The sequence below is a fragment of the Bacillus sp. MUM 116 genome (assembly GCF_001866655.1).
GTDB lineage: Bacteria > Bacillota > Bacilli > Bacillales > Cytobacillaceae > Neobacillus.
In genome coordinates, this window is sequence record NZ_MLYR01000039.1 from 1 (window position 1) to 46,479 (window position 46,479).

The 46,479-nt window shown below is 38.9% G+C and carries 41 protein-coding genes and 1 riboswitch; of the genes, 9 read left to right on the forward strand and 32 right to left on the reverse strand.

Annotated elements, in window-relative coordinates; translation table 11 throughout:
* Nucleotides 1-46: 46 nt before the first annotated feature.
* The gene (gene mutY / locus BIV60_RS11025; protein ID WP_071355791.1) at nucleotides 47-1,147 is read right to left on the reverse strand and encodes an A/G-specific adenine glycosylase; all 1,101 of its coding nucleotides are present in this window, start codon (nucleotides 1,145-1,147) and stop codon (nucleotides 47-49) included.
* 124 nt (nucleotides 1,148-1,271) lie between these two features.
* On the opposite strand from mutY, the gene BIV60_RS11030 reads away from it, so the two are divergent.
* Entirely contained in the window at nucleotides 1,272-2,252 is a 981-nt protein-coding gene (locus tag BIV60_RS11030; RefSeq protein WP_071355792.1) for a metal-dependent hydrolase, read from the forward strand.
* Between the two features lie 22 nt (nucleotides 2,253-2,274).
* Here BIV60_RS11030 and BIV60_RS11035 read toward each other — a convergent pair whose 3' ends face one another.
* On the reverse strand, nucleotides 2,275-2,532 hold the full coding sequence (locus tag BIV60_RS11035) for a YfhJ family protein (RefSeq protein ID WP_071355793.1): 258 nt from the start codon (nucleotides 2,530-2,532) through the stop codon (nucleotides 2,275-2,277).
* Nucleotides 2,533-2,665: 133 nt separating this feature from the next.
* Here BIV60_RS11035 and BIV60_RS11040 point away from each other — a divergent pair, with 133 nt between their 5' ends.
* Nucleotides 2,666-2,836 (forward strand): small, acid-soluble spore protein K, encoded by a 171-nt coding sequence (locus tag BIV60_RS11040; protein WP_071355794.1) that lies wholly within the window; start codon nucleotides 2,666-2,668, stop codon nucleotides 2,834-2,836.
* 17 nt (nucleotides 2,837-2,853) lie between these two features.
* The gene (locus BIV60_RS28370; RefSeq protein ID WP_083402212.1) at nucleotides 2,854-2,997 is read left to right on the forward strand and encodes a YpzG family protein; all 144 of its coding nucleotides are present in this window, start codon (nucleotides 2,854-2,856) and stop codon (nucleotides 2,995-2,997) included.
* Between the two features lie 39 nt (nucleotides 2,998-3,036).
* On the opposite strand, the gene BIV60_RS11045 is transcribed toward BIV60_RS28370, so the two are convergent.
* Nucleotides 3,037-3,360 (reverse strand): YfhH family protein, encoded by a 324-nt coding sequence (locus BIV60_RS11045; protein WP_071355795.1) that lies wholly within the window; start codon nucleotides 3,358-3,360, stop codon nucleotides 3,037-3,039.
* A gap of 80 nt (nucleotides 3,361-3,440) precedes the next feature.
* Between BIV60_RS11045 and BIV60_RS11050 the strand changes: the two genes are divergently transcribed.
* Nucleotides 3,441-4,118 (forward strand): SDR family NAD(P)-dependent oxidoreductase, encoded by a 678-nt coding sequence (locus BIV60_RS11050; RefSeq protein ID WP_071355796.1) that lies wholly within the window; start codon nucleotides 3,441-3,443, stop codon nucleotides 4,116-4,118.
* Nucleotides 4,119-4,126: 8 nt separating this feature from the next.
* On the opposite strand, the gene recX is transcribed toward BIV60_RS11050, so the two are convergent.
* Nucleotides 4,127-4,936 (reverse strand): recombination regulator RecX, encoded by an 810-nt coding sequence (gene recX / locus BIV60_RS11055; RefSeq protein ID WP_071355797.1) that lies wholly within the window; start codon nucleotides 4,934-4,936, stop codon nucleotides 4,127-4,129.
* 177 nt (nucleotides 4,937-5,113) lie between these two features.
* On the opposite strand from recX, the gene BIV60_RS28375 reads away from it, so the two are divergent.
* Together BIV60_RS28375 and BIV60_RS11060 are read left to right on the forward strand one after the other, a co-directional pair.
* Complete coding sequence (locus BIV60_RS28375) at nucleotides 5,114-5,248, forward strand: YfhE family protein (protein ID WP_083402213.1); 135 nt, start codon at nucleotides 5,114-5,116, stop codon at nucleotides 5,246-5,248.
* Nucleotides 5,249-5,502: 254 nt separating this feature from the next.
* Nucleotides 5,503-5,700 carry a YfhD family protein gene (locus tag BIV60_RS11060; protein WP_071355798.1) on the forward strand — a complete coding sequence of 66 codons (198 nt, stop codon included), beginning with the start codon at nucleotides 5,503-5,505 and terminating at the stop codon, nucleotides 5,698-5,700.
* A gap of 280 nt (nucleotides 5,701-5,980) precedes the next feature.
* On the opposite strand, the gene BIV60_RS11065 is transcribed toward BIV60_RS11060, so the two are convergent.
* The 16 genes from BIV60_RS11065 to BIV60_RS11140 all read right to left on the reverse strand — a co-directional run bounded on the left by BIV60_RS11065 (nucleotide 5,981) and on the right by BIV60_RS11140 (nucleotide 26,629).
* The gene (locus tag BIV60_RS11065) at nucleotides 5,981-6,670 is read right to left on the reverse strand and encodes a glycosyltransferase family 2 protein (RefSeq protein WP_071355799.1); all 690 of its coding nucleotides are present in this window, start codon (nucleotides 6,668-6,670) and stop codon (nucleotides 5,981-5,983) included.
* Nucleotides 6,671-6,691: 21 nt separating this feature from the next.
* Entirely contained in the window at nucleotides 6,692-8,602 is a 1,911-nt protein-coding gene (locus tag BIV60_RS11070; RefSeq protein WP_071355800.1) for a glycosyltransferase, read from the reverse strand.
* 179 nt (nucleotides 8,603-8,781) lie between these two features.
* Complete coding sequence (locus BIV60_RS11075; protein WP_256218384.1) at nucleotides 8,782-10,017, reverse strand: homoserine dehydrogenase; 1,236 nt, start codon at nucleotides 10,015-10,017, stop codon at nucleotides 8,782-8,784.
* A 69-nt stretch (nucleotides 10,018-10,086) separates the two neighbouring features.
* Nucleotides 10,087-10,199: riboswitch (SAM riboswitch) on the reverse strand.
* Between the two features lie 148 nt (nucleotides 10,200-10,347).
* Nucleotides 10,348-11,724, reverse strand: a complete 1,377-nt coding sequence (argH, locus tag BIV60_RS11080) for an argininosuccinate lyase (RefSeq protein WP_071355802.1) — start codon at nucleotides 11,722-11,724, stop codon at nucleotides 10,348-10,350.
* Between the two features lie 85 nt (nucleotides 11,725-11,809).
* Nucleotides 11,810-13,021, reverse strand: coding sequence for an argininosuccinate synthase (locus BIV60_RS11085; protein ID WP_071355803.1), 1,212 nt, complete (start codon nucleotides 13,019-13,021; stop codon nucleotides 11,810-11,812).
* A gap of 80 nt (nucleotides 13,022-13,101) precedes the next feature.
* Entirely contained in the window at nucleotides 13,102-14,073 is a 972-nt protein-coding gene (argF, locus tag BIV60_RS11090; RefSeq protein WP_071355804.1) for an ornithine carbamoyltransferase, read from the reverse strand.
* A gap of 3 nt (nucleotides 14,074-14,076) precedes the next feature.
* A complete protein-coding gene (gene carB / locus BIV60_RS11095; RefSeq protein WP_071355805.1) occupies nucleotides 14,077-17,289 on the reverse strand; it encodes a carbamoyl-phosphate synthase (glutamine-hydrolyzing) large subunit in 3,213 nt (1,070 codons plus the stop codon).
* Nucleotides 17,276-18,352, reverse strand: coding sequence for a carbamoyl phosphate synthase small subunit (locus tag BIV60_RS11100; RefSeq protein WP_071355806.1), 1,077 nt, complete (start codon nucleotides 18,350-18,352; stop codon nucleotides 17,276-17,278). The genes carB and BIV60_RS11100 overlap by 14 nt, the downstream gene beginning before the upstream one ends.
* A 17-nt stretch (nucleotides 18,353-18,369) precedes the next feature.
* Nucleotides 18,370-19,557, reverse strand: coding sequence for an acetylornithine transaminase (locus BIV60_RS11105; protein WP_071355807.1), 1,188 nt, complete (start codon nucleotides 19,555-19,557; stop codon nucleotides 18,370-18,372).
* Nucleotides 19,554-20,354, reverse strand: coding sequence for an acetylglutamate kinase (gene argB, locus BIV60_RS11110; protein ID WP_177177272.1), 801 nt, complete (start codon nucleotides 20,352-20,354; stop codon nucleotides 19,554-19,556). The genes BIV60_RS11105 and argB overlap by 4 nt, the downstream gene beginning before the upstream one ends.
* A gap of 14 nt (nucleotides 20,355-20,368) precedes the next feature.
* Complete coding sequence (gene argJ, locus BIV60_RS11115) at nucleotides 20,369-21,595, reverse strand: bifunctional ornithine acetyltransferase/N-acetylglutamate synthase (RefSeq protein WP_071355809.1); 1,227 nt, start codon at nucleotides 21,593-21,595, stop codon at nucleotides 20,369-20,371.
* A 40-nt stretch (nucleotides 21,596-21,635) separates the two neighbouring features.
* Nucleotides 21,636-22,673, reverse strand: a complete 1,038-nt coding sequence (gene argC / locus BIV60_RS11120) for an N-acetyl-gamma-glutamyl-phosphate reductase (protein ID WP_071355810.1) — start codon at nucleotides 22,671-22,673, stop codon at nucleotides 21,636-21,638.
* 225 nt (nucleotides 22,674-22,898) lie between these two features.
* On the reverse strand, nucleotides 22,899-23,321 hold the full coding sequence (locus tag BIV60_RS11125) for a DUF4395 domain-containing protein (RefSeq protein WP_071355811.1): 423 nt from the start codon (nucleotides 23,319-23,321) through the stop codon (nucleotides 22,899-22,901).
* Nucleotides 23,322-23,488: 167 nt separating this feature from the next.
* Nucleotides 23,489-24,751 carry an ammonium transporter gene (locus BIV60_RS11130; protein WP_071355812.1) on the reverse strand — a complete coding sequence of 421 codons (1,263 nt, stop codon included), beginning with the start codon at nucleotides 24,749-24,751 and terminating at the stop codon, nucleotides 23,489-23,491.
* On the reverse strand, nucleotides 24,748-25,158 hold the full coding sequence (locus BIV60_RS11135) for a hypothetical protein (protein ID WP_071355813.1): 411 nt from the start codon (nucleotides 25,156-25,158) through the stop codon (nucleotides 24,748-24,750). The genes BIV60_RS11130 and BIV60_RS11135 overlap by 4 nt, the downstream gene beginning before the upstream one ends.
* Nucleotides 25,159-25,333: 175 nt before the next feature.
* Nucleotides 25,334-26,629 (reverse strand): helix-turn-helix domain-containing protein, encoded by a 1,296-nt coding sequence (locus tag BIV60_RS11140; protein WP_071355814.1) that lies wholly within the window; start codon nucleotides 26,627-26,629, stop codon nucleotides 25,334-25,336.
* A 461-nt stretch (nucleotides 26,630-27,090) separates the two neighbouring features.
* Between BIV60_RS11140 and BIV60_RS11145 the strand changes: the two genes are divergently transcribed.
* Together BIV60_RS11145 and argH (BIV60_RS11150) are read left to right on the forward strand one after the other, a co-directional pair.
* Nucleotides 27,091-28,662, forward strand: a complete 1,572-nt coding sequence (locus tag BIV60_RS11145) for an APC family permease (RefSeq protein WP_071355815.1) — start codon at nucleotides 27,091-27,093, stop codon at nucleotides 28,660-28,662.
* A gap of 33 nt (nucleotides 28,663-28,695) precedes the next feature.
* On the forward strand, nucleotides 28,696-30,015 hold the full coding sequence (argH, locus tag BIV60_RS11150; protein WP_071355816.1) for an argininosuccinate lyase: 1,320 nt from the start codon (nucleotides 28,696-28,698) through the stop codon (nucleotides 30,013-30,015).
* A gap of 112 nt (nucleotides 30,016-30,127) precedes the next feature.
* On the opposite strand, the gene BIV60_RS11155 is transcribed toward argH (BIV60_RS11150), so the two are convergent.
* The 3 genes from BIV60_RS11155 to BIV60_RS11165 are packed head-to-tail and all read right to left on the reverse strand — an operon-like array spanning nucleotide 30,128 to nucleotide 34,411.
* Nucleotides 30,128-31,558, reverse strand: coding sequence for an NAD-dependent succinate-semialdehyde dehydrogenase (locus BIV60_RS11155; RefSeq protein ID WP_071355817.1), 1,431 nt, complete (start codon nucleotides 31,556-31,558; stop codon nucleotides 30,128-30,130).
* 31 nt (nucleotides 31,559-31,589) lie between these two features.
* Nucleotides 31,590-32,948 carry a 4-aminobutyrate--2-oxoglutarate transaminase gene (gene gabT / locus BIV60_RS11160; protein WP_071355818.1) on the reverse strand — a complete coding sequence of 453 codons (1,359 nt, stop codon included), beginning with the start codon at nucleotides 32,946-32,948 and terminating at the stop codon, nucleotides 31,590-31,592.
* Nucleotides 32,949-32,977: 29 nt separating this feature from the next.
* On the reverse strand, nucleotides 32,978-34,411 hold the full coding sequence (locus BIV60_RS11165; RefSeq protein WP_083402214.1) for an amino acid permease: 1,434 nt from the start codon (nucleotides 34,409-34,411) through the stop codon (nucleotides 32,978-32,980).
* Nucleotides 34,412-34,593: 182 nt separating this feature from the next.
* Here BIV60_RS11165 and BIV60_RS11170 point away from each other — a divergent pair, with 182 nt between their 5' ends.
* Nucleotides 34,594-35,988: a sigma-54 interaction domain-containing protein gene (locus BIV60_RS11170; RefSeq protein WP_071355820.1), complete on the forward strand. Its 1,395-nt coding sequence runs from the start codon at nucleotides 34,594-34,596 to the stop codon at nucleotides 35,986-35,988.
* A gap of 73 nt (nucleotides 35,989-36,061) precedes the next feature.
* On the opposite strand, the gene BIV60_RS11175 is transcribed toward BIV60_RS11170, so the two are convergent.
* The 9 genes from BIV60_RS11175 to BIV60_RS11220 all read right to left on the reverse strand — a co-directional run bounded on the left by BIV60_RS11175 (nucleotide 36,062) and on the right by BIV60_RS11220 (nucleotide 46,360).
* On the reverse strand, nucleotides 36,062-36,517 hold the full coding sequence (locus BIV60_RS11175; protein ID WP_071355821.1) for an N-acetyltransferase: 456 nt from the start codon (nucleotides 36,515-36,517) through the stop codon (nucleotides 36,062-36,064).
* Nucleotides 36,518-36,721: 204 nt separating this feature from the next.
* Nucleotides 36,722-37,660 carry a glutarate dioxygenase GlaH gene (glaH, locus tag BIV60_RS11180; protein WP_071355822.1) on the reverse strand — a complete coding sequence of 313 codons (939 nt, stop codon included), beginning with the start codon at nucleotides 37,658-37,660 and terminating at the stop codon, nucleotides 36,722-36,724.
* A 543-nt stretch (nucleotides 37,661-38,203) separates the two neighbouring features.
* On the reverse strand, nucleotides 38,204-39,421 hold the full coding sequence (gene lhgO / locus BIV60_RS11190) for an L-2-hydroxyglutarate oxidase (protein WP_071355824.1): 1,218 nt from the start codon (nucleotides 39,419-39,421) through the stop codon (nucleotides 38,204-38,206).
* Between the two features lie 17 nt (nucleotides 39,422-39,438).
* Entirely contained in the window at nucleotides 39,439-40,095 is a 657-nt protein-coding gene (locus BIV60_RS11195) for a GntR family transcriptional regulator (RefSeq protein ID WP_083402215.1), read from the reverse strand.
* Between the two features lie 619 nt (nucleotides 40,096-40,714).
* Nucleotides 40,715-41,617 carry a nickel transporter permease gene (gene nikC / locus BIV60_RS11200; protein WP_071355826.1) on the reverse strand — a complete coding sequence of 301 codons (903 nt, stop codon included), beginning with the start codon at nucleotides 41,615-41,617 and terminating at the stop codon, nucleotides 40,715-40,717.
* Between the two features lie 12 nt (nucleotides 41,618-41,629).
* Complete coding sequence (locus BIV60_RS11205; RefSeq protein ID WP_071355827.1) at nucleotides 41,630-42,637, reverse strand: ABC transporter permease; 1,008 nt, start codon at nucleotides 42,635-42,637, stop codon at nucleotides 41,630-41,632.
* Between the two features lie 91 nt (nucleotides 42,638-42,728).
* On the reverse strand, nucleotides 42,729-44,342 hold the full coding sequence (locus BIV60_RS11210; protein ID WP_071355830.1) for an ABC transporter substrate-binding protein: 1,614 nt from the start codon (nucleotides 44,340-44,342) through the stop codon (nucleotides 42,729-42,731).
* A gap of 55 nt (nucleotides 44,343-44,397) precedes the next feature.
* Nucleotides 44,398-45,366: an ABC transporter ATP-binding protein gene (locus BIV60_RS11215; RefSeq protein ID WP_071355828.1), complete on the reverse strand. Its 969-nt coding sequence runs from the start codon at nucleotides 45,364-45,366 to the stop codon at nucleotides 44,398-44,400.
* Nucleotides 45,347-46,360, reverse strand: a complete 1,014-nt coding sequence (locus BIV60_RS11220; RefSeq protein WP_071355829.1) for an ABC transporter ATP-binding protein — start codon at nucleotides 46,358-46,360, stop codon at nucleotides 45,347-45,349. Before BIV60_RS11220 ends, BIV60_RS11215 begins: the two co-directional genes overlap by 20 nt.
* Nucleotides 46,361-46,479: the final 119 nt, after the last annotated feature.

Consider the following 46,479-nt stretch of genomic DNA (forward strand, 5'->3'; position numbering starts at 1 on the left):
GTTAGATTGGTGTCTAACATTTACGGGGCAGTTCATTGTACGGTGTTCATTCTTTTTCATAATCTTTATAAAGCTTAATAATTTTTAGGGTAAAAACCGGAAAGGCATAGTTCTCCGTATCATCTAACGAAACAAATTTCCACTCGGTGTTTTCAATGAAATCCGATGAAATTTTTCCAGTATAAACTTTAATGTTCCAGATTAAATGGGAAAAAACATGTTCGACTTGACCAATCATCCTATCCATAGCAACATTTAACTTTAAATCTTTTTCGAATAGGCGGGCGATTTCATCTCGATTGTTCTGTATTGGATGATTAATTTCTAAATTAGGAAATTCCCATAAATTAGCTAGCAGCCCTGTTTCCGGCCGTTTATGAATAAGTAAATCTCCTTTTTCGTTTGAAAGAACGACAGCAGCAAGCTGTACCTCACGCTGTTTATTTTTCTGGGTTTTAATTGGGAGTACATTTTGTACCCCTTCATCAAACGCATGGCAATGTTCACGCACAGGACAAAGTAAGCACGATGGCGAGGTAGGGGTACAGATTAATGCACCTAATTCCATTAATGCCTGATTAAATGCTGACGGATCCTCATGTGAAATCAGCTCTCTTACCGCTTGTTCAAAAACCTTTCTTGAAGATGGCTTTGCAATATCTTCCCAAATCGAAAGAATTCTTGATAAAACCCGCATTACATTTCCATCAACCGCCGGTTCGGGAATTCCATAAGCTATGCTTAAAATGGCTCCAGCGGTATAGGGACCAACCCCTTTAAGATTGGAAATTTCCTTCGGGGAACTTGGGACAACTCCATTATATTTTTCTTTTACTTCTTTAACTGCAGAATGTAAATTCCTAACTCTGGAATAATATCCGAGCCCTTCCCAAGCCTTCAAAACCTTATCCCCATTCGCCTCTGCCAGGTCTTCAATTGTTGGAAACCATTCGATAAAACGTAAAAAATAAGGTATAACTGTATCCACTCTGGTTTGTTGGAGCATGATTTCTGATACCCATACTTTATATGGGTCTTGATCCTTTCTCCACGGCAGGTCACGCTGCTCATTTTTAAACCATGTGATTAAGTCATCTTGAAATTCTTGTATATTTATTTCCATTAAATTATTTAGATCATTTTTCATTACATTTGGGCCTCCAACTTGTTAAACACTACAAAATGAGGGAATATAATAGTATGCATTGTATAACGATAATCCATATTGGCTCTCTTGACAAGAATTGATTTTTTAAAGGAGGAACTTCCTTTTGGATACTGGAACTCATGTTGTTATGGGGATTGCTCTTGGAGGTTTGGCAACCCTTGATCCTGTAGTGGCAAGCAGTCATGCCGCTACATCAAGTGTTTTAATTGCTGTGATCGCAGGTTCGCAAATCCCTGATATTGATACGGTATTAAAGTTAAGGAACAATGCAATTTATATTCGTAATCATCGCGGTGTTACCCATTCCATACCAGCAGTCATTTTATGGCCGCTCGTTCTTTTAGCAGTGATTTACCCATTTTTCCCAACCGTTAATCTGCTGCATTTATGGGCATGGACATTTTTTGCTGTATTTCTTCATGTATTTGTTGATATTTTTAATGCCTATGGAACCCAGGCACTTCGGCCATTTTCAAATAAATGGGTGGCGTTAGGTGTGATTAATACTTTTGATCCCTACATTTTTGCCATTCATGTTATCGGAATTTTTATTTGGGTTTTTGGAGCAAACCCTGGTTATACTTTTTTAACCATGTATTTGGTCATTATCGGCTATTACTTTATGCGGTTTTACGTTCGAAATAAAGTGTTGGCGGAGGTCAGAAGAATCATACCGGACGCAACGGAAATCATTATTGCCCCGACCATGAAATTTCATCAGTGGCGGATTGCGGCAATGAACGAAAAACAATTCTTTGTCGGTAAAGCTATTAAGGATAAAGTAGAGATTTTGGATTTATTTAATAGGATTCCTGTTCCTGAAACACCGGTAATTGATGCCGCTAAAAAAGACAAAAACCTGTCAGCGTTCTTATCCTTCTCACCTGTTTACCGTTGGGAAGTAGATGAATACGATGATTTCTATGAGGTAAGATTTATCGATCTTCGCTATCGGAGCAATGGTCACTATCCTTTCGTCGCGGTGGTCCAATTGGATTGCGACCTTAACCGTATCAGTTCCTACACCGGATGGGTCTTTAGCGAAAAGAAATTGCGGAAAAAGTTGAGTATTATACCCAGTTAAAAAAAGCGGTGACATTATTATGTCATCGCTTTTTATTTAAAAAGTCCTTATATTTTGGATTCGTTGCAATAAAATCGTGGAGCCTGTCTCCATAATTTTCAATCCATTGCCGAACAATCCGCTCTGTCATTTCACTGCCGAGATAGTCTCTTCCTGCCTTTGCGGCGGTTGTCTCAAAGTCATCCGACAATAACTCAATCCATGTTCGAGCTTCATCATAGGTTAGTTGGTTATTTTTAGACATTAAATATTCGGTAAGGTGCTCTTGATACTCGTTCATTTATTCACTCCTTTGCCATTTTCTTATAACATAACCGAATGGAACTAAGCAAATAATATAGTTACGTGGTAAGCATTGATCTTTTGATACTTTGCTTTTCACGATTTCTCATTCCTTTATATGGAGGTATAGCATGAGAAACAAAGCGACCAAATTCCCAAATCAAAATAACAATAAGTTAGAGGGAGAACCAAGAGCAAAAGCAGAGTATGCTTCAAAAAGAGCAGATGGTACCACTAATACGCATCCACAAGAGCGTATGCGGGCTTCTGGTCAACGCGAAAATGATACACCTAAATTTTAACTTAGGGAGGCATTAATATGGGAAACCAGAAATTTTTTCAAAATAAGCCATTTTCAACTCCATGGGCTAGCGCGAAGCACCAACATTCTCAGATAAATGGCGAAAGCAAACTTACCCAAGACCTCATCATTTTAAAGCGCCAAACCAGAAAGCAATCTTAGAAAATATTCAAACCAGAGATTCGTTCTCTGGTTTGTGTTTTATTTTAACCACTTTAACATAGAAATCGGCACAGCCTCTTCTTTTCCTTCACCTTTAAGACGGTATCCCCAGGCAAAAACCCCGTTTAAATAATCAATTTTAAAGTATTGTCCAGGGTCTCCTTCAAGCTCATAAATTTCACCCGGTTCAAAGGAAGTCGGATCAACTAAATAGGCACGGGCCATCAGCACTTTTCTTTCGAGAACCGCAAACTCATTTACCATTCCCATTTGTTCCGCTTTTCGTGCTTTCTCCTGAAGAGCCGCTATTTCTTGGCGTAATTCATGTTCGCTCAATTCACTGTATCGTTTCTCCTGGTGCATGTAAATCCACTCCCAAAGTTTCGTTAATCACCAACTTTAAGTATAATTATTTTTATTAAATTAATAAAGGAGTTTGGCGCATGAAAACCATAATTGTTACCGGGGCCGGTTCCGGGTTGGGCAAGGAATTAGCCTTGTTACTGTCGCAGCAAAATTATCATCTGCTCTTAACGGGTAGAAACGAATCAAAATTAGTAAACACAAAAAAAGAAATTGAAGCTGCCGGCGGGAGTGCAGATTTTCTCCAGTTGGATATTCGGCATGCTGAAGAAGTATCAAAAAGAGTGGATGAAATGATCGGGACTTATGAAATTTATGGTTTAGTTAATAATGCAGGAGTTGGACATTTCGGCCCTTTTCCTGAATTCACAGAACAAGAAATTACGGACATCCTTAGTACAAATGTCCTCGGGACCATCCTTATGACCAAAAACATTTTACCCCGCTTGATTAAACAGGGTGAAGGGAAAATCATCAATATTATCTCGACAGCGGGACTCCGCGGCAAGGTAAATGAAGCCGTATATGTTGCAAGTAAATTTGCGGTACGTGGCTTTACGGAAAGTCTTCAAAAAGAATTTGAGGGCAGCAAGATTCATTTTACTGCTGTTTATATGGGAGGAATGGATACCCCGTTCTGGAACGATAGCAGCCATGTAAAGGATCCATCCCGTTTTCGCTCGCCAAAAGAAGTGGCCGAAATCATCATTGAACAAATGGATCAGGATTCGATTATTATAGAAAGCAAAAAATCATGACAGTTTTGTCATGATTCTTCTTTTTCAGCTAAAAACTTTTCAATCAAATCCATCGAAAAGCCTTTACGATATAAAGCTTGCTTCATTTTTTGTTGATACTCAAAACCATCAAGATGATGGTTTTTGCGATAAATTTTTTCCCCCTGATACCTGATAGCCTCCATTTCAGCATCCGTATCCTTATCAAGTTCGCTCTCATTAACAGCTATTTGAATGATGCCGAAGGGATATCCTTTTCGAAGCAGCATGGCTTCAAGCTTTTGCTTTACAATCCGCTCAGAATCCTTTGTATTCTTTTCGAAAAACTTTTTCGCAAGGGTCGAGGCTTTTTCAATCTGCAGGTCATAGGGGAAATCTTGAAGGGCTTGTCTTGCAAAACCTTCTTTTATTCCTTTTTCTTTTAATTCTAACCAAATTAGGTCAGGCCCTTTGTCTGTTGTATTTACTTGGGTTCTGACAAATGCATAAGCATATTCTTCGTCATTAATATATTTTTGTGCCGCTAATTTATGAAGAACCTCGTTTATAATGGGCTCATTGATTTCTTTTTGGGTTAAATAATCTCTTATTTCTTTTTCAGAACGTATTCTTTTCGCTAAATATTGAATCGCTTGATGATACGCTTTACGAATATCGTCCTGGTATTGAATTTCAAGAAACGAAAAATCATCAAGTTCCAAACCTTTTTTTAACTGAAATTTAATTAAGACATCACTATCAACGCTAAAGGCGAATTCTTCACCTTTCCCGTAATCCATAAATACATTATAACGGTCCTGATTTTTCTGTTGCGTGGTGATTTTCGTGATTATAGCCATTTCGTTCACCTCAACACTACTTTACCATGTTTTACATGAATTATTGTAAAGAAATGAAAATAAACCGTATCAATCTTTTCTTTAAAGGTAAAAATGGGAATAAGTACATAAAGTGCTTAACATTATCCACTAAGCTTAATGACGATTAGCAAAATATGTTGAAAGGAATGAGCAGAAATGGCGGAAAAAAAGAAGAAGGATAAGGATCGGGGAAAATATTCCTTAACCAGTATGCAGGAAGTAAATTATCAAAGAGAATTTAAAATGGCAGACCGCGCCGGCGGATTTTCTGATCGAAAGACAAAGCTATAAGAAAAGCGGAAGCGCCTTGCTCAGCCTCAGGCATAGCACAAGACAAGCCGGCCGAAAGGTTGTTCTTTAATCTTTTGGACGGATTGGCTTGTGACCTAAAGGGGCAGGACGCTTGCGCTGGACAATTCTCGAAGCCAAATGTTAAATTTCCCTATTCATGATGCATTTTCCATTCATGGACCATTCTTTATTGTAAAAACTATTATAGAACCCAAGTTGGTTCCTAGTTGTTAACAATGAAAGGGGTTTTGGTAATGGGTCGTTCACGTGGGCATGGATCTCGTGATAAAAATAAAGCATCACTTCCACAAGTGCCAAAAAATCTTAAATCAGATGGAATCGATGTAGAATATTCTGCTGAATTAGCCGATCAGGCAGATTTGGAGGCACAAGCACGAGCAAATGCTGCTAACCAGCGTATAAATACCAATAATACAAATAGAAACAAATAAACTCTATTAAAAGAGAAGCAGGCTGCCCTGCTTCTTTTTGTGGATATTGTGGATAATGTGGATTCAACGCTCAAACAGCTTATATTATTTACTTGAAACGCTTCTCATAATTTGTTAACATTTTTTGTGGGTAATCCTGTGGATAATGTGCATAAGTATGTGAAATACTCATATAATAGGACCTTTGATGTGGATAGCCTCGTGGATAAATGAATTTTCATTCATTTTTATCAATTTTAAAAAAACAGGCAAAATAAACTGCCTGTCAATGGGTACCATATTAAGTTTTGTAGTAGTTAGTAACAATATAATAAAAATCATTGGTATAAGCTACGATGTCCCCCCACCCCATAAAATCCTCATCCGATACTTTCCAAGTATGTTTTTCTGCATCATGTCGGACCACGGCAAAATGAAAATGATTCGCTGAATATACATTGAAACCGGCTTTTTTAGATTGATCGATGAAAAAGTAATCTTCCGCGCGATTTACCTTTTCAAATTGAACTTTTTCAAAAACCTTTTTTCGAAACATCAACGTAGCACCGGCAACAGTGTCAGAGATTGAATTTTCTGTGCCTGGGACTAAGACCAAGGCTTTTTTATTTTTAAAATAAATATAGTATGAACCTTTGCCGACAATCGATACCTGCTCATCTTCAAAGGCTAGCATGGAACTCGAAATATATTCGGGACCATAAAAATCATCATCATCAAATTTTGCAATGATATCATATTTTGCTTTTAGAACGCCAAAGTTTAAACAATCTCCCAATGTTGCTTTTTCATGAAGCTGAAAAACGCGTACATTTTGGTAATTTGCTGCTTTCTCTTTCCATGTGTCAATATCCATAGAATCTTTATTGAGAATGATAATTAACTCTTTATCCTTCCATGTTTGCTGTTGATAATTTTTAAATACATTATCGATAAATTCATCTCTAATCGTACAAGTAATGATGGAAACCATTTTTTCCCTCCTCCCGCTCGTTTATGAAGCAATCACCTTATCAATGAATTTAGCCAAATTTTCATATTTCCCTAGTTTTTTTAGTTTGCGAAGGTCAGACTTTAAATCATTTATTTCGTTCTTTCCAAACCCGACGGCACCTAATATATTAAAATGACGAATATCTACTTTTAGTAAAATATTAATTGTTTCAAGTATAGTCGTGAATCTAGCCTGAAATGCTTTCGAATTATTACCGTAAGACTCAACCAGTTTGTTATATTCTTGTAAAATTAGATTCATTGTCTTTAGATTTGCAATCCTCGATAACTCCAACCCAAGGATAAGAACATCCACATCACTATGTTTCTTAATAAATAAATGATAATTCTCGATTGCTTCTTTCCACTTATTTTCCCCAATTGGATGCTCTTGATGGTAGGATACTACATCCTTTGCATTGATGTACTTGGCTCCGCCCTTATACAGGCGATATCCTAATTCCCAGTCTTCATAACCGTATTTCACAAATTCCTCATCAAAAATCCCCACTTTATCCAGTAACTCTCTTTTTAAAGATACATTACCTGTCAGAAAGGCCATCCATGGAAATTCAAAGCTTTTTAAGTCGGTTCCAAAGTGTCGGGTAATATTTTGATACCAGTAGCTCACCTCTTTAATTAACTCCCCAAAAGCTTGATTCATTACGTCACTTTTGGTGATGAGGGGAAATGGCTCAGAAGCTGTTTTTTTATAATTATTGATTTGCCGGTAAAGATTTTTATTATCTTTAACCATTTCAGCAATTTCTGAGAGTTTTTTTGAATCAAATTCAGGAAAAATACAGGTATTTATATTCTTTGAGTACATGACCCCTGACATAATAAGATTGTCTTTTGCTTGATGATATTTAACATGATTGGTGACAAAATCAGGATCAACAAGCATTTCAGCATCTAAAAATATCAGAATGCTCCCGCTGGAGGATTTAATTCCTATATTCCGAACCTTGGATCTTCCTAGATTTTCATTATTCCGTATATATTTAAATGGGTATGGCGGATGATAGTTTTGGATGAATTCTTCGGTTTTATCAGTGGATGCATCATCGATGAAGATTACTTCCATTTGATTTGGATTGAATGTTTGGTTTTCAAGTGAATAAAGAGTAAATAAATTTAGAGGATATTTATTGTAGGATGGAATAATGATACTAACCTTAATTTTTTGCTCCTGATCATTTATTAAATCTTGATCCTTTTCATCAGAAGAACTCTGGTTCTGTCGTTTGTTTTCCTTTTTTGTCTCCTTCTGATTCTTTAAATTTTCTTTCTCTTCAACTTTGATTTGGCTTTTAGTTTTTTCTGTGTTATTTGCCGATAATGTTTCTTTATTGTTCCTTTCGGTCTTATTCTTCGGCCAAATAGTGTACAAGCCGTTTGGCTTCCTTCTCAATCTAGTATTCATATATCTTTTCAACTGTGTTTCGTTTCTACTATGATCCCAAATCCTTATTTCTCTAATTTCTCCATTAAAGAACATACCCGGCGGCACACTAATGGAGCCTGAAGGATAAACATATTGTTTCAAACTTTTTTCTCCTTCTTTTACCATCGTACCATTTATAAATAGATACGGTTTTTTCTCCTTATAGACAACTGCCACATGGACCCAATCACTTATTGTTGCTTCATAAACCAAAGTGGCGTAGATATTGTTTTTTGTATGTTCATAGACAGATACTCCATTGATACCAACAGAGACGTATATTCCAGAATCCTTTTGTTCTTCTCCCCTTGCAGGGCCGATAATATAATTTTTACCGTTGCTGTTCACTGGAATTTCTCTTGACTGTTGATCAACTTGATGAATGTTTCCTGGCTTAATCATAAATTCATAAGTAAATGAATTTTTTATATCGTAGATTAAACGCTCAGCTATGTTTCCTGCCATGGTGCACCCCTTTTCCTTCTTTTGTCTTAAATCTAGTCCGCTTTAATATAGCTTTTACACAATATGTACAAGGGTGTGATTTGGACTAGACTATTTCCCATTTGTGTGATGGGTTTTTATATCATTTTAAAAAAAGAAGACAGCAATCTCATTTCGAGATTGCTGTCTAAAAATAAATATTAAACTGTAACAGTTTTGCGTTCTTTTCTGTTTAGAAGGGTTTGGGTTCCATCCAAAATGGGATAATAACGGATGGATGAATTCTCCTGAATTAATCGTAAAATCTCCTCATGAACGGTTTCTACAATAAAAGTTTGATCAGCTACTTGTTCCGTAATGCTGATCGATGCAGATAAATCCCTTTTATTTACACCATTTAAAAGATAAAAATCATGTAATGAACCGTTAGTAAGGGGGAAAGCATCCGGGACAGGTTTATCCAGGTGCTTTTCCTGCTGATTTCGATTGCCTGCATACACTAAATCCTCAATGACTGCACTGGCTGTCGGAAACATTCCCGCTCCAGGACCTTGCAAAGTTATTCTCCCAACAATGTCAGAGAATACATTTACCGCATTTTCTACTCCTTCCACATGAAAGAATGGATGTGAATTGCCGATGAGCACCGGCCTTACACTTCCAATTAGCCTATCCCCATCCTTGTGGATACTAACAACATGTTTAAACCGAAAATCAAGCTCGTTTGCCACCTCAATTAATTCACTTGTAATGGAAGTAATGCCAACACGTTCAACTTCATTCCAGTCTGGCTCAGCCCCAAAAGCCACTCTGCTCAAAATCATTAATTTATAAAATGCATCAAAGCCCTCGACATCATTAGTAGGGTCTGCCTCCGCAAATCCTTTTTCCTGGGCTAATTTTAAGGCTTCTCGGAATGACTGCTTTTTCTCGCGCATTTCCGTCAAAATAAAATTGGATGTTCCATTTACAATTCCTTGGATTTGCTGAACGCGATTAACCTTTAGCAATTGCCGTAATGTTTGAATGATTGGGATTCCTCCGGCTACTGTTGCTTCAAAGCCAACCGATACACTGTGTTCCTTGGCAAGAGCCAGCAGGTCTTTTCCATGATGGGCAAACATTTCTTTGTTCGCCGTAATAATGTGACAGCCTCTTTCAATCGCTTGTTTTAAATAGCTAAAGGCTGGGTCCTTACCTACTATGGCGTCTACTACAATATCAAGTTGTGAAAGATTTATAATCTCATTGTAGTCCGTTGTAACAAGAACATTGTCTTCGATATTTCTATCTTTTTGCTTGTTTTGAATGAGAATGGCTGCAACTTCTACTTTCTTTCCCAAAAGAGTCTCGAGTTCCTTTTCATGGGATTGAATCGTTCGATATACTCCCTCTCCTACCGTTCCAAATCCTAAAATTGCTGCCTTTATTGCCATCATAAATCCCTCCCGATATAAAAATTGGTAAAAAGAAAACCCTCTTCATAAGAAGAGGGCATTGTCCTCCTCTTATCTTTCAGGTTAAATATAACCTGCAGGAATTAGCACCTTTTCAAGGGGTTACCTTGAAGGTTGCCGGGCTTCATTGGGCCTAGTCCCTCCGCCGCTCTGGATAAGAGTATTTATAAAATTGTTACTTGAATTTACCATGTTATGAATGAAATTGTAGTTGATTCCAATAAAGCTGTCAATCTTTTTTGAAAATTCTCCTCTAGAACTGGAAAAGATTATAAAAAAAAGCCGGAATCAACATCCGGCTTTTTTACGTTATTTTTGCAATTTTCCTTCAGCTAGCTTAATTTGTCCAAGAACTTGTTCAGGAGAGGTGCCGCCAAAGCTATTGCGGACAGCAACCACATGCTCCGGAGCCAAGACAGTGTAAATATCCTCTTCAAATAATGAGCTGAATTCTTGGTATTCCTCAATCGATAAATCGAGCAAAAACTTTCCATGCTGAATGGCATATAACACCGTTTTCCCAATGACCTCATGCGCTTCACGGAATGGCAAACCTTTACGCACTAAATAATCTGCAATATCGGTCGCATTGGAAAAATCATTATTAATGGCCTTACGCATTACCTCTTTATTGACAGTCATGGTTTCAATCATTGGAGCTAATAACTTTAATGAGCCTTCAAGGGTTTCAACCGTATCAAACATACCTTCTTTGTCTTCCTGAAGATCCTTATTGTAGGCAAGAGGAAGTCCTTTTAATACCGTTAGCAGTCCAATTAAGTTTCCATAAGTTCTTCCCGTTTTTCCTCTAAGTAATTCCGGTACATCCGGGTTTTTCTTTTGCGGCATGATACTCGAACCCGTACAGAAAGAGTCATCAAGTTCAACAAATTGAAACTCCTGGCTTGACCAAATCACAAGCTCTTCAGAAAAACGCGAAATATGGGTCATGATAATTGATCCGATTGAAAGAAATTCCAGAATGAAATCACGGTCACTTACCGCATCCATACTGTTTGGATAAATCGTTTCAAACCCTAACAGATCCGCAACTTTTTCACGGTTAATTGGGAAGGTTGTTCCGGCCAAAGCACCTGATCCGAGCGGCAGCCAATTTATTCTTTTTAAGCTATCAATTAATCTTTCTTTATCACGTTCAAACATCCAAAAATACGCCATTAAATGATGGGCAAACGATACAGGCTGCGCGCGCTGCAGGTGTGTGTATCCAGGAATTAATGTTTCAACATGAATTTTTGCCTGCTCGACTAATGCATGTTGAACATTCTCAACCAGTGTAATCAATTCAGTCGTTTTCGTCCGCAAATAAAGATGCATATCCGTGGCAACTTGGTCATTTCTGCTTCGGCCTGTATGCAGTTTGCCACCGACAGGACCAATTTTTTCAATTAATAGTTTCTCTATATTCATATGAATATCTTCATCTTCTACTAAAAACTCAACTTCCCCATTTTCAACCATTTTTTTGATGGAAAGAAGCCCTTGTTTAATCGCTTCCGCATCCTTTTGCGGTATAATGCCGCACTCCCCGAGCATTTGCACATGCGCCATACTTCCCGCAATATCCTCTAATGCTAACTTTTGATCAAACGAAATAGAGGCTGTAAATTCCTCCACGAGCTTATTTGTTTCCTTTGTAAAACGGCCGCCCCAAAGCTTCGACATTGCTGCTCCCCCTCAAAATATGAACAAGATTGCCCCCGAAAGATTTCGAGGGCTCAAAGTTTATTGTAAACTTAAAAGTTCAAAATTATTTTACTACATGCTCTTTTTTGTTCACCTCAGAGTATACCTTTGTTGGCAGACCCCAAAGTTTAATAAAACCAACCGCTGCATTGTGATCAAAAGCATCGCCTTTTGCGTAAGTTGCCAATTCTTCATTATATAGGCTGTGTACAGACTTACGGCCAACAACTGTGTGGTTGCCTTTATGAAGCTTCACGCGGATTGTACCAGAAACCACTTTTTGAGTTTCATCGATAAATGCATCAAGAGCATTTTTTAATGGTGAATACCAAAGGCCTTCATATACAATCTTTGCCATGTGCTGATCAATTTGTGCCTTAAATTGAGTTACTTCACGAGGCAAGGTTAAAAATTCTAATTCTTTATGGGCATTAATTAAAATTAATGCTGCTGGGTTTTCATAGACTTCTCTTGATTTAATTCCCACTAATCTATTTTCAATATGATCGATACGGCCTACACCATGCTTGCCACCTAATAGATTAAGAGATTCAATCAATTGAACCAATGGGAGTTTTTCACCGTTAATGGCAACTGGAACACCTTGTTCGAATTCAATTTCAATGTACTCAGCTTCATCCGGAGTCATTTCGATTGGATTCGTCCAATCATAAGCTGCTTCTGGTGCTTCGTTCCATGGGTTTTCTAAAACACCTGCTTCGCAAGCGCGGCCCCAAATGTTTGCATCTATGGAGAACGGGTTATCTAAATTAACTGGAATAGGAATTCCGTTTTTCTCAGCATATTCGATTTCTTCGTCACGAGTCATTCCCCATTCACGAACAGGAGCAACAACTTTTAAGTTTGGATTTAAGGCTTGAATGGATACTTCGAAACGAACTTGGTCGTTTCCTTTACCAGTACAGCCGTGTGCAACGGCAGCTGCCCCTTCCTGTTCCGCCACTTCAACCAATAATTTAGAAATTAATGGTCTTGAAATTGCAGAAGATAGTGGGTATTTACCTTCATATAAACAATTAGCCTTTAAAGCTGGTAAAATATATTCTTTTGCTAGTAACTCTTTTGCATCAATCATAATCGCTTTTATCGCGCCAACATTTAATGCTTTATTTTTAATTGCTTCAAGATCTTTTCCTTCCCCTACATCAAGACCTAAAGCAATAACATCATAACCATATTTTTCCTGAATCCATTTAACTGAAACTGATGTATCTAAACCGCCTGAATAGGCTAATACGATTTTTTCCTTTGCCATATCTATTTCTCCTCGCATCATCTTTGTATTTAAATTCATTTGATAGTATTATTATACATCAATATTCAAAAAAATAAAGACTATTTTTGCAAGAATTCTTTTAAAATCGCTTTTTGCGCATGTAAGCGGTTTTCTGCTTCATCAAAAACTACTGAATGAAGACCGTCAATTACATCTGCAGTGACTTCTTCCCCGCGATGTGCCGGCAGACAATGTAAAAAGATAAAATCATTTTTTGCATGTTTACATAGATCTTGGTTTACCTGAAAGCCTTCAAAATCCTTTAGGCGTTTTTCTGATTCAGCTTCCTGCCCCATGCTGGTCCAGACATCTGTTACAACAACATCCGCACCTTGGATGGCTTCAATCGGATTATTGGTAATCTTAATTTGGGCGCCTGTTTCTTTCGCAATCTGCTCCGCATTCTCTACAATCTCTTGATTTGGCATATATCCGTCAGGGCTGGCAATGCTGATATCGATTCCTACCTTTAGCGCCCCCTCAAGCAAGGAATGGGCCATATTGTTATACCCGTCGCCAATATAGCACATCTTTAATCCGGCTAACTTGCCTTTGTGTTCAAGAATGGTAAGCAGGTCTGCCATCACTTGGGTTGGGTGCTGTAAATCTGTTAAGCCATTGATAACCGGAACATCGGCATGATGGGCAAATTCCTCAATCGATTCATGGGTAAAGGTACGAATCATTAATGCGTCCACATAGCGGGAAAGCACTTTCGCCGTGTCTGAAATGATTTCCCCTCTTCCTAACTGACTATCCTTCGAGCTTAAAAAGATTGCCTGGCCACCCAGCTGCATCATCCCTACTTCAAAGGAAACTCTTGTACGTGTTGAGGACTTGTCAAAAACCATTCCTAATACTTGGCCGCTTAAATACGGGTGCGGCTTTCCTTGCTTTTGCATAGATTTTAGTTCCACGGCGACATCTAGTAAATACAGAATTTCCTCTGTAGTAAAATCTGATAGCTGCAAAAAGTCTTTTCCTTTAAAGTTAAACTGTTTTGCATTATTTTTTTGCATTGTCTCAATCATCGATTACACCTCTATCCCAATTTTATAATATTCGCTTACGGTAAGAACTTCAAAATCTGACAATCCTTGATCTCCAAGTCCCATAATCGCTTCAACTGTATCTAAATGAGTAAATACTTTTACATTGTAGCGAGTAGCCTGTTCCCGGATATAAAAGCCAAATTTCAGCTTGTTTCGTCCCTGATTTGGTATATTGATTACCGCATTTACCTTTTGGCTGCGGAATAGTTCATTTACATCTTTTTCATCCTTTATGACAGTATCAACTGCAATACCATTCTCTTGAAGAAAAACGGCAGTCCCTTCCGTTGCAGCAATTTTATATTGCTTACTTACCATCCCTTGAATAATCGGCAAGCTTTCAGGCTTTTCACGATCGGAAATCGAGCAGAAAATATATTGCTCTTCATCCTGGTTTTTGGCAGGTGTTGCTTTGGCCAGTGCTTCCTTAAAGCTTGCACCTAAACCGAGTATTTCACCCGTTGATTTCATTTCCGGCCCTAGGACATGGTCGACACCTTTTAATTTAGTGGATGAAAAAACCGGTGCTTTTACAGAATAATAATTTGGTTCCGGCAGCAGCCCTGATGTTACGCTGATATCAGCTAGAGAAACACCAAGTTGAACCTTTACCGCCCATTCAATCATCGGTACACCAGTCACTTTACTAATAATTGGCACTGTTCTTGATGAACGCGGGTTTACTTCCAGAACATATACTTGATTTTCATAGACAACAAATTGGATGTTCATCATTCCAACAATGGAAGCTGACTTTGCAATTCGGTTCGCATAATCAATAAGCGTTTCTTTCACAGAACTGGACATTGAAATCGGCGGAAAAATCGAGATACTATCGCCTGAATGAACCCCGGCTTTTTCAATATGTTCAAAGATTCCCGGAACGACAATATTTACTCCATCACTAATGACATCAATTTCACATTCTAATCCCGGCAAATAGCGGTCTACTAATAAAGGCCACATACTTTTTTGCGAATTTTCCTGTAATTGCCAGATATACCGTTGGAGTTCTTCCTCTGAAAAAATCGTAAACATCGATTGGCCGCCAATTACATAGGATGGACGAACCAACACAGGATAGCCCAGTTTTTCTGCAGCAGCTGCTAACTCTTCAGCATGCATGACCGTTTCTCCTTCGATATGAGGAATCTGCAAGTCTTCAAGAAGCTGATAAAATTCTTTTCGGTCCTCCAGACTGTCGACATTTACAACAGGTGTTCCAAGGATTTTAATTCCTTCTTCTTGTAAACTATGTGCCAAATTAATGGCTGTTTGCCCGCCAAATTGAATAAGAACTCCTTCTACATTCTCTTTTTCAATGACATGGAGCACATCCTCTGCTGCCAGCGGTTCAAAATAAAGGCGGTCAGCAACCGAATAATCCGTACTAACAGTCTCTGGATTATTATTAATAACCACTGCTTCATAGCCCATTTTCTTAAGGGCCTTAGCAGCATGAACGGAGCAGTAATCAAACTCAATTCCCTGTCCAATACGAATCGGTCCTGATCCAATGACGAGAATCTTTTGATTGTTGGACACTTCCACCTCGTCATAGCCCATCCAAGTGGAATAATAATAAGGTGTAACCGCATCGAATTCAGCCGAACAAGTATCAACCATTTTATACCCTGGTTTCCAGTTTAAAACCTTCCATTTCAGTCTGATCTGTTTTTCCGGAATATCATAAATTTGTGATAGCAGTTTATCAGAAATATTTTTCCGCTTCGCTTCTTTTAACAAGGAAGTTGGTACATTACCCCAGCTGTACGAGGCTAATTCCTTCTCTAAATCAACAATTAAGCAAATTTTATATAAAAACCACGGGTCAATTTGGGTAAGTTCTTGAACTTTCCCAAAAGAAAGATCTCTTTTAAATGCTTCAGCAATGACAAAAAGACGCTGGTCATTAGCTGTCTTTAGCTTTTCAAACAGGGCAGCTTCATCTATGTTTTGATATGTGCTTGTGCATAGCCCGAAAATATTCATTTCCATCGAGCGAATCGCTTTATTTAATGCCCCTTCAAACGTCCGGTCAATGGCCATTACTTCCCCGGTTGCTTTCATTTGCGTACCTAATGTGCGGTCTGCTTCTGGGAATTTATCAAATGGAAACCGCGGCAGTTTGACAACGATATAATCAATTGCTGGTTCGAAGGAAGCAAATGTATTCCCTGTTATCGGATTCACAATTTCATCTAAATGGTAGCCAATCGAGCATTTTGCCGCCATCCGGGCAATTGGATAGCCGGTTGCTTTTGATGCTAATGCAGATGAACGGCTTACCCTTGGATTTACTTCGATAATATAATATTGATTGGATTCCGGATGAAGAGCGAACTGGATGTTACAGCCGCCGATAATCCCTAGTTCTCGAATAACCTTTACCGAAGAATTGCGAAGCATCTGGTATTGTACATCTGTCAAGGTTTGGGATGGAGCGACAACAATTGAATCACCGGTATGAACCCCAACTGGATCCATGTTTTCCATATTGCAGACGATGATACAAGTATCATTTGCGTCACGCATAACTTCATACTCAATTTCCTTCCAGCCTTTGATGCTTCTCTCTACCAGCACTTGATGAATCGGACTTGCAGCTAATCCTTTTTTTAGAACGATTTCGAGTTCTTCATCATTATGGGCAAAACCTCCGCCATCCCCTCCAAGGGTATAAGCAGGACGAATAATGACAGGGTAGCCGATCTCTTTAACAAATTGTACGCCTTCCTCAAAGCTAGTGATAATCGCAGATTCAGGAATTGGTTCCCCGATTTCAATCATTAAATTACGGAATTTTTCACGGTCTTCGCCTTTTTTTATCGATTCAACGGGAGTTCCTAAGAGCACCACACCATATTTTTCTAAAATTCCCTCTTCAAATAATTGAACAGCCAGATTTAACCCGGTTTGGCCGCCAAGTGTTCCGATAATCCCGTCCGGTTTTTCTTTAATAATAATTTTTTCAATTGCAGTAACATTTAACGGCTCAATATAAACCTTGTCAGCAACCGTTTCATCCGTCATGATGGTCGCCGGATTATTGTTGATTAAAACAACTTCAATTCCCTCTTCTTTAAGGGCTATACATGCTTGTGTTCCCGCGTAATCGAATTCTGCTGCCTGGCCGATTACAATCGGGCCCGAGCCAATGACGAGAACTTTTTTTAGATTTTTATTTAACGGCATAACGTGTCTCTCCCAAAGAAGTAATTTCTTTTACAAACTCGGTTAGGATATGTGCTGTATCGCTTGGTCCCGGATGTGCTTCCGGATGAAATTGAACCGTTTGAATGGGATAGCTGTGGTGCTTCAATCCTTCAATCGACTTGTCATTGACATTGCGATAGGTTACAGCAAATTCATCTGTGTTAATGCTATTATCGACCACAACATAGCCATGGTTTTGTGCAGTGATTTTCACTTTTCCGGTCATTAATTCCTTTACAGGATGATTGCCGCCGCGGTGTCCATAAGGAAGTTTTTCCGTTTTGGCACCGAAGGCAAGAGCGATAAGCTGATGTCCTAAGCAAATACCCAATGTCGGAAAGTGCTGACTAATCTTTTTAATTTCCGGGAACCATTTTTTTAACTCCATTGGATCACCAGGGCCGTTACTAATAAGAACACCGTCCGGATTCAAGGCTTTAATTTTTTCAAATGGAGTATTGTAAGGGACAATAGTTACCGAGCAATTCTCAGCTAATAATGCTGTTAAGATTGATTTTTTAAATCCGAAGTCCATTAATACGACATGCGGACCAACATTTTTGAAATATTGAATTTTTTTCGTCGATACTTTTTCTACCCAAAGAGGAGCATTTACGGTTGAAGCAATGCCTTCCACCTTTTTAGAGCTTAAAAAGCCTTTTACTGTTCCGCGGCTGCGGATCGTTTTGACTAATAATCTTGTATCTACCCCTGCAATCCCGGGAACGCCTGCCTCCATCAGCTTTTCTGAGAATTTACTGATTGACTGATAGTGACTCGGAGTTTCACATAAATCTCCGATGATTACTCCTGAAAGGGCCGGATGGACACTTTCATCGTCCTTGGCGTTTATACCATAGTTACCGATGATTGGATAACAAAAGGTAATGATTTGCCCTGCATAGGATGGATCCGTGATAATTTCCTGATAACCGGTCATACTTGTATTAAAAACGACCTCTCCAAGAGTGTCCTTTTTTGCCCCAATTAAAACTCCTTCAAAAACTTCTCCAGTTTCCAAAGTAAGATATCCTTGCTCCAAATTACTCACTCGCCCTTCTATATACTTTGGAATGCCTTTTCCAACTTTGTGATAAATTCATTGATTTCTTCTACTGTAGCGGTTAACGGCGGAAGAACCCTAACCACATTTGGCCCCGCTGTAAGAATCAGAAGCTGCTCGCCAATTGCTTTTTGCACAATTTCCGCAGCGTTCACTTCAACGACAATTCCTTTCAAAAGACCTTTACCGCGAACATCAGTTATAAAGGAATACTTTTCTTTTAAGGTTTGAAGCTTTTCATCTAAATAAGTTGATATTTCTCCAACATGACTTAATAAAGTACTGTTAACAATCTGAGTGATTGTTGAAACTCCAGCAGCCGTTACCAATGGATTCCCTCCAAACGTGCTGCCATGGCTGCCAGGATCAAATGCTTTTGCCGCCTTTTCTTTTGCGATAATCGCCCCAATTGGAAAACCTGAACCTAAGCCTTTCGCTACACTGATGACATCCGGTTCGATTTCATATTGCTCATAGGCAAATAATGTACCGGTCCGACCGATACCTGTTTGGATTTCGTCAACCATCAACAAAATATCGTTTGCTTCACAAATTTGCGCAAGTTTTTTCACCCATTCCTTGTCGGCCGGAATGACTCCGCCCTCACCTTGCACAAGCTCGAGTAAAACAGCAGCGGGTTTGATTTCCGCAATCTGTTCAATCGCCTCATTGTCGTTATAGGCCAGGTAGCGGAAACCCTGGACCAACGGGAGAAAACCCTGCTGAATTTTTTCTTGTCCCGTCGCTGAAAGAGTTGCTAATGTCCGTCCGTGAAAAGACTGCTGAAAAGTAACAATTTCGTAGTCGTCCTTCTCTTTTACCTTTTGTGCATATCGCCGTGCCAGTTTGATGGCCGCCTCATTCGCTTCCGCGCCGCTGTTGCAAAAGAAAACCTGATCGCCGCAGCTGTTTGCGGTTAAAAGAGCAGCAAGCTCTTGTTGATTCGGTATGTGATAGAGATTGGAGCAATGCCATAGATTCTGCACTTGTTCTTCAAGTTTTTCTTTCACCGCGTCCGGGACATGACCGAGATTACATGTGGCAATGCCAGAGGTGAAGTCTAGAAATTGGGTTCCATTGTCGTCCCATACATAGCTTCCTTTCCCTTTAACCAAGGTGATCGGGAAACGATTATATGTAGCCATTAGCGGCGATTCAAGGGAAACGGAAGTATTATTGGTCATGACACAATCTCCTCTTCTAAAACGATTTTCGTACCAATTTTTTTACCATTTACATAGTCTATTAGACTATTTTTATCAAAGCCATTAAGGATGGCAACCTCAGGTATATTATGAACAAGTCCGTCAATCGCAGCGGTAACCTTTGGAATCATTCCACCATAGATGGTTTGATTGTGAATCAGTTCTTCCACTGCCGCTTTCGATACTTGATCAAGCTTCTTTTTTTCACCATTTGTTTCAATTAAGATTCCTGGAATATCGCTGATAAAACAAAGGCTTGCTTCTAACGCTTTCGCAACGGCGCTAGCGGCAATATCTCCATTTATGTTATAACGCTGTCCGTTATCATCGATACCGATTGGAGAAATGACGGGTATATATCCTTGATGAATGATGTTTTCTACTACTCTTTTGTTCACATCGACAACTTCACCGACAAAACCGATTACCTCGGAATTTTCTACCGGTTTCGCTTTTAATAGAGAGCCATCTACGCCGCTGACCCCATAGGCATTGCCGCAAGCCTCTATAATGTTTCTTACAACTTGCTTATTTACAGATCCGCTTAATACCATTTCTACTACATCTAGAACCTGGAGGCTTGTTACCCGCAGGCCGTTCACAAAGGTGGTTTCGACATTTAAATTTTTTAATAAACCAGTAATGAGTGGTCCCCCGCCATGGACGATAATCGGAGTCCATTCACCGGATTCATGAATTTGTACAATGTCTTCATAAAACGATCTTGGCAGATTTTCTAAGACACTCCCGCCACACTTAATGACTAAATACTTCACAATTGCGACCTCCTCTATGTGCGGTAGGATCCATTGATTTTGACATAATCATAGGTTAAATCGCATCCCCAGGCCGTAACACTTTGGTCTCCTTGATTTAATTCAACATAAATTTGAATCGTTTCTTGCTCTAAGTAGTTTTTAACTTCCGCCTCATCGAATGGGCAAGGCAAGCCGTTTTCGAATACTTGATAAGGCCCAATCGCTACCTTTACCGCATTGGGCTCCACTGGAACACCGCTATAACCAATTGCTGTAACAATTCTTCCCCAGTTCGCATCAGTACCAAAGATGGCTGTTTTAACTAAGCTTGAAGAAATAATTGATTTTCCGACAATGCTTGCTTCCTCTTGAGTTTTGGCACCATCAACGACTACCTCAATTAGTTTTGTTGCCCCCTCTCCATCTCGGGCAATCTTTTTCGCAAGTTCTTTGGAAACCATTTTTAAACCCTTTACAAATAAATCCCAATCAGGGTGCTTTTTTGTTAATTGGTTGTTTTCGGCAAGTCCGTTGGCCAAAACCAATACCATATCATTGGTGCTTGTATCTCCGTCAACGGTAATCATATTAAAGCTTTGGTTTGTTACATCTTTAAGGGCAAAATGCAGATCCTCATAAGCAATATTTGCATCCGTTGTGATGAAACCAAGCATGGTTGCCATGTTTGGATGAATCATACCCGAGCCCTTTGCAGCACCGCCAATGCTGACTGTTTTCCCGTCAATTTGAATTTGAACAGCGATTTGCTTTACAGAAGTATCCGTTGTCAGAATCGCTTGCATGAAGTTTTCTTCTGCTGCATTTTCTTCATTCAGGATTTGCTTGATTCCAGAATGGATTTTTTTCATTGGCAGCAATTCGCCAATCACTCCTGTGGAAGTTACTGCAACCAGGTGTTCAGGGATTCCCAATTGACTAGCGAAAGCCTTCTGCATTGCCGTCGTATCTTTTATACCCTGTTCACCCGTGCACGAATTGGCATTCCCTGAATTGACAAGGACAGCCTTGGTTTTATATTCTTTCGCAATGCTTTCTTGTGTAACGACTAATGGTGCTGCTTGAAAAACATTTGTTGTATATACAGCGGCAGCTGTGGCAGGAGTTTCTGAAATGATATAGCCTAAGTCCAGGTTTTCCTTCTTAATCCCGCAATGCATTCCGCCTGCTTTAAATCCTTTCGGTAAGGTAACACCCTCTTCTTTTAAAACAACCACGTTTTGATTAGAAATTGCTTGCATCAAGTTTTCCCCCTTCGGTGCTATCGAAATTTATCACGTTCTATGGATACATCGGTATATCGTTAAGCCCCGTACGTTCATCCCATCCGTTCATCATGTTAAGGTTTTGAATTGCCTGCCCGGATGCCCCTTTTACCAGGTTATCGATAACCGATACTATCGTTAATCGTCCAGTCCTTTGATCAACGTGTAAACCAATGTCACAATAATTGGTTCCTGCTACCTCTTTTGTAGAAGGAGTGCTGCCGATTGGCCTTACCCTTACAAATGGCTTATTTTTATAAAATTCTTCGTATAATTCATGTACTTCTTCTGTTGAACTGCTTTCCTTTAAATTTATATACGTCGTACACATGATGCCTCTTGTCATTGGTACTAAGTGAGTTGTAAAAGTAACCGTGATCGGTGTTTTTGATTCATCACTTAACGTTTGCTCGATTTCAGGAATATGCTGATGAGCACCCAGTTTATAGGCCCTGATGTTTTCATTTATTTCAGCATAATGCGAGGTTAGAGAAAGTCCTCTTCCTGCTCCTGATACTCCCGATTTTGCATCTATGATAATCGTCTTGGAATCTGCTAAACTTGTTTTCAAAATTGGCAGAAGCCCGAGCGTTGCCGCAGTAGGGTAGCAACCCGGGTTCGCAATGAGTTGGGCCGTTTTAATTTTTTCTGAATAAATTTCACTGAGTCCATAAACTGCATGTTGTAAATATTGCTCATCCGCCGGAGTTTTCTTATACCAAGTTTCATAATCATTTTTTGACCTGAGGCGGAAATCTCCGGAAAGGTCAATACATTTAATACCGGTCTCTAATAATTCTGGTACCAATTTGCTGCTAACTCCAGATGGGGTTGCCAGAAAGACAATTTCGTTATTTTCACTTAAGTTTTTTGCATCAAATGATTCCAAAGGTATTTCTTTAATACCTGAAAGATGTGGATAAACCGCACTAAAATTCGTTCCAGCCTGTGAGTTGGAAACAATCGTACCGACCTCTATATAAGGGTGCTTTTCGATTAGCCTTACTAATTCAATTGCCCCGTATCCCGTTCCCCCAATGATTGCAGCTTTCATTTTTTCATCTCCCGAGTTCATCTTCTTAATGAATTATTATACCGTCAGATTAATAATTATTCAATCATAATCATACAAAATTTTCTTTATAAATTGAATTTTCCTAATCGACATTTTTGAAAACGTTTACATTTCTTTTTGTGAGAATATACATTTTTTATACAAAAAAAGCAGAATTCCCGCTGTTAGCATGTTTCTGCTCTTTCATTCTATTTATGCTGTTTTCTATTTTCTTCTTTTATAGGAATACATTTTCCATTGATAATGGATAAAACATCCGATACAAAATCCTAAGATTGCCACGAAAGCTGCTATCGCTACAAGAGTAGTGAATATATATCCAACTGTATTCCAGCCTGTTAAAAAGCCTGTGAAGCCAATTCCTAAGCAAAAAAGTGCAATTTTTTGGTTAAATTGTTGTTGGTCCCAATCTTCAGGAATATACTCCTTTGGTTCTTTTCGTAAAAATCTCTTTGCAATATACATAATGGGATTAAATCCAAACAACAGACCAAGGAGACCAGATATAAATGGTATGAGTAAAAACCATTCTTTTCCGGAAAACAATGTTAAAACAGCACAGACCACAATAACCGATTGATTTGTCCTTACAAGCGGCCGTGGTATGGAGCGGATAGATTTTGACAATTTAATCCAACCTTTCTTATTGGATTTATATGTTTAAAGTTTGCTATTATTTTATCCATTTATTCTCGTTTTGTACACAATATAAACTTTCCTATTTTTGGTTCAATGAAAATTGGGCAGGAATAAAAAAATCGTTAAAGCCTGTAGCATTAACGATTTTTCCAACCTTATTTTTCCTTAAAATAATCTTCTACTTGAAGGAACTCTGGAGATGTATGGGTTGCCATGATTCCATGGTAGCTTATATCCAGACCAAGCTCTTCTTCATCATTTGATGCCCGAATGGGAACCCATTTATTAATGAGTTTTAGACCTCCCCATGTAAGCAGGAATCCCCACGCACACAAAATGAATAATCCTAACAATTGAGCTACCAATAAATGCCAGCCTCCGCCTGTTAAAAGGCCTCCATTTGTTGCGAACAGCCCAACAGCTATGGTTCCCCACACACCAGAAACAGCATGAACCGGAAATGCTCCAACCGGATCATCAATCCGTTTTGCTTCTAACCAATTCGTTGCAGTCATCATCAACAACGCTGAAATCGCCCCAATTAAGATGGATGACTGGTCGCTTACATAAGCACAACCTGCTGTGATCCCTACAAGACCTGCCAAGGAGGCATTAATGACAGATGGGGCATCAGATCGGCCGTACCGAAATAAAGTATAGATCAATGCAGTTGCCCCGCCCGCAGCAGCTGATAGCATTGTTACGATAGCAATGTGACCTATTCTAACATCTGTTGCAGCTAGCGTACTTCCGGCATTAAAACCAAACCAGCCGAACCATAATAAAAAAGCTCCTACCGAAGCAAGCGGCAGATTACTAGGCAAAGCAATTGATGATGAATCCTTTGAAGCAAATTTACCTTTTCTTGGTCCGATTAGGATCGCTGCGGCTAATGCCGAAAATCCACCTAACGCATGGATAACTGCTGATCCCGCAAAGTCTTCCATTCCTAATTTCCCTAACCAGCCGCCACCCCATACCCAATGGCCGGCAATGGGATAGATAAACATTGTCATCAAGATGACGTATAAAAGATAAGCTCGAAAATTAACTCGTTCCGCTACAGCACCGGAAACAATGGAAATAACAGCGATAACAAAAGCACCTTGGAAAAGCCAAAAAGTATCTGTGGAAATCGATAATTTTAAATGGGTAAAATCCCCTTTTAACATGAATCCATCCGTCCCGATTACTCCAAACAGATCAGAGCCATACATAAAGGCAAATCCGACTAAATAATAACAAAGTGTCCCAATCGTAATATCAGCAAATACCTTCATAATAATGTTCACACTGTTTTTTGAGCGTACAAAGCCTGCCTCAAGGAGGGCAAAGCCACCCTCCATTAATAAAATCATGGCCGCAGTCAGCACAACCCAGATGGTATCAAGACCTGATTGGATAGTATGGATGGTCATTGCAATTGTCCCCCCATTTCTTTATAGTTTTTAAGTTCCTCTATAACACTATGAGAAAGTACAATAGCTTGTTGTTCTTCATTTTTCACTAAATTTATGATTCTCTCTAATTCAGCCATTTTTTTCTTAATTTCTTCTATTTGACTTAAACGTTGCTTCACATTTACAAGATACTCCACGGCTTGATGATGGCTGGGCGGACGTCCTGTAAAAAATTTCTTAAAAGGAGATAATGATTGATACCACGCCTCATATGTTCTCCTCTTTTCCTCGAATTTAATGATTTTTTCCTTCAATTGAGCCATTTCTTTTTCTTTACAAATCTTTATTTCTAATAAAATATTGATAAAATCTTCGGGGGCAATATGAAATTCTAAGGTGTGATATAATTCATCAATGATATCCATGTTATATCTCCTCACATGAATTGTTACTTTTCCTGATTATATTGAGAATTTTCATATTAGTCAATAAAAATTTAAATCTGCCATTTATAGAAGGCAAATACCCCTTAGAAAAAATTCTAAGGGGTATTTGAGTAATATTTGGTTAATTGCTATGATTTTCGCCATCTGCATTATATTATGTTAAACGATAAATTTTACTTGGCCTACCACGAGAGGCAGAGCCTTCAGAACCCATGTACTCCGCTAACCCCACTTCAGTTAAACCAGTAACCATCCGTCTAACATTTCTCTCATCGAGACGAAGATGGGTAGCAATTTCTTTTGTTGTGAAACTTCTTAATCCCAATCGTCTCACAATCGCTGCTAGTTTACTATACATTCGAACACTTACATTTCCTTGTTCAAGCTTTTCTAGGAAATCTTTATCTTCAAGACGATAAGAATAAGACAACTCATCGTCTTTCCCTGCAGATTCGATGACCTTCCCATCCTCCTGGATAATTACAATTCCACGATCCTCCCTCTCTTTGGACCGCTGGATTGCACTAAGAGCATTAACCTCTGCAGCAAAGACTGTTTCTCCATATCCAATTCCAACTGCGATCGTCGACTCGGATTCAAGAGAAAGCTGATCCACTGTCTGAACCAGCATGCTAATTTTTCTCTCAATGGCACCACGGGAACTAAAAATAACATATCGGCCATTTCCACGTTCCATAAGAGAACCGTCTAAAGACTCACACAACCGAATTAACGATTCCTTAAGGCGGGTCTCCAAGTACTGTAAACGGTAGGGACTCCTTGCTTTTTCAGCAATCCTATCAAAATCATTAATATCAATGATTCCCACACCAATTTGAGTATCCTTAAAATAGAAGGCCCTCACCTTTTCCTCCAATATCCTTATTGTTTGCTGAATCTCAAGACTTGTAGGGGTATACCAGTATGCAGGAACACCAGCTGATAGTAAACTTTTATACACCCCTTCGAAACAAGTTATCGCAACATCAATCTTACCTTCTTCCCATAAGTTCATGTGGTAGCTCAGTAAATCGTTTGGGTTGGTCTGTATTCCATATTTTTTAATATAAACATTAGAAACGGGTACACCAAGCTGTTCTAACGCTTCTTCGATTTTTGTCTCTTCAAGCTCGTCGATACTAACCCTTTCGACGATGACATGATGGTTAAGAGCCGTCTGCAAAAAACAACGGTAAAGACTTGCTTCTGTATGTTGAATATGTATCAATTTTTCATCAGAATTTATGATGTTTTTTGCAATAATATAGGAAAGCTTACCCGAAAAAAACCATATATCAACCTGATGATCATTTTCTTTGACGATGGCACCCGTCTCCTGAAAATGGTTGTACGGAAATGGTAAAAATCGCAAGCTCAAATCCATTTTCTTCGCGAGAGTCAAAATTCGATCTACCGAAGCTTTAGGGCCTACAATTCCAATCTGATACATATGTGTACCTACCTTCCAGTACCTGATCACAAGGCACTTCTCTATTTTATTATAGGTTACACGATGATTTTCCCCTTTGTCTAGCCCAGTATGCAGCTATTTCAACTCCTTGACAAAACCAAGCCCATCCTTTTCAAGTTGTGAATTTTCAAAAAACATGTTGCAAAATGCAAACGTTTCAAATAAAATCATTTTAGGGTAATTACCTGTTTTTAACCTTTTAAAAAATCACAATTGAGCTAATCTTTGTGTGGAACATTATGGCTAAGCTAAAGTGTCCTAGGTACTTTTAATTTTTTTGGTAAAGTTTACGTATAAAACGGATTAGCTTAAAAAATTGGAAAGGAGTTATTTATTTTAAGTAAAGTGCTGAACTATTTATGATTCTAGAGGTCGTTTAGAATTTTTATACTAGTAATAGGACAAATAATAATATACCCCATTAAGAAAGAGGGAATTTCATGAGTCAAGAACAATATTTAAAAAAGAAAATGGGCTTTTGGTCACTTACAGCACTATCTCTTGGAGGAATTATTGGATCAAGCTGGCTTTTTGGACCATGGAATACGGCAAAACTAGCTGGACCTATAGCCATTTTGTCATGGATTATTGCTGCATTCGTCATCACTCTTATTGCTCTTGTTTATGCAGAATTAGGAAGGGTAAAACCAGAAACAGGCGGGTTGGCCCGATATCCCCTTTATTCCCATGGAAAATTACTTGGTACAGTGACAAGTTTTTCAATTTGGCTTGGCTACTGCGCCACTGCACCCGTGGAATCGTCAGGAGTTATTCAATACGCTAATCAGTTCTTGCCAGGACTATATGATGCAACTAAGGAGCAACTTACTACAACAGGAGTTCTTGCATCAACTTTATTAATGGTATTTTTTGTTGTTGTGAACTATTTTGGTGTGAAATTATTTTCTGTGACAAATACCATTATTACCACAATTAAATTTATAGTACCCCTATTAACCATCATTGCTTTTTTTATGACGGGTTTTCATGCAGAGAATTATACGAGTCATGGGGTCGCCCCAAATGGATATGGAGCAGGATTAAGCGCAATCTTAACGAGTGGTATATTTTTTGCCTATACAGGATTCGGGAATGTAATTATGATGGGCGGCGAAGTTGTTAACCCAAGACGTAATATTCCACTTGCGCTTATCGCATCTCTGTCATTTTCAGCTATTTTATATGCATTACTTCAAATCGTTTTTATTGGTGCCGTTCCGCCAGAAATGCTTTCTAATGGTTGGAGTGGAATAAAATTTGACTCCCCATTTGCGAATTTAGCACTTATGGCAAATATGGTTTGGCTGTCTTGGACCATTACAGCGGATGCAATGATTTCACCAACTGGTTCAGCGCTCGCTTATACTGCTGGAACTTCAAGACATGTTTTTGCAATGGCGAAAAGTGGATTCCTTCCATCTTATTTCGGATCTATTAATAAAAGATTTGGGGTTCCAACACGTGCACTTACTCTCAATTTCCTTATTGGGTTGCTCTTTTTGTTCCCCTTAAAGAGTTGGACAGCGATTGTAGCAATTGTTGGAGCAATTGGTATTTTTAAATACGCTTCAGCATGTGTAACGGTAATGGTGTTTCGTAAGGTTGGTTTGACAAAAGACAACGGTATCCCAGGCATGCCTATTATTGCTCCTTCAGCATTTGTATTTGCTACTTTGCTTATTTATTGGACAAACTGGAGCAGAGTCCAACTTGCCATTTGGGGATTAGTGATTGGACTTGCAGGATATTTAATTGTTCATTTTATCAATAAACATAAATCGTTAGAAATCCTAGGCGGTATTTATCTTGTAATTTATATTTTGATGCTCGTTGGAATTTCATCAATAGGAAATTTTGGTGGTAAAGGAATAATTCCAGAACCATACATGTCTTATATCGTGGCAATAATAGGATTCATTTTTTACTATTTTGCCGTATATAACGGTATTTGGTATATGCGAAAAAAGGGGAACATTCAAGAATTACAAAATATAGAAAACACAGCCGTTTAAAAACAATTTCATTTTAAAAAAGGAGAAATGCTTATGAAGCTTTGGGGAGGACGTTTTAGAAAAGAAGAAAATAAACTAATGGAGGACTTTAATAGTTCCCTTCATGTTGATAAGAGACTTTATTCTGAAGATATTAATGGCAGTATTGCTCATGTAAATATGCTTGTAAAATGTAGATTACTGACAGAAGAAGAAGGACAAAGTATTATAAAGACTCTTCTTTCCATATTGGAAGAAATCGAAAACGGTACATTAGTAATCGAGGGAAATTTTGAAGATATTCATAGTTTCATTGAATCGAAGTTAACAGAACGAATAGGTGAAACAGCAAAAAAACTCCATACAGCAAGAAGTCGAAATGACCAAGTTGCTTTAGATATTAGACTATACGCTAAACATAAGGCATTAGAAGTACTCACGTATATTGATGGGCTACAAAATAGTCTGAAAGAAAAAGCAGAAGCAAACAATGTGATTATGCCAGGATATACCCATTTACAGAGAGCTCAAGTAATAACTCTTAAACACCATTTAATGGCCTACTTTAATATGCTTGAAAGGGATAGAAAAAGAGTCCTTAATGCAATAGAAATTATGAATGAAAGTCCACTTGGATGTGGAGCATTGGCAGGAACGACTCATGATATAGATCGAGCAATGACAGCTGAGGAGTTGGGATTTTCAAAACCTGTAAACAATTTCCTCGATGGAGTTAGTGATAGAGATTATCTATTAGAATTAATGTCTTGTTTTTCGATTATCATGATGCATTTAAGCAGGTTAAGTGAAGAACTGATTTTATGGAGTAGTCAAGAGTTTAGATTTATTACTATTGATGATGCATATTCTACAGGCAGCAGTATTATGCCTCAGAAGAAAAATCCTGATGCAGCAGAGCTTATAAGAGGAAAAACAGGACGAGTATATGGTTCTCTTACTTCACTTCTAACAACGATGAAAGGGTTGCCTTTAGCTTACAATAAGGATATGCAGGAAGATAAAGAACCATTTTTTGATGCATTAGATACAGTGTTATCTTGTCTAGAAATTATGTCTTATATGATTTCTACTATGAAGGTAAATACTGAAAATATGAAAATAGCTGTGAAACACGGCTTTCTTAATGCAACAGAAGTCGCTGATTATTTAGTTAGCAAAGGGGTTGCATTTAGAGATGCACACAGTATCGTAGGTTCTATTGTCATTTATTGTGAAGATCATAATAAAGGAATAGAAGAGTTGTCTCTAGACGAATTAAAGAGCATAAATTCAATAATTGAAGAGGACTTATATGAATTTATTGATTATCAAAATATATTAAATAAAGGCATTAAGGTGAATATATTAAATTAATTTTGATTCATCAATTAAAGAACTATAGCTTATAATTCGAATATCTATTAAAAAAAGAGGATATTAGCTCATATATTGAACTAATTATCCTCTAATATTCATAGTACAGTTATTAAAAAGCAATCGATACATATTTCACTTCAAGATATTCATAAATTCCGTAATGACCGCCTTCTCTCCCTAATCCGCTTTCCTTAAATCCTCCGAACGGTGCCTGCGCGACAGTAGGCAGGGCATCATTCAGCCCGACGATTCCATATTCGAGCTTTTCACTGATTCGAATCGCCCTGCTTAGGCTTTCAGTATAGACGTAAGCAGCCAATCCGTAGATTGAATTATTAGCCCGTTCAATTACTTCCTCTTCTGTTTTAAACGTCGCAACCGGTGCCAATGGTCCAAATGTTTCCTCGTTCATACAAAGCATTTCATCTGAAGCATTTGTAATAATCGTTGGTTCAAAATAATAACCGTCTGCAATATTTGGCCTATTTCCTCCCTGAAGGAGTTGTCCGCCCTTCTCAAGAGCATCATCAATTTGTTCTTTCACCTTATCAATCGCATGCAAATCAATCATTGGCCCAATGTCTGTTCCTTGGTCTAAGCCATTTCCAATTTTTAATTTCGAAACGGCTTCGCGGAACTTTTCGTTAAATTCAGCTTCAATCGACTCGTGGACATAGACACGATTCGTACAAATACAAGTTTGCCCTGCATTTCTGTACTTAGAGCCTACAAGCCCTTCAATTGCCTTATCGATATTTGCATCATCCATCACGATGAACGGAGCGTGACCACCTAATTCTAAGGAAATTTTCTTTACGGTGTCTGCTGCCCCCTTCATTAGCATCTTCCCAACTTCGGTGGAGCCCGTAAACGTCAGCTTACGAACACGCTCATCTTGTAACCAAGCGTCGCCAATTGCACGGGAATCTCCTGTTACGACATTTAACACGCCTTTTGGAATACCCGCTAAATGCCCAAGCTCCACAATCTTTAAAGCCGTTAAAGGAGTTTGTGTGGCCGGCTTAATTACAGCCGTACAACCAGCCGCAAGTGCAGGAGCCACTTTCCTGGTAATCATAGAAGCTGGGAAATTCCATGGTGTAATCGCCGCAACGACACCCACTGGCTGCTTCTGAATAAGAATTCGTTTATTCGGATGAGAGGATGGGATGGTTTCTCCATAAATCCGTTTCGCCTCTTCTGCATACCATGAAACATAACTGTTCGCATTGATAATTTCACCCAATGCCTCTTTTAATGGTTTTCCTTGCTCTTCTGTCATAATCCGAGCAAGTTCTTCTTTATTTTCATCAATTAATTGAAACCATTTCATCAGGAATTGACTGCGTTCTTCGGCAGTTCTGGCAGACCATTCCTTAAAGGCGGCGTATGCAGCATCTACCGCTTTTTTCGCCTCTGCTTTTCCCCCTTTTGGAACTTCTGCAATCACTTGATTATTCGCGGGGTTGATTACCTTAATCAATTCTTTACTTTCACTCTCTACGCTCTCTCCGTTAATCTGCATTAAATGTATGCTCATTGTATTTCTCCTTTCTATTAAAATTATCCGTTTATACTAAACTAGCGCTATCAGAAGCAACGATCGCTGCCTCAATTGAATTTTCCAAAATGGTTAAACCTTCTTCCAATTGCTCACCTGTAATCACAAGCGGCATAAGAAGACGGATGACATTGCTGTATACACCGGCGCTAAGGATTAGCAATCCTCGTTTGTTCGCTTCTTTAATAATTTGGTTGGTTAATTCTTTTGACGGCTCTTTTGATTGTTTGTCTTTTACAATCTCCATTGCACACATGGCACCAAGTCCTCTTATATCGCCAACGCAATCAAACTTATCGGAAAACGCCTTAAATTTATCCATGACAATTTTTCCAATTTCTTCTCCGCGCTGATTCAATCCCTCTTCTTCGATAATATCTAAAACTGCTAAAGCAGCTTTACATCCCAATGGACTACCGCTGTAAGTTCCGCCAAGTTCCCCTGGATCCGCTGCGTCCATGATTTCCTTGCGGCCAATCACACCGCTAATCGGCACCCCTGCACCCATTGATTTAGAAACCGTCATCAAATCTGGTACCACATCAAAATGCTCAATGGCAAAATAACGGCCGGTACGGGCAAATCCTGTTTGAATCTCATCCGCAACAAAAAGGATGCCATGTTCTTTACAAAATTCATAAACTCCTTGGACAAAGCGTTTGCTAGGAACAATAAATCCGCCTTCACCTTGGACCGGTTCCATTACCACGGCAGCAATGGTTTCCGGTGCAACATCACTAACAAAAAAGTTGCGGAATTCCTTAAGCACAAATTCTTCATATTGCTCTTCTGTTAATCCATCCGGGCGTCTGTATGTGTAAGGGAATGGCGCTCTATACACTTCAGGGGCAAACGGACCAAACTCAAATTTATATGGCTTAACCTTGCTTGTCATCGTCATGGTCATTAAAGTTCGGCCATGATACCCTCTTGAAAAAGAAATAATTCCTTGTCTTTTTGTAAACTTACGGGCAATTTTCACTGCATTTTCAACCGCTTCTGCACCGCTGTTTTGCAGCAGCACTTTCTTCTCATGATTTCCCGGTGCCAGGCTGGCAAGTCGTTCCGCAAGCTCAATATAAGATTCATACATCATGACATTAAATCCGGTATGGATGAATTGATCCACTTGTTCATGCAGTGCCTGTCTCACTTTCGGATGTCCATGTCCCACATTTTGTACCCCGATGGCTCCAACAAAATCTATAAAGGTATTACCATCAACATCTCTAATTAATGCACCATCGGCTGATTCTGCAAATGCTGGAACCCCATAACTTACGCCCTTTGGTACGATATTTTCACGTCTCTCTACTAAACTTTTTGATTTTTCTCCAGGTATATTTGTTTGGATTTTTACAAAACTCATTTTAATCTCTCCTTAGTTGATAAATTTAATTAATTTACTATTTTTTTAGAATTATATTCAGTTTCTGATGATGAGTATTTAGCATCCTCCTTTTTTCGGTATAAAAGAAAGTAGGAGCCTATTACTAAAATGGTTAGGATGGAAGTAAGATAAAACTGTTCACGCATCGAATCGATAAAAGCTTGGGCAACAAAAATAACAAATATAGCAGCAATCGTAGCATAGGTTAAGTAAGGAAATAGCCACATTTTCACTTTCAGTTTCTTAGGATCTTCCTTTTCTGCTCTTAATCGCAAGCGTATATGAGAGAAGGCAATAAAGATATACATGATAATGGTTACTCCGCCTGAACTATTTGCCAAAAATACAAACAATTTATCTGGCGAAATAAATTTAAATGTGGCGAACACATATGTAAAGATTACACTGAACGCCAATGCCCAAAGCGGAATCCCTCTTTTACTAACGCGCGAAAGAAACTTTGGAGCCGTTCCCTTTGACGAAAGAGAGTACAGCATGCGAGAGCTTGTATAGAGCCCGGAATTTAAAACAGAAAGAAGAGAAATAAAGATCACGACATTCATTACTTGTGCTGCAGCGGGCATGCCCACCATATTGAAGACACTGGCATAAGGGGACTGCAGTAAATCCTTGGCACCCTGTGGAATAATCATGACTAAGATCGCCACGGAGCCAACAAAGAAAAGAAGAAGCCGCCATACAACCGCATTGATTGCCTTTATGATATTTTTTTCCGGGTTTTCAGATTCACCCGCGGCAATGGCTGCTACCTCACTTCCAGATAACGAGAAGGTAATAAAGATGACACTAAGAAATACTGGTGTCCATCCATGCGGGATGAAACCGGCTCCTGTCGTCAGGCTCGCTAACCCTTGTGCTTTAACTCCGGGAAACCAGCCAAATACAATTACTGCACCAACGATTAGAAAAATAACAATAGCAGAAACTTTAATAAATGCTAACCAATACTCAAATTCCCCGTAAGTTTTTACTGAAAAGATATTGGTTACGGTCATTAAAAGAGGAAACACTAGACTTGCCGCTACCGCAGGAATCGCAGGGATCCAGTTATGTACAAATGTTCCAAGCAGAGTAGTTTCAATCGCCGTAATAATGACCCAGTTAAACCAGTATAACCAGCCAATCGTATACCCGGCCCACGGCCCGAATGCTTGTTGTGCGTAGGTTGCAAAGGAACCGCTATCAGGATTAACAACCGCCATTTCTCCCAGCATCCGCATAATCAGAACAATCATTAAACCCGCAATGATATATGATATCAAGGCACCTGGGCCAGCTGACATGATCATGTTACCGCTTCCAATAAAGAGGCCCGCTCCGATTACACCGCCAATTGAAATCATGGTCACATGCCTTGTCTTCAGATCATGCTTTAATTCATGATTTGCCACTAAACATCCCCCCAATTTATCGATACACATCTATATTTAAAGCAAGAAACGTGCCAATAGTAAAAACCTTAAAATTAGACAAAAAAGTCTATTTTTTTAAAAAGTTCGATCCACTTTTGAATTAAAAATAACATTTTTTGATCCATTTATTGATTAATGATTCAATTCTGGATTATAGTTAGATTAGAATACTAGAAATTAAGGAGAACAACATGTCTATAGCAGAAATCATTTTAGAAACAATTGTAAAAACTTCCAACAATAATATCACGATTACGGATGAAACTGGTGTTATTTTGTATACCAACGGCGAACACTGGACGGTATATGAAGACGGACCAAAAGAATATATTGGAAAATCCATTTTTGAACTACAGGAACAAGGGATTCTAACCCCCTCTATTACCGCTAAAGTACTTAAAGAACAAAAACCGATCCAAATTATGCAAAACACCAAAAAAGGAAAAGTCATCATGTCGACGGCCTATCCCATTTACAACGATAAAGGAGAAATCATTCGGGTCATTAGCTACGCCCTAGACCGAACCGAAATCAGCAGTCTTCAGGCTCAATATGAACAATTAGAACGAAAGCTAAAAGAATATCAAATCGAAATGGAAGAATTAAAGGGAAGAGAGGAAATTCTCTATCGGAGCAAGGAAATGCAGCAAATTGCCAAAACCATACAACGAGTAGCTCGTACCGATGCTACAGTGTTAATGTTGGGAGAGTCCGGTGTTGGAAAAAGTATGCTTGCGAGAAAACTTCATAGTTTTAGCAACCGTCATAAAAATCCTTTCATTGAAGTGAATTGTACCACCATCCCTTCAAGTTTATTTGAATCCGAAATGTTTGGGTATGAATCCGGGTCTTTTACAGGTGCCCAAAAAAAAGGGAAGCCGGGGTTAATTGAACAAGCCCACGAAGGAACATTATTTTTAGACGAAATTGGCGAACTGCCCTTGTCCATCCAGGCAAAATTATTAAAGGTTTTGCAAGAAAAGAAGTTTATCCGAATTGGCGGAACGAAAGAACGGCAGGTTAATTTTCGGCTAGTCACAGCAACGAATAAAAATTTGGAGGAAATGGTTCAAAAAGGGGAATTTCGCCTTGATTTATATTACAGATTAAATGTAATTCCTCTTTCCATACCTCCACTACGCGATCGCAAGGAAGATATTTCTCTATTAATTAACCATTATATGGAGTTAATGAACAAGAAATATAAAACAGAGAAAAAATTACACCCTTCCGCATTCGAAAAACTTCTTAATTATAAATGGCCCGGGAATGTTCGGGAATTAGAGAACTTACTTGAAAGACTTGTTTTAACTACGGAAGAATCCATTATCCGACAACATTCAATGCCCGCCTCCATTCTAGGAGAGGCATCTACACACGAGGAAGATAGTTTCATGATTGAACATCTGATGACAGAAGAAACAAATCTCAAAACCGTATTAGAACAGGTGGAAAAATGGATGCTGGAAAAAGCTCAAAAGCAATGCAAATCCACCTATGAAATGGCCAAATATCTAGGGATTAGCCAGCCATCGGTTATTCGTAAACTAAAAAAATACAAAGAGGAGCTGGAGAATTTCGAATAATACAGGTTTATATAATGAAAACACCTCATTCGTTCAGAAAGAGGTGTTTTATATCATGATGGCGCCATGCCATTTATCCAACATACTTAATCATTGCTACTTCATCACAGCAATTAAACTTCGGGCAGTTCATACAATCCACCCATACTTTTTCAGGTAAGGTTTCTTTTGCGACAATCTCAAAACCGCATTTTTTGAAAAACTCTGTTTCGTAGGTGAAAGACATAACACGGCTAATTCCAAGACTAGGTGCATCCTCTATAAGACGATTTACAAGGTTACGGCCAATTCCCCTTCCAGCATGCTCCGGTGATACAACCAAAGAGCGAATCTCTGCAAGATCCTGGCCCAAAACATGTAATCCTGCAACACCTAGTATTTTATTATTCTCTTTCATAACATATAGACATTGTAAATGTTGATAGAGTGATAAATACGTACGAGGCAAAACGATTTGTTTTTCAGCATATATCTGGATTAAATTATAAATATCTTTAACATCGCTAGTCACCGCATGATAAATATCCATTTGTTTTCTCCTTTTGTTGTAATATTATAAATATACAACTATATGTATTTTTACTCAATGGGATTTTTTAAAAATAAAATATTTTAAAGTATTTAAATTACACTAAAATAAAAAGACAAATTCATTTTCTGAACAAAAGCCCTAGAAAACGAATTTGTCTTGTATATATACCCAAAGGGGTAGGGTAACAAATTAATATGATTGTTATTGATTAAATCGACCGCGCTGGCGGAGTAGTTCCCTGTTTAAGTTTGGATTCTTTTCAAAGGCAGCACGTCCATGAAGCCAGAAAATATTATTAACGACTACCAGATCTCCGACCGGAAGTTCCAATTCTGTTACACTTTCGTCATTTTCCATTGAGTTGGAAAGGTCGCGAAGATATTTCGCTTGTTCAATGCTTTCAGGATACGCAAATTGATCGATAAAACAAATGCCCGGCTTGTTATGATAGTTGAAAAATGTTAAACGCTCAATCTCTTGATCAACATTTTTACTTTTTGGTGCTTTATAGGAAAATTTATGGCCTGCTAACGGATGATTAGCATATAGGTCAAGCTCCTTCCAATCATCAAGATGCAACAAACGGGATTCACCGCCAACTGCATTTTCTTCCACAATCTTCATCATCAATAACCAGTCAGTCGGCTCATCGACAAACGTACCATCCGTATGAAGGGTAAATAAACGATACGCCTGACGAAGATAGGAGTCACTGATGTCTGTATCCTTTACTGTAAATCTTGCATAATACTTTCCTGACATAGAGTCATGGTTAGGGGTACCAAGCAAGTGAGAAATCGCAGTTGCAAAAATAACATATTCGTCTGTATTTTCCGTTACACCTTCTAAACCAAGCGTAAACCCTCCTGACTCCCTGTCATGGACAATACTGCGAAGAAGTTCACCAAACTCTTCACCTACTTCTTCTAATAAAAGAGACGCAACAAGAAGACGTGTATATGGTGTATATTCCAAGTGTTGAACAGAATAACTTTCTTGTGCTACACGATTAAGAAATTTAACAATGCTTTCTTTGGATAGCTGAATGTGGTATAGACGGTTCGTCTGTGGATGAACCTTTACTTCATAGTTTTCCGTTACTCTTTCAAATTTCGCAAATGTTTTTTCTGCAATACTCATGTTTCATTCCTCCGATTTTTATGAAATTAGTATTTTAAAAAACAGGAAATTTAAAAAAGCCAGTTGCAAAAGGATTCCTAGTACATTAGGAATTTACTTTTTTGCAACTGGCTTGGGTTCACTTGATCGTTCTACGGAAATAGAATCGGAGCGAATAGGCAGTCTGTTATTATTTTTCCTGTTTTCGATTATTTATAATTGTTCCCGATTTTGAAATGGTAGTTTTCAAAAGGAGAGCATACTATAAATATAAGTTAATAATAGTATATAACTTAAAAAACTATTTGTCAAATTATTTTTAATTTTTGGCACTTTCGTAAAGCTTGTTGCTAATGAATAGAGTGGTTGATTTCCACTCCAGGATGCTCGCTTTCCGCGGGGCGGGCGGTGAGCCTCCTCGGCGCTTTGCTCCTGCGGGGTCTCACCTGTCCCGCTGCTCCCGCAGGAGTCTCGCACCTTCCGTTCCAATCAACCTTCTTTATAAACAGTTTACCTTATCAAACCTATTATAAAAACAACAATCCTTGATAAAAGAGCCTAATTTTATATCACTATTGCAGACTTGATGATTTTCGTTTCCGCAGGAATTCTGCTTACGATTTCTTTCCCAATCTCAATTGAAGCTGTTGCTGCCGGTGATGGGGCATTACATACATGGATGGAGCGTTTTCCCATAATAATATAGAAATCGTCGACCATATTCCCGTCATACTTTAACGCCTGCGCCCGAACACCTGCTGGTGCAGGAATTAGATCATCTTCCTGGATTTCCGGAATTAATTCCTGAAGGCTTTTGGTAAATTGCTTCTTACTAAAGGAACGAATATATTCTTCCATTCCTTCCTTCATAAATTTGCCTGCCAGTTTCCAAAAACCACCATATCTTAAAACTTCGGCAAGATCCTTTGCATTAAAATCCGTTTTTTTATACCCTTCCCTCTTAAAGCTTAATACCGCATTAGGACCGGCATCTACTTCCCCGGAAATCATTCTGGTAAAATGAACTCCCAAGAAAGGAAATTTAGGGTTTGGAACCGGATAAATTAGATTTTTAACAAGATAGCGTTTTTCCGGTTTCAATTTAAAATATTCACCGCGGAACGGGACAATTTTCATGTCTGTTTTATACCCTGCAGCTTCTGCTACACGGTCGCTGTGAAGCCCGGCACAATTGATGACCATATTTGCTTTGATTGTGCCGCGTGAGGTTTCAATTGTAACCTGGTCTGATTCCTCGTGGATTTTTTCTACCTTTGTATTTAATTGAATCTCGCCGCCATTTGCTTTAATAATTTCAGCAAATTTCTCACTTACTTGACGATAGTTTACAATACCGGCCATTGGAACACGAATAGCACCAACACCCTTTACATGCGGCTCAATTTCCTTTAATTCATCTGGTCCAATATGATGAATTCCTAACCCGTTTTCTAATCCCCGGTTATATAAGTTCTCGAGAAGCGGAATTTCTTCCTGCTTGGTTGCAACAATGACCTTCCCGCAAATATCATGATCAATTCCATGTATTTCACAGAATTCACGCATCGATTGGCTTCCTTGGCGCGCAAAGCGGGCTTTAAAGCTGCCTGGTTTATAATAAATTCCTGAATGGATTACCCCGCTGTTATGACCGGTTTGATGTTGGGCAACTGCGGACTCCTTTTCAATCACTACTACTTTTGCATCGGGAAAACGTTGATAAATGGCCATTCCTGTTGACAGACCCACAATTCCTCCCCCGACGATTGCAAAATCAAACATTTGTAAAATCCCCCTTTTTAGTTATTCAACTCTTCCATATACTGAATTAGATTATTCTTTGTCCGTAAAATATGAAATTCAACAGCAGCACGAAGCTCCGCAGCATCTCCCCGCAAAACAGCTTCGTAAATCATCCGATGTTCCCTCTGTGTTTCATGGTAATAATCAACAAGCAAATTAGGTGCAATCGGTGAGATTCCCAGGGTTTCTACCATTTTTTGAACCCTTGGCCATGGACAGCCCTTCCTTAAGGTCTCATGAAATGCGGCATTCAATTGGATATATTGATCATTTGTAGCATCTGTTATTTCTAGTTCCTCCATTTGAATGAGGATATCCTTAAGCTGCTCTTTATCATCTTCTATTAAGTAGGGAAGAGATTTTTCAACTGCAAGTCCTTCCAACAATGCCCGGGTATGGTAGATTTCCTCGATGTTGTCCTTTGTAATCGGAGTGACAATCGCACCTTTATGCGGAATCATCTCTACTAATCCTTCCATTTGAAGCTGTGTTAACGCTTCGCGAATTGGCATACGGCTGACTTGTAGGCGCTCTGCCCATTCCTCCTGAATAAGACGGTCGCCTTTTTTCAATGTTCCATTCAAAATTGCTTTCCGAAGACTTTTCGTTACAAATTTTACGATTGTTGACTTATCTTCACTTACTTTTCCCAAAATTTTATCCACCTCTTTTTAGATTGGATACAATATAATCAATATATCAGCTATTTTTGTAATTTTCAATAATAAATTAAATAAAATTGGATACAATTATTTTAAATTGTATCCAAAAATAAATTATTAAAATCCAAGGTATCATTCTTGTTTTAGTTACCTTTTTGGCATAAAAACCATTTTCGGTAAATTCCTACTTGGAACTTATCCTCCGTTTGTTCCCGATTTCGTTCACCGGTTTTTTCTCTTTACCCTCCACTTTGGAGCATTTACATTACGGTTCTCCCCTTTTACCCACCGCATTTGATCAAATACCTTCCACTTCTTATTTAATCTATTGAAAACCATGGTATCTTTCTGATTTAAATACCTTTTTCGATAGAAAATCTCCATTTTCAGTAAATATCTGTTAAAAATTCATCCTCCGTTTATTCCCTATTTCGTTCCCCACCGGTTTTGCCTCTTTACCTTCCACTTTGGAGCATTTACATTCCGGTTCTCCCCTTTTACCCACCGATTTTGGTAAAATACCCTCCACTTCTCTAATATTAATTGGAAATCCTAAGTACCCTCCAAAAAATAGCCAAATAAAAAAGAGGCTCTCATCGAGCCTCTTCTTCTATTGCTTCATCTTTGGATCCAATACATCCCTTAATCCATCACCCATTAGATTGAATCCAAGTACCGTCAGCATAATGGCGATACCCGGGAAAAATAATGTCCATGGCGCCTGAACAAGGTACTGCTTTGAATCAGAAAGCATTTTCCCCCATTCCGGTGTCGGCGCTTGAGCACCTAAGCCAAGGAATCCAAGGGCTGCCGCTTCAATGATTGCTGTTGCAATCGCCAATGTTGCTTGAACAATTACCGGTGAGATACTGTTTGGAAGAATATGCTTAAACAAAATTCTCGTATCCTTCATCCCAACCGCACGGGCGGCCATAATATATTCTTCCTGTTTTACACTAAGAACCTTTGAACGAACAAGCCGACCAAAGTTCGGGATATTAATAACCGCAATCGCAATCAATGCATTTTGCAATGATGGACCTAAAATGGCCACAACGGCAATCGCTAATAGAATACTAGGAAAGGCTAGCATAATATCAAAAATACGAGAAATAATCGTATCTACCCAACGGCCATAATATCCGGCTACAATCCCGAGCAGCGTCCCAAGGACAACCGAACCTAAAACCGAGAAAAAGCCAACCCATAATGAGATTTTTGCCCCATAGACAATCCTTGAAAAGATGTCACGCCCGAAATCATCCGTTCCAAACCAATGTTTTCCGGATGGAGCCTGCAATCGTTCAGCCAGCACCTGCTCTTTATAGCTATACGGTGCTATTAAAGGAGCTATAATGGCTAAAACAATAAAAAATAGGACAATGCCTAGCCCAATGACGGCCAGTTTATTTTTATAAAATGCTTGTACTGCTTCCTTCCAAGGAGGTGTAAGCTTTTCTTCTTCAACAGCTGCTGAAGAAATCTCTACTGTATTCTTTGCAAGTTCAGCCACTTAAAATCCCTCCTATTTCGTATACTTTATTCGCGGATCAACAAATACATATAATAGATCCACAATTAAATTAATTAATACAAAGATTGCTGCGATAATCAAAATCCCCGACTGTATAACCGGATAATCACGGTAGGCAATGGCATCGTACAAGTAACGGCCAATTCCCGGCCAGCCAAAAATGGTTTCAGTTAAGATCGCTCCACCTAACAAAAGTCCCATTTGCAAACCAATTACTGTTAAAACAGGAATAACGGCATTTTTCAAAGAATGCTTGTACACTACCCAAAACATTCGAAGCCCCTTTGCACGTGCTGTTCGGATGTAATCAGCTCTCATAACCTCAAGCATAGTAGCTCTAGTCATCCGTGCAATGATCGCCATTGGAATCGTAGCAAGTGCAAAGCTTGGTAAAATTAAATGCTTTACAACGGTGCCAAACTGGTCAAATCTCCCCTGTAGCAGTGTATCGACCAGATATAAATTTGTTATCGATGATACCGGATCACGGACATCCTCCCGTCCAGTGGTTGGAAACCAGCCTAAATGGATAGAAAACGCCCATTGCTCCATTAAACCAAGCCAGAAAATCGGAAGGGACACCCCTACTAACGCAACGACCATTGCCACATAATCAAACCATGATTTTGAAAACCATGCACTGATAATCCCTGCATTCACCCCAATAACTACAGCAATAATCATTGCAACAACTGCAAGTTCGATGGTTGCTGCCAAGTATGGCCAAATTTCTTCATTAATTGGTCCTCTAGTTCTTAATGAAGTTCCTAAATCACCATGAAGAAGGGCATTAATATAGTCAAAATATTGTATGTACCAAGGCTTATTTAAGCCTAATTGTTCGGTAAGCGTGGCAATTGCTTCCTTTGTTGCTCTTTGACCAAGAATTACCTGTGCAGGGTTTCCAGGAATAGCATGAATAATCGAAAAAACGACAAGAGTCATTCCAAATAATACCGGTATTAATGAAAAGACACGGCGGAGCGTATATGTAAACAACTTTCTCACCCTCTTTTTAACAATGATAGTTTTTCTGTCAGATGCTATTAGCTAACAAAAGAGGAGGCAAAGCTCCCCTTTTGCAACATAATTACTTGAAGTATACGTTTGTTAAAGGTTCAGATCCTGTTGGATGTGGAAGATATCCAGCCACATCTTTACCCGCTGCCAATAGCGGTGTTGAGTGTACAAGCGGGATCCACGGTGCATCGTCATGGATAATTTCCTGTGCCTGCTTATAAAGATCGTTACGTTTCTTTTGATCTGGCTCAGTTTGAGCTTTAATTAAAATGTCATGTAATTTGTCATTGCTATAGAACGAATAGTTATTAGCTCCAATGCTGTCTTTATCAAGCAATGTGTACAAGAAGTTGTCAGCATCTCCATTATCACCTGTCCATCCTAGCATGTAGGCATCAAACTTACCTTTTGCTGCATCAGCTAAATAAGTAGCCCAGTCTTCTGATTTAATATTGGCTTTTACACCGATCTTGCTGAAGCTTTCTTGAATAACTTCCGCCACTTTTTGAGCCTCAGGCATATAAGGACGTGCTACAGGCATTGCCCATAGATCCATGGTGAATCCCTTAGCGTAACCAGCCTTGGCTAATAACTTTTTCGCTTGCTCCAAGTCGTACGGATAAGCTTGAACTGCATCATTATAGCCCTCAACAGATGGCGGCATTGTGTTTTTCGCTTCTACTGCTTTACCGCCATAGAATGCATCAATAATCGCCTTCTTATCAACAGCCATATTTAACGCTTGACGTACAAGCTTATTATCAAATGGTTTACGATTTACAGTAAAACCGATATAACCTACGTTCATGGATGGACGCTCAACTACTTGCAGATTCGCATTTGATTTAACAGTGGCTTCATCTGAATTATTAAGACCATCCATGATATCGACTTCGCCATTTGTTAAAGCATTAAGACGTGCTGTATTTTCAGGAATGACACGGAAAATAACTTTATTTAGCTTAGGCAGACCTTTTTTCCAATAGTCAGGGTTCTTTTCAAGTGTAATACTGTCATTTTGTTTCCACTCTACAAACTTAAATGGTCCTGTACCAACTGGATTTTTTCTGAAATCAGCCCCGTATTTCTTTACAGCAGTTGGGCTGGCAATTCCAAATGGTGACATGGCCAAGTTCTTTAGGAATGGAGCTTGAGGTCTCTTAAGCACAAATTGAACGGTGTTACCATCAACAGCTTTTACCTCTTTAATAACGTGTCCTTTGTCCTTCTTAAAGCCGCCGAACATTGTATAATAAGGGAATTTATCTGCATCCCCATTCATCCAGCGGTCGAAGTTAAATACAACGGCATCCGCATTAAAATCTGTTCCATCTTGGAATTTAACCCCTTCTTGCAGCTTGAAAGTATAAGTTAAGCCATCCGGGCTGACTTCCCAACTTTTTGCAAGGCCCGGATGAATTGTTGTATCCTGTGGACCATATTCAAGAAGCGTTTCAAAAATATTTTGTGTTACCTTAAAGGTTTCACCTTCAGTTGTCGTAATTGGATCAAGTGAAGTAGAATCACCGCCACGCGCAAACACAAGTGTATCTTTTTTCGAGCCGCCGCTAGAAGCAGGGTCTTTTTTGCTATCTGCATTATTACTTGTTTTACTGCTGCAGCCAACAAGGAACATGCTGATTGCCAAAAACGAAATGAATAACAATTTCATGGTTTTCTTCATGCGTTCTTTTACCCCCATTTTTTCTTTTAAAATTTTTATCATAAACGCATCATGCTTATTCGTTGAACAAATGGCATGCTACGTAATGACCATTAAGGTTTCGTTCTTTCGGTCTAGTCGTTTTGCAGATGTCCATACATTCGGAACACCTTGTATGAAATGCACAGCCTGAAGGAGGATTCGCCGGGCTCGGCAGCTCTCCATCTATTAAAATCGTTTCCCTTTTCAGGTCAGGGTCCGGAATTGGTACCGCTGAAAGAAGCGCTTTTGTGTAGGGATGCAGCGGATTATCGTAAAGCTCTTCACTATCAGCCAATTCTATTAATCTACCTAAATACATAACGCCAACCCGGTCACTAATATGCCGGACCACCCCTAAATCATGTGCGATAAATATGTATGTAAGACCAAATTCCTGCTGAATATCTTTCATAAGGTTAAGGACCTGAGCCTGAATGGACACATCTAGTGCGGATACTGGTTCATCTGCAATAATCAGCTTTGGTTTCGTCATTAATGCTTTCGCAATCCCTATACGCTGACGCTGCCCGCCGCTGAATTGATGTGGGTATCGCTTGGCATGATAACTGCTTAAGCCAACCACTTCGAGCATTTCTTTAACCCGTTTCTGCCTTTCTTCCTTTGTTCCGATACCATGAACAATCAATGGCTCCTCAAGAATCTGTTCGACAGAATGGCGGGGATTCAAAGAAGCATAGGGATCCTGAAACACCATTTGAATATCCCTGCGGATTTTTCGTAATTCCGATTTTGACAAGCTTGTAATCTCTTTATCTTCAAAATTAATTTTCCCGTCACTTGCCTCTATCAGCCTCATGAGGAGGCGTCCGGTTGTGGATTTACCGCAGCCACTTTCACCAACAATCCCGAGCGTTTCCCCTTTTTTTACATAAAAAGAAACATCATCGACCGCTTTAACCTCCCCTTTTTTCCTGCCGAGAAGACCGCCTGTGATGGGGAAATACTTTTTCAAACCGTTCACTTCAAGAAGTAACTCCGACATGTTTGTCACTCCTCTCCTCTGATGAATGTAATAAACATCTTACTTCATGCTCGTCTTTTTCCATTTTGTATAACTGAGGTGACTCCTCAAAACAACGTGAAAGCGCTTCCGAACATCTTGTCGCAAATCGACAGCCCTTCTTAACTGTTCCAGGTGCCGGAACATTACCAGGAATGCTGTATAATCGTTCTTTTTTGCCTCTAAGGTCTGGTACGGATTTAAGTAATCCCTTTGTATAGGGATGCTGCGGATTTTTAAGGATGGTTCGGACATCGCCTTGTTCGACGATTTGGCCGGAATACATGACAATGACTCGTTCACAAATTTCAGCTACCACTCCTAAATCGTGGGTAATAAGAATGATGGATGTATTTGTTTTTTTATTTAAATTCTTCATTAATGCAAGGATTTGTGCCTGAATGGTTACATCCAGTGCGGTTGTCGGCTCGTCGGCAATCAGCATTCGCGGGTTACAGGCCATCGCCATCGCAATCATAACACGCTGCCTCATCCCACCGGAAAGCTGGTGCGGATACTCTTTTAGAATCCCTTCTGCACGTGGAATCCCGACAAGCTTTAATAATTCTATGCATCTATCAATTGCTTCTTTTTTTGAAAGGTTAGTATGTAATTGAATCGCTTCTATAAGTTGATTACCAATCGTAAATAACGGATTTAATGACGTCATTGGTTCTTGGAAAATCATTGAAATCTGATTCCCGCGGATTTTTCGCCACTCTTTTTCGGATAAAGAGGTTAAATCCTTTCCTTCAAAAGAAATTTCTTCGGCTTCAATTTTTCCCGGGGGGATTGGAATTAATCCCATTGTCGTTAAAGAAGTTACACTTTTACCACTGCCTGATTCCCCAACAATTCCAAGAATTTCTCCTTCTTTTAACTCAAAACTGATTCCATCCACTGCAGGGACGTATTTTTTTCCCGACAGAAAAGAAACTTTTAGGTCTTTTATTTTTAGAATAGGGTCTTTGCTCACGTTTACACCTACCTGTTAGTTAAATTATTTTGTATTTTGTGACCTTTAAAATATCATAATATAATAAATTTTCCTTTAATTTAGACATATTTATTATATCTATAATTTCTGAATATAGC

Coding starts and splice junctions, on each gene's coding strand:
- mutY (WP_071355791.1), bottom strand. CDS start 1,147: ATGAAAAATGATCTAAATAATTTAATGGAAATAAATATACAAGAATTT.
- BIV60_RS11035 (WP_071355793.1), bottom strand. CDS start 2,532: ATGAACGAGTATCAAGAGCACCTTACCGAATATTTAATGTCTAAAAAT.
- BIV60_RS11040 (WP_071355794.1), top strand. CDS start 2,666: ATGAGAAACAAAGCGACCAAATTCCCAAATCAAAATAACAATAAGTTA.
- BIV60_RS28370 (WP_083402212.1), top strand. CDS start 2,854: ATGGGAAACCAGAAATTTTTTCAAAATAAGCCATTTTCAACTCCATGG.
- BIV60_RS11045 (WP_071355795.1), bottom strand. CDS start 3,360: ATGCACCAGGAGAAACGATACAGTGAATTGAGCGAACATGAATTACGC.
- BIV60_RS11050 (WP_071355796.1), top strand. CDS start 3,441: ATGAAAACCATAATTGTTACCGGGGCCGGTTCCGGGTTGGGCAAGGAA.
- recX (WP_071355797.1), bottom strand. CDS start 4,936: ATGGCTATAATCACGAAAATCACCACGCAACAGAAAAATCAGGACCGT.
- BIV60_RS28375 (WP_083402213.1), top strand. CDS start 5,114: ATGGCGGAAAAAAAGAAGAAGGATAAGGATCGGGGAAAATATTCCTTA.
- BIV60_RS11060 (WP_071355798.1), top strand. CDS start 5,503: ATGGGTCGTTCACGTGGGCATGGATCTCGTGATAAAAATAAAGCATCA.
- BIV60_RS11065 (WP_071355799.1), bottom strand. CDS start 6,670: ATGGTTTCCATCATTACTTGTACGATTAGAGATGAATTTATCGATAAT.
- BIV60_RS11070 (WP_071355800.1), bottom strand. CDS start 8,602: ATGGCAGGAAACATAGCTGAGCGTTTAATCTACGATATAAAAAATTCA.
- BIV60_RS11075 (WP_256218384.1), bottom strand. CDS start 10,017: ATGGCAATAAAGGCAGCAATTTTAGGATTTGGAACGGTAGGAGAGGGA.
- argH (WP_071355802.1), bottom strand. CDS start 11,724: ATGTCGAAGCTTTGGGGCGGCCGTTTTACAAAGGAAACAAATAAGCTC.
- BIV60_RS11085 (WP_071355803.1), bottom strand. CDS start 13,021: ATGGCAAAGGAAAAAATCGTATTAGCCTATTCAGGCGGTTTAGATACA.
- argF (WP_071355804.1), bottom strand. CDS start 14,073: ATGATTGAGACAATGCAAAAAAATAATGCAAAACAGTTTAACTTTAAA.
- carB (WP_071355805.1), bottom strand. CDS start 17,289: ATGCCGTTAAATAAAAATCTAAAAAAAGTTCTCGTCATTGGCTCGGGC.
- BIV60_RS11105 (WP_071355807.1), bottom strand. CDS start 19,557: ATGACCAATAATACTTCCGTTTCCCTTGAATCGCCGCTAATGGCTACA.
- argJ (WP_071355809.1), bottom strand. CDS start 21,595: ATGCAAGCAATTTCTAATCAAAACGTGGTTGTTTTAAAAGAAGAGGGT.
- argC (WP_071355810.1), bottom strand. CDS start 22,673: ATGAAAGCTGCAATCATTGGGGGAACGGGATACGGGGCAATTGAATTA.
- BIV60_RS11130 (WP_071355812.1), bottom strand. CDS start 24,751: ATGACCATCCATACTATCCAATCAGGTCTTGATACCATCTGGGTTGTG.
- BIV60_RS11135 (WP_071355813.1), bottom strand. CDS start 25,158: ATGGATATCATTGATGAATTATATCACACCTTAGAATTTCATATTGCC.
- BIV60_RS11140 (WP_071355814.1), bottom strand. CDS start 26,629: ATGTATCAGATTGGAATTGTAGGCCCTAAAGCTTCGGTAGATCGAATT.
- BIV60_RS11145 (WP_071355815.1), top strand. CDS start 27,091: ATGAGTCAAGAACAATATTTAAAAAAGAAAATGGGCTTTTGGTCACTT.
- argH (WP_071355816.1), top strand. CDS start 28,696: ATGAAGCTTTGGGGAGGACGTTTTAGAAAAGAAGAAAATAAACTAATG.
- BIV60_RS11155 (WP_071355817.1), bottom strand. CDS start 31,558: ATGAGCATACATTTAATGCAGATTAACGGAGAGAGCGTAGAGAGTGAA.
- gabT (WP_071355818.1), bottom strand. CDS start 32,948: ATGAGTTTTGTAAAAATCCAAACAAATATACCTGGAGAAAAATCAAAA.
- BIV60_RS11165 (WP_083402214.1), bottom strand. CDS start 34,411: ATGTGTATCGATAAATTGGGGGGATGTTTAGTGGCAAATCATGAATTA.
- BIV60_RS11170 (WP_071355820.1), top strand. CDS start 34,594: ATGTCTATAGCAGAAATCATTTTAGAAACAATTGTAAAAACTTCCAAC.
- BIV60_RS11175 (WP_071355821.1), bottom strand. CDS start 36,517: ATGGATATTTATCATGCGGTGACTAGCGATGTTAAAGATATTTATAAT.
- glaH (WP_071355822.1), bottom strand. CDS start 37,660: ATGAGTATTGCAGAAAAAACATTTGCGAAATTTGAAAGAGTAACGGAA.
- lhgO (WP_071355824.1), bottom strand. CDS start 39,421: ATGTTTGATTTTGCAATCGTCGGGGGAGGAATTGTGGGTCTGTCAACA.
- BIV60_RS11210 (WP_071355830.1), bottom strand. CDS start 44,342: ATGAAGAAAACCATGAAATTGTTATTCATTTCGTTTTTGGCAATCAGC.
- BIV60_RS11215 (WP_071355828.1), bottom strand. CDS start 45,366: ATGTCGGAGTTACTTCTTGAAGTGAACGGTTTGAAAAAGTATTTCCCC.